This is a genomic window from Caballeronia temeraria (assembly GCF_001544795.2).
Taxonomy (GTDB): Bacteria; Pseudomonadota; Gammaproteobacteria; order Burkholderiales; family Burkholderiaceae; genus Caballeronia; species Caballeronia temeraria.
Genome location: NZ_FCOI02000044.1, coordinates 1 through 51,022, shown reverse-complemented (window position 1 = coordinate 51,022; position 51,022 = coordinate 1). Strand labels below are relative to the sequence as shown.

General features: G+C 63.0%; 50 protein-coding genes. 17 read left to right on the top strand and 33 right to left on the bottom strand.

Annotated elements, in window-relative coordinates; genetic code table 11:
* Positions 1 to 167 precede the first annotated feature (167 nt).
* A complete protein-coding gene (locus AWB76_RS34905; RefSeq protein WP_061164655.1) occupies positions 168 to 1,802 on the top strand; it encodes an NAD(P)/FAD-dependent oxidoreductase in 1,635 nt (544 codons plus the stop codon).
* Between the two features lie 51 nt (positions 1,803 to 1,853).
* On the opposite strand, the gene AWB76_RS34900 is transcribed toward AWB76_RS34905, so the two are convergent.
* From AWB76_RS34900 to AWB76_RS34890, 3 genes are all read right to left on the bottom strand, one after another.
* Positions 1,854 to 3,395, bottom strand: coding sequence for a D-arabinonate dehydratase (locus AWB76_RS34900; RefSeq protein WP_061164654.1), 1,542 nt, complete (start codon positions 3,393 to 3,395; stop codon positions 1,854 to 1,856).
* A 10-nt stretch (positions 3,396 to 3,405) separates the two neighbouring features.
* Positions 3,406 to 4,692, bottom strand: a complete 1,287-nt coding sequence (locus AWB76_RS34895; protein WP_061164653.1) for an MFS transporter — start codon at positions 4,690 to 4,692, stop codon at positions 3,406 to 3,408.
* Positions 4,693 to 4,787: 95 nt separating this feature from the next.
* Positions 4,788 to 5,912: a mannitol dehydrogenase family protein gene (locus AWB76_RS34890; RefSeq protein ID WP_061164658.1), complete on the bottom strand. Its 1,125-nt coding sequence runs from the start codon at positions 5,910 to 5,912 to the stop codon at positions 4,788 to 4,790.
* Positions 5,913 to 6,140: 228 nt separating this feature from the next.
* Between AWB76_RS34890 and AWB76_RS34885 the strand changes: the two genes are divergently transcribed.
* A complete protein-coding gene (locus tag AWB76_RS34885) occupies positions 6,141 to 6,839 on the top strand; it encodes a FadR/GntR family transcriptional regulator (protein WP_061164652.1) in 699 nt (232 codons plus the stop codon).
* A 48-nt stretch (positions 6,840 to 6,887) separates the two neighbouring features.
* Here AWB76_RS34885 and AWB76_RS34880 read toward each other — a convergent pair whose 3' ends face one another.
* Positions 6,888 to 7,208: a hypothetical protein gene (locus AWB76_RS34880; RefSeq protein ID WP_061125643.1), complete on the bottom strand. Its 321-nt coding sequence runs from the start codon at positions 7,206 to 7,208 to the stop codon at positions 6,888 to 6,890.
* A gap of 16 nt (positions 7,209 to 7,224) precedes the next feature.
* Positions 7,225 to 7,788 (bottom strand): hypothetical protein, encoded by a 564-nt coding sequence (locus tag AWB76_RS42450; protein ID WP_244173598.1) that lies wholly within the window; start codon positions 7,786 to 7,788, stop codon positions 7,225 to 7,227.
* On the opposite strand from AWB76_RS42450, the gene AWB76_RS34875 reads away from it, so the two are divergent.
* Positions 7,669 to 8,460: a class I SAM-dependent methyltransferase gene (locus AWB76_RS34875; RefSeq protein ID WP_244173597.1), complete on the top strand. Its 792-nt coding sequence runs from the start codon at positions 7,669 to 7,671 to the stop codon at positions 8,458 to 8,460. The two genes, AWB76_RS42450 and AWB76_RS34875, sit on opposite strands and share 120 nt — an antisense overlap.
* Here AWB76_RS34875 and AWB76_RS34870 read toward each other — a convergent pair whose 3' ends face one another.
* Positions 8,461 to 9,018, bottom strand: a complete 558-nt coding sequence (locus AWB76_RS34870) for a DUF1415 domain-containing protein (RefSeq protein ID WP_061164650.1) — start codon at positions 9,016 to 9,018, stop codon at positions 8,461 to 8,463.
* Positions 9,015 to 9,662 (bottom strand): TetR/AcrR family transcriptional regulator, encoded by a 648-nt coding sequence (locus tag AWB76_RS34865; protein ID WP_061164649.1) that lies wholly within the window; start codon positions 9,660 to 9,662, stop codon positions 9,015 to 9,017. The genes AWB76_RS34870 and AWB76_RS34865 overlap by 4 nt, the downstream gene beginning before the upstream one ends.
* A 122-nt stretch (positions 9,663 to 9,784) precedes the next feature.
* On the opposite strand from AWB76_RS34865, the gene AWB76_RS34860 reads away from it, so the two are divergent.
* Positions 9,785 to 11,068 (top strand): MFS transporter, encoded by a 1,284-nt coding sequence (locus tag AWB76_RS34860; protein ID WP_061164648.1) that lies wholly within the window; start codon positions 9,785 to 9,787, stop codon positions 11,066 to 11,068.
* A 113-nt stretch (positions 11,069 to 11,181) separates the two neighbouring features.
* On the top strand, positions 11,182 to 11,778 hold the full coding sequence (locus tag AWB76_RS34855; RefSeq protein WP_061164647.1) for a nitroreductase family protein: 597 nt from the start codon (positions 11,182 to 11,184) through the stop codon (positions 11,776 to 11,778).
* Between the two features lie 6 nt (positions 11,779 to 11,784).
* Here AWB76_RS34855 and AWB76_RS34850 read toward each other — a convergent pair whose 3' ends face one another.
* Complete coding sequence (locus AWB76_RS34850) at positions 11,785 to 13,239, bottom strand: MFS transporter (protein WP_061164646.1); 1,455 nt, start codon at positions 13,237 to 13,239, stop codon at positions 11,785 to 11,787.
* A gap of 210 nt (positions 13,240 to 13,449) precedes the next feature.
* On the opposite strand from AWB76_RS34850, the gene AWB76_RS34845 reads away from it, so the two are divergent.
* Entirely contained in the window at positions 13,450 to 14,700 is a 1,251-nt protein-coding gene (locus AWB76_RS34845; RefSeq protein ID WP_061164645.1) for an Hsp70 family protein, read from the top strand.
* Positions 14,701 to 14,779: 79 nt separating this feature from the next.
* On the opposite strand, the gene AWB76_RS34840 is transcribed toward AWB76_RS34845, so the two are convergent.
* Positions 14,780 to 14,983, bottom strand: coding sequence for a cold-shock protein (locus AWB76_RS34840; RefSeq protein WP_007000074.1), 204 nt, complete (start codon positions 14,981 to 14,983; stop codon positions 14,780 to 14,782).
* Between the two features lie 450 nt (positions 14,984 to 15,433).
* Here AWB76_RS34840 and AWB76_RS34835 point away from each other — a divergent pair, with 450 nt between their 5' ends.
* The gene (locus tag AWB76_RS34835; RefSeq protein WP_096031392.1) at positions 15,434 to 17,026 is read left to right on the top strand and encodes an APC family permease; all 1,593 of its coding nucleotides are present in this window, start codon (positions 15,434 to 15,436) and stop codon (positions 17,024 to 17,026) included.
* A 56-nt stretch (positions 17,027 to 17,082) separates the two neighbouring features.
* On the opposite strand, the gene AWB76_RS34830 is transcribed toward AWB76_RS34835, so the two are convergent.
* The 7 genes from AWB76_RS34830 to AWB76_RS34800 all read right to left on the bottom strand — a co-directional run bounded on the left by AWB76_RS34830 (position 17,083) and on the right by AWB76_RS34800 (position 23,134).
* On the bottom strand, positions 17,083 to 17,868 hold the full coding sequence (locus AWB76_RS34830) for a DODA-type extradiol aromatic ring-opening family dioxygenase (RefSeq protein ID WP_061164643.1): 786 nt from the start codon (positions 17,866 to 17,868) through the stop codon (positions 17,083 to 17,085).
* 94 nt (positions 17,869 to 17,962) lie between these two features.
* The gene (locus AWB76_RS34825; protein ID WP_061164642.1) at positions 17,963 to 18,568 is read right to left on the bottom strand and encodes a UbiX family flavin prenyltransferase; all 606 of its coding nucleotides are present in this window, start codon (positions 18,566 to 18,568) and stop codon (positions 17,963 to 17,965) included.
* Between the two features lie 13 nt (positions 18,569 to 18,581).
* Positions 18,582 to 18,893: a Grx4 family monothiol glutaredoxin gene (grxD, locus tag AWB76_RS34820; protein WP_061164641.1), complete on the bottom strand. Its 312-nt coding sequence runs from the start codon at positions 18,891 to 18,893 to the stop codon at positions 18,582 to 18,584.
* A gap of 74 nt (positions 18,894 to 18,967) precedes the next feature.
* Complete coding sequence (gene prmC / locus AWB76_RS34815) at positions 18,968 to 19,792, bottom strand: peptide chain release factor N(5)-glutamine methyltransferase (RefSeq protein ID WP_061164640.1); 825 nt, start codon at positions 19,790 to 19,792, stop codon at positions 18,968 to 18,970.
* Positions 19,789 to 20,871 (bottom strand): peptide chain release factor 1, encoded by a 1,083-nt coding sequence (gene prfA / locus AWB76_RS34810; protein ID WP_061164639.1) that lies wholly within the window; start codon positions 20,869 to 20,871, stop codon positions 19,789 to 19,791. Before prfA ends, prmC begins: the two co-directional genes overlap by 4 nt.
* Before the next feature lie 97 nt (positions 20,872 to 20,968).
* Positions 20,969 to 22,264, bottom strand: a complete 1,296-nt coding sequence (gene hemA, locus AWB76_RS34805; RefSeq protein ID WP_061164638.1) for a glutamyl-tRNA reductase — start codon at positions 22,262 to 22,264, stop codon at positions 20,969 to 20,971.
* Between the two features lie 189 nt (positions 22,265 to 22,453).
* Positions 22,454 to 23,134, bottom strand: coding sequence for a galactosyltransferase-related protein (locus AWB76_RS34800; RefSeq protein ID WP_244173593.1), 681 nt, complete (start codon positions 23,132 to 23,134; stop codon positions 22,454 to 22,456).
* Between the two features lie 546 nt (positions 23,135 to 23,680).
* Between AWB76_RS34800 and AWB76_RS34795 the strand changes: the two genes are divergently transcribed.
* From AWB76_RS34795 to AWB76_RS34785, 3 genes are all read left to right on the top strand, one after another.
* Positions 23,681 to 23,953: a hypothetical protein gene (locus AWB76_RS34795; RefSeq protein ID WP_061164657.1), complete on the top strand. Its 273-nt coding sequence runs from the start codon at positions 23,681 to 23,683 to the stop codon at positions 23,951 to 23,953.
* Between the two features lie 126 nt (positions 23,954 to 24,079).
* Entirely contained in the window at positions 24,080 to 25,867 is a 1,788-nt protein-coding gene (locus AWB76_RS34790; RefSeq protein ID WP_244173595.1) for an aminopeptidase P family protein, read from the top strand.
* 18 nt (positions 25,868 to 25,885) lie between these two features.
* Complete coding sequence (locus AWB76_RS34785) at positions 25,886 to 26,509, top strand: HAD family hydrolase (protein WP_061164635.1); 624 nt, start codon at positions 25,886 to 25,888, stop codon at positions 26,507 to 26,509.
* A gap of 24 nt (positions 26,510 to 26,533) precedes the next feature.
* On the opposite strand, the gene AWB76_RS34780 is transcribed toward AWB76_RS34785, so the two are convergent.
* The 4 genes from AWB76_RS34780 to ychF form a co-directional block, all read right to left on the bottom strand.
* A complete protein-coding gene (locus AWB76_RS34780; RefSeq protein WP_061164634.1) occupies positions 26,534 to 27,661 on the bottom strand; it encodes a DUF748 domain-containing protein in 1,128 nt (375 codons plus the stop codon).
* Between the two features lie 131 nt (positions 27,662 to 27,792).
* Positions 27,793 to 29,460, bottom strand: a complete 1,668-nt coding sequence (gene ettA / locus AWB76_RS34775; protein WP_061164633.1) for an energy-dependent translational throttle protein EttA — start codon at positions 29,458 to 29,460, stop codon at positions 27,793 to 27,795.
* Positions 29,461 to 29,613: 153 nt separating this feature from the next.
* Positions 29,614 to 29,922 carry a DUF3761 domain-containing protein gene (locus tag AWB76_RS34770; protein WP_061164632.1) on the bottom strand — a complete coding sequence of 103 codons (309 nt, stop codon included), beginning with the start codon at positions 29,920 to 29,922 and terminating at the stop codon, positions 29,614 to 29,616.
* 136 nt (positions 29,923 to 30,058) lie between these two features.
* Positions 30,059 to 31,153 (bottom strand): redox-regulated ATPase YchF, encoded by a 1,095-nt coding sequence (gene ychF, locus AWB76_RS34765; protein ID WP_061164631.1) that lies wholly within the window; start codon positions 31,151 to 31,153, stop codon positions 30,059 to 30,061.
* A 203-nt stretch (positions 31,154 to 31,356) separates the two neighbouring features.
* On the opposite strand from ychF, the gene AWB76_RS34760 reads away from it, so the two are divergent.
* From AWB76_RS34760 to AWB76_RS34745, 4 genes are all read left to right on the top strand, one after another.
* Entirely contained in the window at positions 31,357 to 32,529 is a 1,173-nt protein-coding gene (locus AWB76_RS34760; RefSeq protein WP_061164630.1) for a UbiH/UbiF family hydroxylase, read from the top strand.
* 48 nt (positions 32,530 to 32,577) lie between these two features.
* Positions 32,578 to 33,309, top strand: a complete 732-nt coding sequence (locus AWB76_RS34755; protein WP_061164629.1) for a DsbC family protein — start codon at positions 32,578 to 32,580, stop codon at positions 33,307 to 33,309.
* A 158-nt stretch (positions 33,310 to 33,467) separates the two neighbouring features.
* The gene (locus AWB76_RS34750; protein ID WP_061164656.1) at positions 33,468 to 35,267 is read left to right on the top strand and encodes a M61 family metallopeptidase; all 1,800 of its coding nucleotides are present in this window, start codon (positions 33,468 to 33,470) and stop codon (positions 35,265 to 35,267) included.
* A gap of 144 nt (positions 35,268 to 35,411) precedes the next feature.
* Positions 35,412 to 36,008 (top strand): FMN-dependent NADH-azoreductase, encoded by a 597-nt coding sequence (locus AWB76_RS34745; RefSeq protein WP_061164628.1) that lies wholly within the window; start codon positions 35,412 to 35,414, stop codon positions 36,006 to 36,008.
* 55 nt (positions 36,009 to 36,063) lie between these two features.
* On the opposite strand, the gene AWB76_RS34740 is transcribed toward AWB76_RS34745, so the two are convergent.
* The 8 genes from AWB76_RS34740 to rpe form a co-directional block, all read right to left on the bottom strand.
* Positions 36,064 to 36,846 (bottom strand): uracil-DNA glycosylase, encoded by a 783-nt coding sequence (locus AWB76_RS34740; RefSeq protein WP_061164627.1) that lies wholly within the window; start codon positions 36,844 to 36,846, stop codon positions 36,064 to 36,066.
* 23 nt (positions 36,847 to 36,869) lie between these two features.
* A complete protein-coding gene (locus AWB76_RS34735) occupies positions 36,870 to 37,514 on the bottom strand; it encodes a CYTH domain-containing protein (RefSeq protein ID WP_061164626.1) in 645 nt (214 codons plus the stop codon).
* A 19-nt stretch (positions 37,515 to 37,533) separates the two neighbouring features.
* On the bottom strand, positions 37,534 to 38,319 hold the full coding sequence (gene trpC / locus AWB76_RS34730) for an indole-3-glycerol phosphate synthase TrpC (protein ID WP_061164625.1): 786 nt from the start codon (positions 38,317 to 38,319) through the stop codon (positions 37,534 to 37,536).
* 22 nt (positions 38,320 to 38,341) lie between these two features.
* The gene (gene trpD / locus AWB76_RS34725; protein ID WP_061164624.1) at positions 38,342 to 39,376 is read right to left on the bottom strand and encodes an anthranilate phosphoribosyltransferase; all 1,035 of its coding nucleotides are present in this window, start codon (positions 39,374 to 39,376) and stop codon (positions 38,342 to 38,344) included.
* 4 nt (positions 39,377 to 39,380) lie between these two features.
* Positions 39,381 to 39,965, bottom strand: coding sequence for an aminodeoxychorismate/anthranilate synthase component II (locus AWB76_RS34720; protein ID WP_061164623.1), 585 nt, complete (start codon positions 39,963 to 39,965; stop codon positions 39,381 to 39,383).
* A 12-nt stretch (positions 39,966 to 39,977) separates the two neighbouring features.
* A complete protein-coding gene (gene trpE / locus AWB76_RS34715) occupies positions 39,978 to 41,474 on the bottom strand; it encodes an anthranilate synthase component I (protein WP_061164622.1) in 1,497 nt (498 codons plus the stop codon).
* A 365-nt stretch (positions 41,475 to 41,839) separates the two neighbouring features.
* Positions 41,840 to 42,580: a phosphoglycolate phosphatase gene (locus AWB76_RS34710; RefSeq protein WP_061164621.1), complete on the bottom strand. Its 741-nt coding sequence runs from the start codon at positions 42,578 to 42,580 to the stop codon at positions 41,840 to 41,842.
* Entirely contained in the window at positions 42,577 to 43,272 is a 696-nt protein-coding gene (gene rpe / locus AWB76_RS34705; protein WP_061164620.1) for a ribulose-phosphate 3-epimerase, read from the bottom strand. The genes AWB76_RS34710 and rpe overlap by 4 nt, the downstream gene beginning before the upstream one ends.
* A gap of 231 nt (positions 43,273 to 43,503) precedes the next feature.
* Here rpe and apaG point away from each other — a divergent pair, with 231 nt between their 5' ends.
* Positions 43,504 to 43,878, top strand: coding sequence for a Co2+/Mg2+ efflux facilitator ApaG/CorD (apaG, locus tag AWB76_RS34700; protein ID WP_035510926.1), 375 nt, complete (start codon positions 43,504 to 43,506; stop codon positions 43,876 to 43,878).
* A gap of 25 nt (positions 43,879 to 43,903) precedes the next feature.
* On the opposite strand, the gene AWB76_RS43320 is transcribed toward apaG, so the two are convergent.
* A complete protein-coding gene (locus tag AWB76_RS43320) occupies positions 43,904 to 44,053 on the bottom strand; it encodes a hypothetical protein (protein ID WP_167357801.1) in 150 nt (49 codons plus the stop codon).
* Here AWB76_RS43320 and mltA point away from each other — a divergent pair.
* Entirely contained in the window at positions 44,052 to 45,215 is a 1,164-nt protein-coding gene (mltA, locus tag AWB76_RS34695) for an MltA domain-containing protein (RefSeq protein ID WP_061164619.1), read from the top strand. The two genes, AWB76_RS43320 and mltA, sit on opposite strands and share 2 nt — an antisense overlap.
* Positions 45,216 to 45,281: 66 nt before the next feature.
* On the opposite strand, the gene paaK is transcribed toward mltA, so the two are convergent.
* The 4 genes from paaK to paaN all read right to left on the bottom strand — a co-directional run bounded on the left by paaK (position 45,282) and on the right by paaN (position 49,767).
* Positions 45,282 to 46,586, bottom strand: a complete 1,305-nt coding sequence (paaK, locus tag AWB76_RS34690) for a phenylacetate--CoA ligase PaaK (protein ID WP_061164618.1) — start codon at positions 46,584 to 46,586, stop codon at positions 45,282 to 45,284.
* 70 nt (positions 46,587 to 46,656) lie between these two features.
* On the bottom strand, positions 46,657 to 47,043 hold the full coding sequence (paaI, locus tag AWB76_RS34685) for a hydroxyphenylacetyl-CoA thioesterase PaaI (protein WP_244173594.1): 387 nt from the start codon (positions 47,041 to 47,043) through the stop codon (positions 46,657 to 46,659).
* A 64-nt stretch (positions 47,044 to 47,107) separates the two neighbouring features.
* Complete coding sequence (gene paaG, locus AWB76_RS34680) at positions 47,108 to 47,899, bottom strand: 2-(1,2-epoxy-1,2-dihydrophenyl)acetyl-CoA isomerase PaaG (RefSeq protein WP_061164616.1); 792 nt, start codon at positions 47,897 to 47,899, stop codon at positions 47,108 to 47,110.
* A 158-nt stretch (positions 47,900 to 48,057) separates the two neighbouring features.
* Complete coding sequence (paaN, locus tag AWB76_RS34675) at positions 48,058 to 49,767, bottom strand: phenylacetic acid degradation protein PaaN (RefSeq protein WP_061164615.1); 1,710 nt, start codon at positions 49,765 to 49,767, stop codon at positions 48,058 to 48,060.
* Positions 49,768 to 49,906: 139 nt separating this feature from the next.
* Between paaN and AWB76_RS34670 the strand changes: the two genes are divergently transcribed.
* A complete protein-coding gene (locus tag AWB76_RS34670) occupies positions 49,907 to 50,683 on the top strand; it encodes an enoyl-CoA hydratase (RefSeq protein ID WP_061164614.1) in 777 nt (258 codons plus the stop codon).
* Positions 50,684 to 51,022 lie beyond the last annotated feature (339 nt).

Here is a 51,022-nt window from a genome sequence, read left to right as displayed (position 1 = left end):
GGTAATCGTCAGGCTCCTTATGCCGTACGACAAAAACCCCACCCCGCAAAGGTGGGGTTTTTGCGTTGGGGCGCGCGTCGCAGCGAAACGGCAAATCCCGCGTCTCTCAAGCGCTAAAATCCTCCCTACGCAATTCCAAGAGCACGGCCAGCGCCGTCGATGTCCCCATGCTACGTCTAAGCGAACTCAAGCTGTCGCTCGATCATCCCGAATCGGCTATCGAAACCGCGGTACTCGCGCGCCTGGCCGAGATTGGCGTCGGTGCGAGCGAACTCGTCCGCTTCCACATATTTCGTCGTGCGCACGATGCCCGCAAGCGCGCCGATATCAAACTCACCTACATCATCGATGTCGAGTTGCAAGACGAAGCGTCGGTATTGAAGCGTCTCGAAGCGAGTCCGCATCCGCACTGCGGCGCGACCCCGGACATGGCGTATCGATTCGTGGCGAAAGCGCCGGAGCAATCGACGTTGCCGCGTCCTGTCGTTATCGGCATGGGACCGTGTGGGCTTTTTGCCGGCCTGATCCTCGCGCAAATGGGTTTCCGGCCGATCATCCTCGAACGCGGCAAGGCAGTGCGCGAGCGGACCAAGGATACCTGGGGCCTCTGGCGACGCAACGAACTCAATCCCGAATCGAACGTGCAGTTCGGCGAAGGCGGCGCCGGCACGTTCTCCGATGGCAAGCTCTACAGCCAGATCAAGGATCCTAAGCATTACGGCCGAAAAGTGCTCGACGAGTTCGTCAAAGCCGGCGCGCCGGAGGACATTCTGTTCCTGAGCCGTCCGCACATCGGTACGTTCCGGCTGGTAAGCATGGTCGAGAAGATGCGCGCGGAGATCCATCAGCTCGGCGGGGAAGTGCGATTCCAGCATCGGGTCGAAGACATCGACATCGATAACGGCAAGGTGCGTGGCCTCAAGCTTTCGACCGGCGAGACGTTGCGCTGCGATCACGTCGTGCTTGCCGTCGGTCACAGCGCGCGCGATACGTTCGAGATGCTGCACGCGCGCGGCGTCTATATGGAAGCGAAGCCGTTTTCGCTGGGCTTTCGCATCGAGCATCCGCAAGGCGTGATCGACAGAAGCCGCTTCGGCAAGTTTGCCGGCCATGAAAAGCTCGGCGCCGCTGACTACAAAGTCGTCCATCACTGCAGCAACGGTCGCGCGGTTTATAGCTTCTGCATGTGCCCGGGCGGCACGGTCGTCGCGGCGACGTCCGAGCCGGGCCGCGTCGTGACGAACGGCATGAGCCAGTATTCGCGCGCCGAGCGCAATGCGAACGCGGGCATCGTCGTGGGCATTACGCCGGAAGATTATCCGGGCGGTCCGCTCGCCGGTATCGCGTTCCAGCGCAAGTGGGAAGAGCGCGCGTTCGAGCTGGGCGGCGGCGACTACTCCGCGCCGGGGCAACTCGTCGGCGATTTCATTGCGGGGCGCGCATCGACGTCACTGGGTTCCGTGGTGCCGTCGTACAAGCCGGGCGTGAAGCCCACCGACCTGAGCACGGCGCTTCCCGATTACGTGATCGAAGCGATCCGCGAAGCTCTGCCCGAGCTGGACAAGAAGATCAAAGGTTTCGCGATGCACGACGCCGTGTTGACCGGCGTCGAGACGCGCACGTCATCGCCGATTCGCGTGCGACGCAAGGACGACTATCAAAGCGTCAACGTCGACGGTCTGTATCCGGCGGGCGAGGGCGCGGGCTACGCGGGCGGCATCTATTCCGCGGCGATCGACGGCATCGAAGTGGCGGAAGCCGTCGCGTTGCAAATGATGGCGCAGCACGCGGCTATCGCCTGAATCTGACGAAGAAAAAAGGCGCATCGACAAGAACGATGCGCCTTCACAAACTCAGGTCACCACGCCCACCTGCCAGGGCACGAATTCACTCTGCCCGTAGCCGTGCAGTTCGCTCTTCGACGCCACGCCTGACGCGCAGTCGAGCATCATCTGGAAGATCGCGTCGCCGAGCTGTTCGATGGTCGCCGAGCCGTCGATCACGCCTCCGCAGTTGATATCCATATCCTCTTCCTGCCGCTCCCACAGCGCGGTGTTCGTCGCGAGTTTGAGCGACGGCGACGGCGCGCATCCATAAGCGGAACCGCGGCCCGTCGTAAAGCAGATCAGATTCGCGCCCGAAGCGACTTGCCCGGTCGCGGACATCGGATCGTAGCCCGGCGAATCCATGAAAACGAAGCCCTTCGCATCGATCCGTTGAGCGTACTCGTACACTTCGACGAGATTCGTCGTGCCGCCTTTCGCGACCGCGCCGAGCGATTTTTCGAGGATCGTCGTCAGTCCGCCGACCTTGTTGCCCGCCGACGGATTGTTGTCCATCGCCGCGCCGTTGCGCGCGCAGTATTCCTCCCACCACTTGATGCGTGCGAGCAGCTTTTCGCCGACTTCACGGCTCACGGCGCGGCGCGTGAGCAAATGCTCGGCGCCGTAGACTTCCGGCGTTTCTGACAAAATCGCCGTGCCGCCATGCGCGACGAGCTTGTCGACAGCCGCGCCCAACGCGGGATTCGCCGAAATGCCCGAATAGCCGTCCGATCCGCCGCACTGCAATCCGACGATCAGATGCGACGCCGGCAGCGGCTCGCGCTGCACGCGATTCGCGTCGGCGAGCATTTCCTTCACGATTGCGATGCCGCGTTCGATGGTCTTCCGCGTGCCGCCGCTGTCCTGAATCGTGAAGCTGCGCAGCTTTTCGCCATCCTTCAAACCGCTCGATTCGAGCACGCCCGAGATCTGATTCGTCTCGCAGCCCAGACCGACGAACAACACCGAATGAAAGTTCGGATGCACCGCGTAGCCCGAAAGCGTGCGGCGCAGGATGCCGAGCCCTTCGCCCTGCATGTCGATGCCGCATCCGAGACCATGCGTGAGCGCGATCACGCCATCCACGTTCGGATAATCCGCGAGCGCTTCCGGATGCACGTCGCGCCGGAAGTGATCGGCGATCGCACGCGCAACTGTGGCGGAGCAGTTCACGCTCGTCAGCACGCCGACGAAATTGCGCGTCGCCACGCGGCCATCGTCGCGGCGAATGCCCATGAAGGTCGCGGGCTTGTCGACGAACGGCGTCGGATGCAGATCGACGCCGAACTCGTGCTCGCGCGCGAAATCGGCCATCGACAGATTGTGCGTGTGCACGTGCTGCCCGCGCGCGATCGCCTCTTTCGCCACACCGATGATCTGGTTGTAGCGCTTCACGGGCGCGCCCGCGGCGATATCGCGCGTCGCGATCTTGTGGCCCGGCGGAATCAGCCCCGCGACGACGAAATCCTCCGACGCGATGCGCGCGCCGGAGAGCAACTGACGCGTCGCGATCACGACGTCGTCGTTGGGATGCAGCCGGATGACCGCATGGTCGGTGGATGTGGTGGACATGATCTTTTGCTTAGATAGTGGACGGAGCGCGGCCATCGGTGCGCGCTTTTTCCTCTTCTTCGGCGAGATTGAGCGGCTCGATCTTGCCGACGATTACAAGATAGCTGAACGCGCCGAGGAAGCAGAAGCCGCCCGCGACGCACAGCGGAATCACGAATGAGCCCTTGGTGATCGCGAGCATCACGCCGGTGAAGGTCGTGATGACGATGCCTGCCAGGTTCGATGCGAAGTTCTGAATGCCGCCGATCGATGCGACGTGATCGGGCGTCGGCGCGACGTCGCTCGGCAGCGACCAGATCGACGCGGCCGCGAACGCGAGACTCGCGTAAGCGATGCCGAAGAACGCGAGCATCAGATAAATGTTGGTGACGAACGCGCACAGCGTGATGACTGACGACATCAGCATGCCGCCGACCATGCAGGTTTTGCGTGCGGCGGTGAGGCTCCAGCCGCGCTTGAAGAGCGTGTCCGAGATGACGCCGCCGAGCCAGCCGCCGGGAATCGACATCAGCGCGGGAATTGTGCCGAGCGTGCCGAGCGACTTGAGCGAGAAGCCGTGCGCCTGCACGAGATAGCTCGGAAACCAGGTGATGAAGAAGTAGATGACGAAGTTCAGGCAGAAGAAGCCGAGCATCATGCCCCACAGCGTGCGGTACTTGAACAGCGACGCCCACGAGACCTTGTTCTTCGGCGCGACCGGCACCGGCGCGACGTCGGTGTCGCCCGTCAGATCGCCCTTCGACTTGTTACGGTAGATCAGGAACCAGCCGAGAATCCACACGAAGCCGATCACGCCGGTAATGACGAACGACGCTTCCCAGCCGAACGAACTGATGATGAGTGCGACGACCGGAATCGACAGCGCCGAGCCGACGCGCGAGCCGCTATCGAAGATGCTGGTCGCGAACGCGCGCTGCTCCTTCTTGAACCATTGCGACACGAGTTTCGCGCACGACGGATACGCGCCCGCTTCGCCGATGCCCAGCATCAGGCGGCAGCCGAACATGCCGAAGACGCTCGACGCGACGGCCGTGAGCGCGGTGAACACCGACCACCAGCCCACCGCGAGCGGCAGCGCGATGCGTGCGCCGACGCGATCGACGAACCAGCCGAAAGGCATCTGCATGAGCGCGTAGCTCCAGAAGAAGCCGCTCAGGATGAAGCCCATTTCAGCCGGGCCGATGCCGAGCGCTTTTTCGATCTGCGGCGCGGCGACGGCGAGATTCGCGCGATCGATGTAATTGATCGCGATTGCCAGAAAAGCCAGAAATATCACTACCCAACGCATTTTGCGCATCGTATTGTCTCCTCAATGGGGCGGCACTTCATTTATTTCAGCTCAGTCCGCGATGCCTGCGCGGTGAGCCGTGATTCAAAACTGGTCGCCGCTCTTCAGGCGCATTCGAGTGCGTCGCGCAGACGCTTCTGTTCGATGTCGAGTTTCAGCTCGCGCGCGAGCTCGATGACGGGCTGAAAGCGCCGGACTTTCTTCTCGTCGTGATTGCGCGCGATGTCCGCGAGCCGATGCACGAGAAACGGGTTCTCGAAGCGGTCGCGCACGCTCGCGAGATAGTCGGCGGCGACATCGCCTTTGCCGAGCGCCGCGAACACGGGCAGTACTTCGTCGCGCCACGTCGCTTCGAGCGGCTCGCGATACGCCGGATCGCGCATCGCGTCGAGCACGGTCATGTCGGGCGAGCCGTCGCGCGTGCGCCAGATTTGCGCGAGCATCGTGTGGCCGAGATTCAGCATCAACAGCTTGAGACGCTCGTAGTGCGCGAGATCCTCCGTGACGACGATGTCCTCGTGCTCGCACGGCAGCACCATGCCGTCCTGGCGCTCGATCGCCCACAGCGCGTACGGCTCCGCGATCGCGCCGACCGGCTGAATCGGCTCCGACACGATGCGGTCCACGAGCGAATTCACCCACACGCAGCCCGTCGTCAGATAGCCGATGAACGCCTTGTCGACGTTCCAGCCGCGCGCCACGCCGATGACCAGATCGCGCAGCGTGTCGCCGTTGCGCGAGACGAGTTCGCAGGGCAAAAGCGTGATCGGCGCCGCGCCGGCTTCAAATCGTGCGTGCAACAGCACTGCGAGCTTCGCGGCAAAACCGCGCGGCGCGCGCTGGCCGGCGAGCAGATCGGCGGTGTCTTCATCGAAAAGGGCGTATCCGGCGTCCGCCGTGTTCGAGACGATCACTTTCACGTCGCGCTTCACGCGCTCGATCAGCAGCGGCCAGTCTTCGCTGGCGTGCAGCGCTTCGGTGATGGAATCGCATTCGACCGTCGTATCGACGGTTTCGTCCCGCAGACGGCCACGGATGCGCACCGGATAGCGCCCGGCCGCGCGCAGTGCCTCGACGCGCGCGCGGCTGTCGGCGCTGGACGTGGTCTGAACAACGGTGATCTTGCCGAGCGATTTCGCCGGATCGCGGCGCGCCGCGACGGTGACGAAGAAATCGACGTGCGCCTGCAGAAAACGGCTCGTGCCGAACTGGAGAATCGGATTGTTCATCGTCGGGCGCGTTGCGTTGTGAGGAATGATCGGGTGGGAACGGTTCCAGATCGCCGAAAAAAAATCGGCCACCTGGCCTTACCGGATTGCATACTAGTGTCTTGAAATAGAATTGGTCAAGCCACTTGTAAGCGATCCGCGAACGGCAAATGCCCGCCCCACGGCGCGTCAACCCTTCCGCTGATTACAATCCACGTTTTCCCCGAGACAAAAGGCAGGAGCCAGCACGTGAGCGTCAAACCAGCCGAAACGCGCCGCCTCTATCTACAGATCGCCGACAAGCTGCGCGGGCTGATCGAACAGCAGGATTTCGCCCCGAACGGCCGGTTGCCGTCCGAGCGCGAACTCGCGCAGACGCTCGGCGTGTCGCGGCCATCGGTGCGCGAGGCGCTGGTCGCGCTGGAGCTGGAAGGGCGCGTCGAGATTCGCATGGGCTCGGGCGTGTACATCGTCGCGACGCCCGCGAGCACACCGGCGGCGACCGAAGCGGAACTGGGCGAAAGCCCGATCGAGATCATGAACGCGCGCAGTGTGATCGAGGGCGCGATCGCGGCGAGCGTCGCGCCGTTCGCGAAACCGAAGGAACTGAAGGCGCTGCGCGCGGTGTACGAAACGATGGCGCGCGAAGTCGGCAACGGCCAGGTGCCGATGGCGGCCGATCGCGCGTTTCACATCGCGATCGCGCAGATGACGGGCAACGACGTGCTCGTGCGCACGGTCGGCAGTCTGTACGACGAGCGGCACAGCCCGCTGTCATCGACGCTGCGTGGGCACTTCGAAGGGGAGGAAACGTGGGCGGCCGCGCTCGGCGAACATCGCGAGATTCTGGAGGCGTTGGAGGCGCGCGACGCAATACAGGCGCAAGCCGCGATGCAGCGGCACATGCGTCAGTCCGCGGCGCGCCTCATGACCAAGCGCAAAAGCTGATGCCGGCGCGCGCTCGGAACGCGCACCGGTTGCAAAAGCGTGACCGTATCAGCCCGGATAGGCTTCATCGACCTTCAGGCCAGCCAGCTTGAAGATGACGCGCAGCGTTTGCGGCGCGATATCCCGGCGTGAGGCCAGCGTCGTCAGGACGAAATCCATCACCTTGGCGTACTTCAGCATCGTCAGGCACGTTTCGATGTCGGTGGAGCCGTCGCGCATCGACTCGGCGAGGCGCAGCATCTCCACGGAAATCTCTCGGGCCATCTCCAGTTCCAACTGCTGCTTTTCACTCCACGCGGGCATCGCGGTCAGTGCCGCGAGCATCTCCTGAAATTGCTTCTCTGCTTTCTTGTCCGGGATCGCATCCATCGCCGTCCTCTCATGTTCATGGCGCCGGCGAGTCGCATTCGCCGCGCTGTGCGTTAGGTGTTACGTAACAAGGCTGGGCGCGAGTGACCACGTTCGACGTGTCGAGGCACTGCTTGTTACTGACTTGTAGCTCTGCTTGCTGCATCGTTACGCGGCGCGAAAGCCACGCTGTGTCGTCTTTTCCAATGGCCTCACTTGTCGGACGATGCACAATCTGTTCCAAGCGTGTCGCCACGCGTTGGCCGACCAGCCAGTGACTGGAACGAGAGCGTCTGCGCGCTTTTGGGTAAACTTCCTCTTTTGAGACGACAGAACCAGCGGTTAGCGCACATTCGGCGCGAACATGCTCCGCTTTTTTATTCGACACACCATCAAGATGACCAGGAAGTCCTCCGCGTCGGCTCCGGGCACACCCGACCCCTCCACCAAACACGAGATTCGCCCAGGCCAGTCGATCGAACTGCTGAAGGAACTCCACATCCTCACGCGTGACGGCAAGATGAATCAGGACAGCCGTCGCAAACTGAAACAGGTGTACCACCTCTATCAGTTCATCGAACCGCTTCTTGCCGACGTGCATGCACACCAAGGGGCCGTATCACTCGTCGACCACGGTGCAGGAAAATCCTATCTTGGGTTCATTCTCTACGATCTCTTCTTCAAGACTCTGCGCGATCGGTCACACATCTTTGGAATCGAGACGCGCGAAGAGCTCGTTAAAAAATCCGAAGAATTGGCCATTCGACTCGGGTTTACGGGGATGTCTTTTCTAAATCTGTCGGTGGCCGAATCAATCGATTCGGATCGTCTGCCCGATTCGATCGATATCGTCACGGCACTGCATGCGTGCAATACGGCAACCGACGACGCCATCCAGTTCGCTCTGCAGAAGAAAGCGAAGTACATCGTCGTAGTGCCGTGCTGTCAGGCCGAAGTGGCTTCGGTGCTGCGCAAGAACAAGGGGCATTCGCTGTCGAAGAACGTGCTCACGGAAATCTGGCGGCATCCGCTGCACACGCGCGAATTCGGGAGCCAGATCACCAACGTGCTGCGCTGCCTGCAGCTCGAATCGCACGGCTATCAGGTGAGCGTGACGGAACTCGTCGGCTGGGAGCACTCGATGAAGAACGAGCTCATCGTCGCGCAGTTCAAGGACTTGCCGCGCGGCAAACCTGCGCAACGGCTTTCGGATGTGCTGGAAACGCTGGGATTGGACGAGTTGCGCGAGCGCTTTTTCGCGCCCGCGCACTGATCAGTTTTTGTCCTTCATCCAGGCGGCGAAGCCGTCGTGGCCGAGACGGCGCAGCGTTTCGATATTGCGCTCGTAGATGTCGGACGCTTCGGGAAACGCAGCGACAGCGCGATCGATGCTCGCTTCGCGGATCAGATGGAATGTCGGATACGGCGCGCGATTCGTGTAGTTGTCGATATCGTCGGGCGCGGCGCCTTCGAACTGATACTGCGGATGAAAGCTCGCGATCTGCAATTCGCCCGCGAGTCCCAATTGTTCGAGCAGACGTTCGGCGAAGAAGAGGGCGTCGTTGTAGTCGGCGAAATCCGCGAAGGCGTGCGGCGTGATGAAGAGCGTGGTGTCGACGGATTCCGGGTCCGTATCGCGCAAAAGACGAAGTTCATCGGTCAGTTCTACGACCAAATCGTCGACGCCGCGCGCTTCGCTCACCACATAGCGAATCTGCTTCTTGACGTGCACGCTCTTCGCGAACGGGCACAAGTTGAGTCCGATCACCGCGCGGGTGAGCCAGTGCCGGGTCGCCGCGATCACTTCGTCGCGGATGCTGCTGTCGGTCATGAACCTTCCTGTTTGCGATGCACGGGACACGCCGCCGCGATCAACGTGCGCGCGATGCGCGGCGCGGCGAGCAGCGGTCCCGAGCCGGGGCCGTACGTCTGGCTCGTCGCGTAGATGCCGTCGACCAGCAACGCGAGCGATTCCGCCAGTTCCACGGGATTATCCGCTCCGGCGGCCGTCGAAATCTCGACGAGACGCGTCATCAGGTAACTTTTGTTGCGCTCGACCGATTGCCGCGCGGGATGCGCCGGATCGCCGAATTCGCACGCGATGTTCACGAACGGGCAACCGCGATAATCCGGCGACGACGCCCGCTTCACCAGATCCTCGATTGCCTGGACGAGCTGCTTCGCCGGCTCGCCCGGATGTTTTGCGACGCTCGCCTCGAAGCGCCGCCGGAATCCTTCGTCCATGCGCTCCAGATATGCGACGACGAGCTCGTCCTTCGACGCAAACTGCCGGTACAGGCTCATCTTGTTGACGCCCGCGCGCTCCACGACGGCATCGACGCCGATTGCGCGGATGCCGTCGCGATAGAACAGCTCCTGCGCGGCGTCGAGCAATTGCTCCTGCGCGGTGGCGCCGTCGGTGCGGATGCCGCGGCGCGCGTGGCTTTTCGGCTGATCGGAGATGGTTCGGGTCACGGTCGGATCCTCAGGATATTCTGCTGCATGCTTGACATGTTACCGATCGGTAACTAAGCTCGCAACTCTGATGTGACAGAGCGGTAACGTCGCAAGACAAAATTCAACCTGACGGAGCAGCGATGAATTGGGTAGCGAGACGGCTGAATGGCCGGATGCATTACGGCTGGGTTGCGGTGGGCGTCGTGTTTTTCGTGCTGCTCGCGGCGGCCGGCACGCGCGCGACGCCGAGCGTCATGATGTTGCCGCTCGAAAAGCAGTTCGGCTGGTCGCGCGGGACGATTTCCCTCGCGATTTCGATCAATCTCGCGCTCTACGGCCTCGCGGGCCCGTTCGCGGCGGCGGCGATGCAGCGCTTCGGCGTGCGCCCGACGGTGCTCGCCGCGATCGCGACGCTGGCGGCGGGCGTCGGCCTCTCGTCGATGATGACCGAGCCGTGGCAAATGGTGCTCGTCTGGGGCGTGATGGTCGGCAGCGCGACGGGCGTCGCCGCGCTCACCTTGTCGGCGACGATCGTGAACCGCTGGTTCACGACGCATCGCGGTCTCGCGATGGGCATTCTCACCGCAAGCTCCGCGACCGGCCAGCTCGTGTTCCTGCCGTTCCTCGCATCGATTTCCGAGCATTACGGCTGGCGTCCGGTCGTGTTCGTCGTCGCGGGCGCGGCGGTGATCGTGTTGCCGCTCGTCGCCTGGCTGTTGCCCGAGCGTCCGGCGGATCTGTCGCTGCGTCCGGTCGGTGAAAAAGCCGATCTGCCGCCCGGCGCGCTGCCGCCGCCGAAAAATCCGATCAAGGTCGCGTTCGGCACGCTCGCGTCGGCCAGCAAGACGCGCGATTTCTGGCTGCTGTTCTTCAGCTTCTTCGTCTGCGGCGCGAGCACGAACGGTTACGTCGGCACGCATCTGATCGCCATGTGCTCCGACTACGGCATGACGCAGGTGCAGGGCGCAACGCTGCTCGCCGCGATGGGCATCTTCGATCTCTTCGGCACGACGCTGTCCGGCTGGCTCTCCGACCGTTTCAACGCGCGCGTGCTGCTCTTCTGGTACTACGGTCTGCGCGGCCTGTCGCTGATTTATCTGCCGTATGCGTTCGGCATCGATTTCTTCGGCCTGCCGCTGTTCGCCGTGTTCTACGGACTCGACTGGATCGCCACCGTGCCGCCGACCGTGCGCCTCGCCACCGATGTCTACGGCAAGGACTCGGCGCCGATCGTGTTCGGCTGGGTCGTCGCGGGCCATCAGCTCGGCGCGGCGTTCGCGGCGCTCGGCGGCGGCATGCTGCGCTCGAGTCTCGGCAGCTACACCGTCGCGACGATGATCTCCGGCGGCCTGTGCCTCGTCGCGGCCGTGACGGTGCTGCGCATCAATCGCGCGGGCCGGTCGATGGGCGTCGCCGCGACCTGACGGCGTGACGCGCTGCACGCCGGCGCGAGCTTGTTTATCCTTGTCGCCTTGAACGGCGCGCATCTTTGCCGATGCGCGCCGTTTGTCTTTCACCACGCCAACGAGGACCGAACATGACCACGAAGCCCGCTCCGGCCGATGTCGACATCCACGAACTGATCGCCGGCCGTTGGAGCCCGCGCGCCTTTTCCAATGCGCCGATCGAGCGCGAGACGCTGCATCGGCTGCTCGAAGCGGCGCGCTGGGCGCCGTCGTCGAATAATTTGCAGCCGTGGCGCTTCATCGCGTTCGACCGTCATCGCGACGAAGCCGCGTTCAAGCGCGCGTTCGACACGCTCATGCCGTCGAATCAGAAGTGGAACGTGAGCGTGCCGCTGCTCGTCTGCGTGACGGCTTCGACGCTCACGCCGAAGGGCGACGCGAACCGCACCGCGACGTACGACACCGGCGCGGCCGCGATGGCGCTCGTGCTTCAGGCGCACGCGCTCGGGCTCGCGACGCACCAGATGGGCGGCTTCGACCGCGACGCGTTCCGTCAGGCGTTCTCGGTGCCGGCGGATGTCGACATCATCGCGATGATCGCGATCGGCCATCACGGCGACGCGAATCAGCTCGACGAAACGCTGCGCGAGCGGGAAGCCGCGCCGCGCGCGCGCAAAACGCTCGCGGAAACGGCCTTCGAAGGCGCGTGGGACAAGGCGTTCAAGTAATCGCGCTCAATGCTCGTCCGCGGCCGAAAGCGGACGGGCGACATCCTCAAGCGATTTGCGCTCCGCCGCGACGCCCCAGATTCCGGCGACGACCGCCGCCGCGATCATCAGCAGCGAGCCGATCAGATAGCCGACGAACACGGCGCCGCGCTCGTGCGTATCGATCAGATGCCCGAAGAGCGTCGGCCCGATGATGCCGCCGAGCGCCGTCCCGAAGGCATAGAACACCGCGATGGCGAGCGCGCGAATCTCCAGCGGGAAGGTTTCGCTGACGGTCAGATACGCCGAACTCGCCGCCGCCGACGCGAAGAAGAAAATCACCATCCACGCGATGGTCTGCGTCGTCACGGTGAGCATGCCCTGCATGAACATCCAGCCGCTGATGGTCAGCAGGACGCCTGAAATCGCGTACGTCGATGCGATCATGCGGCGGCGGCCGATCACGTCGAAAAGCTTGCCGAGCAGCACCGGACCGAGAAAATTCCCAGCGGCGAACGGCAGCACGTACCAGCCGATGTGATCGCCCGGCACGTGATAGAAATCGGTCAGCACGAGCGCGTAGGTGAAGAAAATCGCGTTATAGAAGAACGCCTGCGCGGTCATCAGCATCAGTCCGACGAGCGAGCGGCTGCGATGCGCCTTGAACAGCGTATGCACGACTTCGCGGATCGGCGTGCCTTCGCGCGCGTGCAGACGCAGCGGTTTCACGGGCGTATCGGGAATCTCGATGCCGTGCTGCTGGAAATGCGCCTCGATTTCCTCGACGACCTGCTTAGCTTCGTCCGCGCGATTGTGCGTGATGAGCCATCGCGGGCTTTCCGGCACCCACATCCGCATGAAGAGAATCGTGAGGCCGAGCGCCGCGCCGATCAGAAAGCACGCGCGCCAGCCCCAGTCGGGCGGCAGCAGGCCGGGATCGAGCAGCACGATCGAGCCCGCCGCGCCGATGCCCGCGCCGACCCAGAACGTGCCGTTGATCGCGAGGTCGGTCCAGCCGCGCAGACGGGCGGGCGTGAATTCCTGGATCGTCGAATTGATGGCTGTGTATTCCCCGCCGATGCCCGCGCCCGTCAGGAACCGGAACAGCACGAACGTGGCGAGATTCCACGAAAACGCGGTCGCGGCGGTCGCGGCGACGTAGAGAAAGAGCGTGATGAAGAACAGCTTGCGCCGTCCGAGCCGGTCCGTGAGCCAACCGAAGCCGAGCGCGCCGAGCACCGCCCCCGCGATATACGCGCTGCCCGCAATGCCGACATCCGCGTTCGAAAATTGCAGCGCCGGGCTCGACTTGAGCGCGCTCGCGACCGCGCCCGCGAGCGTCACTTCGAGACCGTCGAGCAGCCATGTGATGCCGAGCGCAAACACGATCAGCGTGTGAAAACGGCCCCACGGCAGACGATCGAGGCGTCCGGGCAAATCGGTTTCGATGATCGCCGGACGATCGCTGGCTTTATCGTTCAAACAGGTCTCCTGAGGCGCGTGCTTTCCGCTGCCGCGACGCACGCAAATGTATGCAGAAATTGCCGCGAGGCGAGCAAGTTACATTCCGCTTTTATCGAATAAACTCAATGGTTTAAAAATATCCAGAACGCGGTTGATACGTCCTGCGGAACGTGTTAAAAACGCCGTCCATGTTTGAATGCGGCGTCCTTTACGACGCCGCCGAGGCCCATGACTTATTGCGCGATCGATTTCGGCACGTCGAATTCTGCCGTCGCTCTTCCTGACGGCTTGTCGATCCGGCTTGCACCCGTCGAAGGCGAGGCGACCACGTTGCCCACCGCCGTTTTCTTCAATACCGACGAGAATAACCAGTCCTACGGCCGCGCGGCGCTCGAGGCGTACATCGACGGCTTCGACGGCCGCCTGATGCGCTCGATGAAGAGCATTCTCGGCTCGCCGCTCGCGGACAACAGCACCGACCTCGGCGATGGCTCGGCCATCAAATACACCGATGTCATCACGCTCTTTTTGCAGCATCTGAAGCAGAAGGCGCAGGCGCTCGCCGCGGAGCCGCTCACGCGCGCGGTGCTCGGCCGCCCGGTGTTTTTCGTCGACGACGATCCGCGCGCGGACCATCTCGCGCAAAAGCAGCTCGAAGCGTGCGCGCACGCGGTCGGTCTGCGCGAGATCCACTTCCAGTACGAACCGATCGCCGCAGCCTTCGACTATGAAGCCGGCCTGACGCAGGAAGGCCTCGTGCTGGTCGCGGATATCGGCGGCGGTACGTCGGACTTTTCGCTCGTGCGCGTCGGCCCGGAGCGCGCGCGCCATCTGGAGCGCAAGGGCGATGTGCTCGCGCATCATGGCGTGCACGTCGCCGGAACCGATTTCGACCGGCGCGTCGAGCTCGTGACCGTGCTGCGCGAACTCGGTTACCAGTCGCTCGATCCAAAAGGGCGCGAAGTGCCCAGCCCCGTGTACTTCGATCTCGCGACCTGGCATCTGATCAACACCGTCTACACGCCGAAGCGTGTGAGCGAACTGCAACTGATGCGCCATCTCTACACCGAGGTGCGCCATCACGATCGCCTGATGCGCGTCGTGGATCGCCGGCTCGGTCACGCGCTGACCGCGCACGCGGAAGAAGCGAAGATCGATGTCGCCGCCGGCGGCACGACCGAAATCGACATGGAAGAGGTGGAAGAAGCGCTGCGCGTCGGTTTCGACGAGCCGCAGCTGATCGCGGCCGGTGCGGACGAGACGCGGCGGATCGTCGAGGCGGCGCAGGAAACGCTCAAACGGGCGGGCGTCGCGGCCGCGGATGTGGGCGCCATCTATTTCACCGGCGGCACGACGGGCCTGCGATTTCTGTCGGAAGCGTTGGCGTCGGCATTTCCCGCGGCGCAGCCGGTGTTCGGCGATCGCCTCGCCAGCGTCGCGAAGGGACTCGGAATCTACGCGCAACGCGTGTTCGCGTGACGCCGCGTGCGTTGCCGGAGCCGGAAACAAAAAACCCCGCCGAGGCGGGGTTTTTCATACGAATTCTATCTAGCGGGTCTTAGACCGGCTTGATGTTCGCGGCTTGCTTGCCCTTCGGGCCGGTCTTCACTTCGTAGGAAACCTTTTGGTTTTCCTGAAGCGTCTTGAAGCCTTCGATGCGGATTTCCGAGAAGTGCGCGAACAGATCTTCGCCGCCGCCATCCGGAGTGATGAAGCCAAAGCCCTTTGCGTCATTGAACCACTTGACGGTACCGGTTTCCATGTTACTTGTTCCAAAAAAATGATGAATAAGGCCGAAGCCCAGGTGTGCGGAAAATCAAGGAAGGGGCAATGGGACCAACCGGAGTACCGTGATGGCGAACTCGAAAGAACCAATTCACTCGCCACTTGAAATCCTGCAAGAAGCTTTATACGGCGAAACCATTTCGCGGTCAATTAATATCCGACAACTCTGAAGGGATTTTTTTGAGATGTGTAAGCAAAATTTACATCGCTTGCGCGTCCAATCTCGACCCGCTCAACAAAACACCGTTTTGGGGCGAATTCTCTCCAGTATGCACTGCATTCGAAAGGTGCAACCGGTAAACTACGCGCCTTCTCGGGGGTTGCACCGACGCGAAGTATCGTCGGGAATGTTCCTGGCATCCCTCGGCGAACGCGGCTTTGTCTGCCGCGGGCGATGCGCGCGCAGCGCGAGACACTGGAGAGAGAATTGAAGAGTTCGATACAAAGAAATATCGGCCCGATGGCGCTGTTGCTGACCGGGCTTGGGTCCATCATCGGTTCAGGCTGGCTGTTCGGCGCGTGGAAGGCCGCGAAAATCGCCGGTCCCGCCGCGATCGTCGCGTGGGTGATCGGCGCTGTCGTGATTCTGGCGATCGCGCTGACCTACGCCGAACTCGGCGCGATGTTCCCCGAGTCCGGCGGCATGGTGCGCTATGCACGCTATTCGCACGGCGCGCTCGTCGGTTTCATCAGCGCGTGGGCGAACTGGATCGCGATCGTTTCGGTGATTCCGATCGAAGCCGAAGCGTCGATCCAATACATGAGCACCTGGCCGTATGACTGGGCGCATGCGCTTTTCGTCAACGAGTCGCTCACGCCGATGGGGCTATTCCTGTCGGCGCTGCTCGTGATCGTCTACTTCATGCTGAATTACTGGGGCGTGAAGGTGTTTGCGCGCGCAAATACCTTGATCACCGTGTTCAAGTTCCTGATTCCGGGCGCGACCATCGCGGGCCTGATTTTCACCGGGTTTCATTCGGAGAACTTCGGCACGGCGTCGAGCTTTGCTCCTTATGGCTGGCCGGCCGTGCTGACGGCGGTGGCGACGAGCGGCATCGTGTTCAGCTTCAACGGTTTTCAGAGCCCGGTGAACCTTGCCGGCGAAGCGCGTCATCCGGCGCGCAGCGTGCCGTTCGCGGTGATCGGCTCGATCCTGCTCGCGCTCGTCATCTACGTGCTGCTGCAGGTCGCGTATATCGGCGCGGTGAGTCCGGGCGATGTCGCGAAGGGCTGGTCGCACTTCAACTTCGCGTCGCCGTTCGCGGAACTGGCGCTCGCGCTGAACCTGAACTGGCTCGCAATCCTGCTGTATGTCGATGCCTTTGTCAGCCCGAGCGGCACCGGCACGACCTACATGGCGACGACCACGCGGATGATCTACGCGATGCAGCGCAACAACACGATGCCGAAGATGTTCGGTTCCGTGCATCCGTTCTACGGCGTGCCGCGTCCGGCGATGTGGTTCAACCTGCTGGTCGCGTTCATCTTCCTGTTCTTCTTCCGAGGCTGGAGCTCGCTGGCGGCGGTGATTTCGGTCGCGACCGTCATCTCGTATCTGACGGGTCCGGTCAGCCTGATGGCGCTGCGCCGCTCGGCGACCGACCTCGATCGCCCGCTTAAGCTGCCGATGATGGGTCTGATCGCGCCGTTCGCGTTCGTGTGTGCGTCGCTCGTGCTGTTCTGGGCGAAGTGGCCGCTGACCGGCGAAATCATCCTGCTGATGGTCGTCGCGTTGCCGGTGTACTTCTACTTTCAGGCCAAGACCGGTTTCGCGGGCTGGGGCCGCGATCTGAAGGCGGCGTGGTGGCTGGTGGCCTATCTGCCGTCGATGGCGGTCATGTCGCTGATCGGCAGCAAGGACTTTGGCGGTAGCGGTGTGCTGCCTTACGGCTGGGACATGGCGGCCGTGGCCGTGCTCGCGCTGGTCTTCTATTACTGGGGCGTGCACACGGGCTATCGCACGACGTATCTCGACGAACGCGAAAGCACCGACGACATTCTTCACGAAGTCGGCGCCTGATCGCGCTCGTTTCACCGATTAAGCCCGCCCGAGCGATCCGGCGGGCTTTTTTTCGCTCAGTCGTCGGTGAAAACGTAGTTGGTCATCGCGAGCGCGCGCTGGAACGTGCCGAGCGACTGAATGCCCAGCCGATAATCGTCCGACGCCGCGCCGAGCGCGCTGAACACGGGCAGCAAGTGCTCGTCGGTCGGATGCATCAGCGCGGCATGCGGCGCGCGGGCGCGATAGTCGATGAGGGCATCGATATCGCGTTCGGCCATTCGGCTCTCGAACCAGCCGGTGAACTCGGCCACGCGCGGATCGGCGTCTTCGGGGCGCGCGCTGAAGTCTGCCATGCGCAGATTGTGCGTGATCTGCCCCGAACCTACGATCATCACGCCGTCATCGCGCAGATTTCGCAACGCGCGACCGATGCGGAAATGATGTGCGGCGTCCAGATGCGGCTGAATCGAGAGTTGCGCGACTGGCACGTCCGCATCGGGGAACATCAGCAGCATCGGCACCCAGGCGCCGTGGTCGAGTCCGTGATCCGTCGTCGCGGCGGGAATGCCTTGCGCGTCGAGCAGCGCGGCGGCGCGTTTCGCGAGATCGGGCGCGCCGGGCGCCGGATAGCGGATTTCGTAGAGCGCGCGCGGGAAACCGTAGAAGTCGTGGATCGTCTCAGGCCGTTCGGCCGTGCTCGCGACCGGCTGCGCCGTGCCCCAATGGGCGGACAGCATCAGGATCGCGCGCGGACGCGGCAGCGCTTGTCCGAGCGACGCGAATTCGGCGGACGGCATCGACGGATCGATCGGCAATGTCGGCGCGCCGTGGGAAATGAAAACGGTGGGCAATCGGCTCATGGCGGCAAATTCCTATTCGGTATGCCATCAATGTAAGGCCGCAACTCGCGTTGATAAATGGCCCGGCGAGCAACGAATTATGTCGCCGGTGTTGTCAATCTCGGTCCGTCTCTCCGCGCAGACCTTGCCACGTCGAAGCGACCGGCTGCCCGAGCCCGAACAGATCGATGACGCGCGCAACCGTGTGATCGACCATGTCGTCGATGGTCGCGGGCTTTTGATAGAACGCCGGCAGCGGCGGAAAAATCACGCCGCCCATTTCGGTGACGGCCGTCATGTTCCGCAGATGTGCGAGATTGAACGGCGTCTCGCGCACGAGCAGCACGAGGCGGCGGCGCTCTTTCAGCACGACATCGGCGGCGCGGGTGATGAGATTGTCGGAGAGACCGTGCGCGATGCTTGCGAGCGTGCGCATGGAGCAGGGCGCGACGACCATGCCGTCGGTCGCGAATGAACCGGACGCGATGGTCGCACCGACATCGCGCACGCTATGGACGACATCGGCGAGCGCGTGGACCGCGGCTTTGTCGAGATCGAGTTCGTGCTGGATATTGAGCCAACCGGCGCTGGAGACGAGCAGATGCGTCTCGACGCCGGAAAGGCGGCGCAGCGTCTCGAGCAGACGCACGCCGTAGATGGCGCCCGTTGCGCCGGTAATCGCGACGATAAGCCGTCGTTTCGCGGCAGCGGGCGCGCTCACTTGCGGAAAAAACTCAGGCTGCGGCGAAGAGCTGTTGCAGTTCGCCCGATTGATACATCTCCATCATGATGTCCGAGCCGCCGATGAACTCGCCCTTCACGTAAAGCTGCGGAATGGTCGGCCAGTTGGAGAATTCCTTGATGCCCTGGCGGATTTCGTCGTCTTCGAGGACGTTCACGGTTTTGATCTGATCGACGCCGCACGCCTTCAGCACTTGAATGGCGCGGCCGGAGAAGCCGCACATCGGGAATTGCGCCGTGCCCTTCATGAAAAGGACCACCGGGCTTTGATCGACGATTTGCTTGATGCGTTCTTGCGTGTCCATGACGTTCCTGCGCTTGAGATTTCGGTGAGAGGTCTGGAAATGATAGCGGATTTCGATTACTCGGGCCGGGCCGCTCACACGGTGAACAGACCGCCCGAGCAGCGTTCGATGCCGGCGAGATCGCGCATCGAGCGGACTTGCGTGAAGCCGCGTGCCTCGAGCATGTCGCGCACGGACGACGCCTGATCGTAGCCGTGCTCGAACCAAAGCGCGCCGTTGTTCGCGAGCAGAAACGGCGCCTTCTCGATGATCGTGCGGATCGCGGACAGGCCGTCGGCGTCGTCGGTGAGGGCGCCGCGCGGTTCGAAGCGCAGATCGCCTCGTTCGAGATGCGGATCGTCGCTCGCGATATACGGCGGATTGCTGACGATGACTTCGAACCGCAGCGACGGATCGACGTTCGCGGTCCAGTCGCTTTCGATGAACGTCACGGTATTGCCGGCGAGCAGACGCGTGGCATTGCCGCGCGCGACATCGAGCGCGGCGTTCGATCGATCCACGGCCCACACGCGCGCATCCGGCCGCGCATGCGCGATGGAAATCGCGATGGCGCCCGTTCCCGTGCCCAGATCGAGCACGCGCGGATGGCGTGCATCGGCGATGGCGTCGAGCGCGAGTTCCACGAGCAGTTCGGTTTCCGGCCGCGGGATCAGCACGTCGGGCGTCACATCGAAATCGAGCCCGAAGAATTCGCGCCGGCCCGTCAGTTGCGCGATCGGCTCGCCGTTCGATCGCCGCGCCGCGAGCGCTTCGAAACGCGCGATTGCGTCGGGCGAAAGCGCTTCATGATCGCGCGTGATGAGTTCCGCGCGCCGCCAGCCGAGCACGTGCATCAACAGGATGCGCGCTTCGAGCGGCGGCAGTACACATGCCCGCAACAACGCGGCGGCGTCGCTCACTCCGATTCCCCGAGCGCCGCGAGCTGCTCCGCCTGATGCTCGGACACGAGCGCGCCGATCAGTTCGTCGAGATCGCCGTCCATGATGTATTCGAGCTTGTAGAGCGTCAGGTTGATGCGGTGATCCGTCATGCGCCCTTGCGGGAAGTTGTACGTGCGAATGCGTTCCGAACGGTCGCCCGAGCCGATCAGACTCTTGCGCGTGGCCGCTTCCTTCGCGTGCTGCTCGTGATACTGCTTGTCCTTGATGCGCGCGGCGAGCACCTTCAGCGCGCGATCCTTGTTCTTGTGCTGGGAACGGTCGTCCTGACATTCCACGACGATGCCCGTCGGCAAGTGCGTGACGCGCACGGCCGAATCCGTCTTGTTGATGTGCTGCCCGCCCGCGCCGGACGCGCGGAACGTATCGATGCGCAAATCGGCCGGATTGATGACGACTTCGCTGATTTCATCGGCTTCCGGCATCACGGCGACGGTACATGCCGACGTGTGGATGCGCCCCTGCGTTTCGGTGGCCGGAACCCGCTGCACGCGATGCCCGCCCGATTCGAACTTGAGCCGCGAATACGCGCTCTGCCCGGCGATCCGCACGATCACTTCCTTGTAGCCGCCGAGATCCGACACGCTCTCCGACATCGTTTCGGCGGTCCATCGATTGCGTTCCGCGTAACGCAGATACATGCGCAGCAGATCGCCCGCGAAGAGCGCGGATTCGTCGCCGCCGGTGCCCGCGCGAATTTCGATGAAGATATTGCGATCGTCGTTCGGATCTTTCGGCAGCAGCATCATCTGCAGATCGCCTTCGATCTTCGTCATGCGCTCGCGCGCTTCGCCGATTTCCTCTTCGGCGAAATCGCGCATCGACGGATCGGAGAGCAGTTCCTGCGCGGTCGCCTCGTCGGTCAGCGCCTGACGCCAGAGCGCGTATTGTTCGACGATCGGGTTGATTTCCGCGTGCTCGCGCGTGAGTTTCCGGTATTGGTCCATATCGGAAGTCACATCTTCGCGGCTCAACAATTCGTTGAGATCGACCTGCCGTTTTGCAAGCTGGTCGAGCTTGCTTTGCATGCTCGTTTTCATCGGTCGGAAATGACGCGGTGAGCGTCAGGAAATACTGCGATCGGGGAGCCGCCGCGCTAGCCGCGCGGAGCCTTTGAGAATAGCAAAGAGAAGGCCGCTAACGTTCCGACGAATCGGACGACGAGCCGTGGCGATAGAAACCGCTCATCAGGTCGATGAGCTGCCCGCGCTCCTCGCTGCTCGCGCGGTTGAGCGCGTGCGTGGGGCCGTGAATCAGCTTGTTCGTGAGCGATTGCGAGAGCGCTTCGAGCACGGCGGCGGGATCGTCGCCGCGCGCGAGCATCTTGCGCGCGCGATCGAGTTCGGCGCGGCGCAACGCGTCCGCCTGCGTGTGCATGTGGCGGATGACCGGCACGATGCTGCGCGCATCGAGCCATTGCATGAAATTCGCGACGCGCGTTTCGATGATCGATTCGGCCTGCGCGACCGCCGCCTGGCGCGACGCGTTGCCTTCGCGCACGATCGCGCCGAGGTCGTCGACGGTGTAGAGAAACACGTCCTGCAGATTGCCGACTTCCGGCTCGATGTCGCGCGGCACGGCGAGATCGACCATGAAGATCGGCCGATGCCGGCGCGCGCGCACCGCACGCTCGACCGCGCCGAGACCGATGATCGGCAGCGTCGACGCCGTGCACGACACGATGATGTCGAAGTCCGCCATGCGCGCGGGCAGCTCGGAGAGCGGAATCGCGCGGCCATTGAAGCGGCCGGCGAGCTTTTCGCCGCGTTCAGCGGTGCGGTTCGCGACGACCAGCTCACGCGGATTCTGCGCGGCGAAGTGCGTGGCGCACAGTTCGATCATTTCGCCCGCGCCGATGAACAGCACGCGCTGACTCGAAATGTTCTCGAAGATGCGCTGAGCGAGACGCACGGCGGCGGCGGCCATCGACACCGATTGCGCGCCGATTTCGGTCGTCGTGCGCACTTCTTTCGCGACCGCGAACGTGCGCTGGAACAACTGGTTGAGATACGTGCCGAGCGCGCCGGCTTCGGACGCGGTGCGCACCGCATCCTTCATTTGTCCGACGATTTGCGTCTCGCCGAGCACCATCGAGTCCAGTCCGGACGCGACGCGGAACGCGTGACGCACGGCCTCCGACTGCGGCAGCGCGTAAACGTGCGGCGCGAGTTCCGGAACGGGGATGCTGTGGTACTTCGAGAGCCACTGGAGCGCGGCTTCGCGGGCGGCGGAGTCGTCGGTGGCGCAGTAGAGTTCGGTGCGATTGCAGGTCGAGAGAATCGCCGCTTCGGGCGACACTTTCGCGAGCGGGCCGAGCCAGATGTCCTTCAGCGCGCCCAGAGCAGGCTTCAGTTGTTCGAGCGGAAACGCCACGCGTTCGCGCAGAGCGACAGGCGCAGTGTGGTGGTTGATTCCGATCGTGAGGAGCTGCATTTTTTTGGGCTGATGCTTTGGGCCTAAGCCAAGGGCCTTTCAGATAGCCCGATATTATAGCCTTTTGCGTATTTCTTCATTTATAGGTGGCATTTGGGGCGGGAGCAGGCCCTTTCCGGCTCGAATTGCCACCTGGCGGGCGCCGGAGTGATGCCGCGAGCGCCGTGCGGCAGAGCGCCGCAGGTTCGCTCAGCGGAAAAATTTCGATAGTTCCGCCGCGCGCTCGTTGAGCGCTTCAATTGAAATGTCGGCTGTCTCGAACGCCTGCTTCCGGTTCTTGGCGATGTTTTCTTCCTCCAGGCGTTCGAAGCGCCACGAGGAGTCGTGATTCAGGTGAAAAAGCGCTGCGCTATCGCCGCCCAAGGAATGCCAGCGCAATCCGAGGCGCGTGGCGCGCAACAAGAGGTCGTCGTCTTCGCCGCCCCAGCCGATGAAGCTCGGGTCCAGCCCTCCGATGCGGATGAAATCGGCGCGTCTGAATACATTGATTGCACCGGGCGTGTTGAGATACATCAGATTGATGTCGTCCGGCAGATCGCTTTCCAGAAACGGCGTGAGTTCATCGATATTTCCAGATTCGATGAAAGACTGGCGCAGATTGCCCGAAACATTCAAAACACGCATGAAAGGGCATAGTACGTCGCTTTTATCGTCATCCATCAGTGCGTTTACTGCGATTTTCAGGAAACGCGGATTGGCGATCATATCGGCATCGTGCAAGCAGATAATCGGGCTTTTCGCCATGAGCGCGCCGAGATTGACTAATCGCGCTTTCGGAAAAGGTCCGGTGTCATGGACGAACAGGTGTCTGATTTTCGGGTCGGCGAACGCGGACCAGTCGAACGTGGGCGCGGCGTCCGCCTCTATCAACCAGACGAGATAGTCCGAGTAGGTGCGGTTCAGATGACGCAGAACCCCGCGCAGGTTGTCACGCCGCTCTTCGCTTCCGCCGCGATACGTGATGATGAGCTCGAGGCCGCGCAGGGAAATCGGATGGGTTTCGGTCATATGCGAACTCGATGCTCTTGAGGTGTTTTATTTCGCTGAATCAGCGATAAGGCGATAGCGACGAGAGGCAACAGTTAAATCATCGTGCAAAGAACGCGAATTGCGTTGCGCTCGCGGAAATTAGCGGAATGTCACGGGCGTGACGGCGCTCTCCGGAAAATAATATCAGTTTGGCGCGGCTCTGAAATTAAGACAGTTCGTATAGTTATCTGACTCAGAAACGCGTTATTTCACCTTTCGCTTTCAGGCGTGAGGTGAGCAAACATGATCGGTTTGGAGTCTTGCGCTCGCCAAATCCGGCCCCTAAACTCAGGCGCTACGTTCTCGCCGGAAGTTTTCCAGAGTCATGTCCATCATTCGAAACGCTCCACTTTGCAAAGCATCGACTTCGACGGAGCACCGCCGCTGATGGGCTGGACAGGACTGATTTTTCTCGGCGCGGTGATCGGCGCCGCGGGCTGGTGGCTGCATCCGCTGCGGCGTGCGGGACGCGTCGCTCGGGCTCCGGCGGGACATGTCGGGACGGCCGTCGCCGCTGGCATACTGGCGACGATCGTCGCGCGCATGCTCGGCAATATCGTCGATGTCTATCACGACGGCGATACGCTCGAATGGCTCGCGTGCGCGGTCTTCGCGCTGCTCGTCGTGACGATGACGGTCGGACTGGCGGCGCGCCGCTGATCCCATTTTCTGGCGTGCGGCGGGTGATCCTCGCCGCGCGCCGTGCTCTTCGCGCCCTATGCGGGCTTTCAAGCAGGTGACTTCATGAACGATCGCATTGCAGATTCAGCCATTCCCGAGCCCGCCATGTTCGCGAGGCGCATCGAGTCGTTGCGCGGCGAGATGGCGCTCGAAAAGCTCGCCGCCGTGCTCATTCCGTCGGCAGACCCGCATCTGTCCGAATATTTGCCGGAACGCTGGCAAGGGCGCCAGTGGCTCTCGGGTTTCACCGGCTCGGTCGGCACGCTCGTCGTAACCGCGGATTTCGCGGGCGTCTGGGTCGACAGCCGATACTGGACGCAGGCCGAAGCGCAGCTCGCCGGCACCGGCATCGTGCTCATGAAGATGATGGGCGGCCAGCAAACCGCGCCGCACGTCGACTGGCTCGCGGAACACGTGCCCTCGGGTGCGACGGTCGCGGTCGACGGCACCGTGCTCGGCGTCGCGGCGGCGCGTGCATTGTCCGATGCGCTGACCTCGCGCGGCATCGTGTTGCGCACCGATCTCGATCTGCTCGATTCCGTGTGGCCCGCGCGTCCCGGCCTGCCGGAAGCGCCTGTCTACGAGCACGCCGCGCCGCATGCGAGCGTCGCGCGCGCGGACAAACTCGCGCAGGTGCGCGACACGATGCGCGCGAAAGGCGCGCAATGGCACTTCGTTTCGACGCTCGACGATCTCGCGTGGATCTTCAACCTGCGCGGCGGCGATGTGAGCTACAACCCGGTGTTCGTCGCGCACGCGCTGATCGGTCTCGATGACGCGACGATCTTCGTCGGCGACGGCAAGGTGCCCGGCGCGCTCGTCGAGTCGCTTGCGCGCGACAACGTGCGCGTCGCGCCGTATGCCGCGGCGCCCGAATCGCTTGCAGCGTTGCCTGCGGGCGCGACGTTGCTGATCGATCCGCGCCGCATCACGCACGGTTTGCTGGAGAAAGTGCCATCGACGGTGAAGACGGTCGAGTCCGTGAATCCGTCGACGTTCGCAAAGTCGCGCAAGACCGCGGCGGAAGCGGAGCACATCCGCGCGACGATGGAGCAGGACGGCGCCGCGCTTGCCGAATTCTTCGCGTGGTTCGAGGAAGCGCTCGGGCGCGAGCGCATCACAGAGCTGACCATCGACGAGAAGCTGACCGCCGCGCGCGCGCGCCGGCCGGGTTTCGTCACGTTGAGCTTCGGCACGATCGCGGGCTTCAACGCGAACGGCGCGATGCCGCATTACCGCGCGACCGAGGCGTCGCATGCGGTGATCGAAGGCAACGGTTTGCTGCTGATCGATTCGGGCGGCCAGTATCTGAGCGGCACGACGGACATCACGCGCGTCGTGCCGATCGGCGAGATCAACGCCGAGCACAAGCGCGACTTCACCGTCGTCCTGAAGGGCACGATGGCGCTGTCCCGCGCGCGTTTTCCGCGCGGTATCCGTTCGCCGATGCTCGATTCGATCGCGCGCGCGCCGATCTGGGAAGCGGGCGCGGATTACGGCCACGGCACGGGGCACGGCGTCGGCTATTTCCTGAATGTGCACGAAGGCCCGCAGGTGATTTCGCACTACGCGCCCGCCGAACCGTGGACGGCGATGGAAGAGGGCATGATCACGTCGATTGAGCCGGGTATCTATCGGCCGGGCAAGTGGGGCATCCGCATCGAGAATCTTGTGATGAACCAGGCGGCGGGCAAGACCGAGTTCGGCGATTTCCTCGAATTCGAGACGCTGACGCTGTGCCCGATCGATACGCGCTGCATCGACTTGTCGCTGTTGCGCGAGGACGAGCGCGCGTGGCTCAACGCGTATCACGAGACCGTGCGACGACGCGTTTCGCCGCATGTGTCGGGGAAAGCGCTGGCATGGCTCGAAGAGCGGACCAGGGCGATTTGAGGCGGGGAGCGGCGAACAATGACCATCAAGGCAGTCGTATTCGATTTCGGTGGCGTCCTGATCGACTGGAATCGGGAATATCTCTACAAGCATCTGATCCCGGACGATACCGAGCGCCGCTGGTTTTTCGACAACGTCTGCAAGATGGAATGGGTCGTGCAGCAGGACGGCGGTCAGACAATCGAGGAAGGCACCGCCGAGCTGATCGCGGTCTATCCCGAGCACGAAGCGCTGATCCGCGCGTTCTATGCGCGCTGGCCGGAAATGGTGTCGGGCGCGATGGAAGAGGGCGTTGCGCTCGTCGACCGGCTCGAAGCGGCGGGCGTGCCGCTCTTCGGTCTCACGAACTGGTCGGCCGAGACGTTTCCTTACGCGTGGGAACGCTTCGACGTGCTGCGGAAATTTCGTGAGATCGTCGTGTCGGGGCGCGTGGGTCTCGTGAAACCCGATCCGCAGATTTTCGGTTTGATGCGCACGGAAATCGAACGGCATCTGCCGGGCATTGCGCCCGACGAGCTCGTGTTCATCGACGATAACCTCAAGAACGCGCAAGCCGCGACGGCGCTCGGCTGGCACGGCGTCCACTACACCGGCGCGCTGGACACCGAAACGAAGCTGCGCGCGCTGAATCTGCCGATATAAACGCAGAAGCCCGAAGGCAACGTGCTACTGCCCCAGCAGGTTCTTCAGCGCGTTGCCGATTCCCCGCACCGTATCGCCCGCGCCGCGCGCGACGCCTTCCGCGCTCACGCCGAGCGCCTTCGCGAATCCCGCCGCGAGCTTCTTCGAAAGACTTTCACTGAGCGAAAACTTCGGATCGCGCAGATCGCCGTCAAGCACGAAATCGAGCTTGATCTGGTCCTTCCGGTCCTTCAGCGCGGCGATCGCGGCTTTCGTCGGGATCGAGAGAAACGTGTCGAGCGCGTTGCCGGTATCGCTGATTTGCAGATGATTCAGCGTCAACGTGCCCGGCGCGTGGATGCGGTAGTTCTTCACGGCAGCATCGATGGTCAGGTCGATCGTGCCGCCCGTCACCGCCGCCTTCGCCCCGGCCTTCTTCAGCAGATACGGATCGAGCGTCGCGACGTCGACGTTGCGCAGCGTCGCGCGCGTCTGCGAATCCTTGTTCGCGATGATCATCCAGCCGCCCCACGTGACATTGCCCGTGTGCGACGGACCTTTGATGGAACCGGCCATCGAAAGCTCGGTGCGCTCGGTGAGCGCGGGCAGATGAAGATGATCGACGGTGGCGCGCGCGTCGCCGATCAGCACGCGATACGGCGGGTTCTGCACGGAACTGTCGAAGAACTCCATCGAACCGCGCTCGAACGACACGCGATCGATGAGCTTCTCTTCCTGCGCGTGTTCCCGACGCGCCTCGCTGTCGGCCTGCGCGTCGGCTTCGCGCGCGGTTTCCTTGAGGCCGGGCAGAATGCGCACGCGGCCGTCGGCGGAGCGCACGATCGACAGATAGTAGTTGTCGACGCTCACGCTGCGCAGATGGATCGGCCTGGCAATGAGCGAATGCATGTCGACGTCGAGCACGATGCGCTCGGCGCGCATCGCGTCGCTGGTCGGCCAGTCCTTCGGGCCGCGCAGACGCACACGCGAGAGCGTCACGTGACCGAAGCCGACGTCGATCTCTTCCACCGAGCCGTTCGGGCCGAGCGTCTCGACGATGCGCTCCTTCATCTGATGCACGACGAACAGCCATCCGCCGACCGCCAGGACGACGAGCGCCACGACGATCCCGATTGCCCAAAGCGCTCCCCGCCGCGCGCTCGATCCCGCCATCTGCGTGTGTCTCCAGTGCCGGTTTATTAAAAATGCCGCTCGAAAAACAAAGTGGCGACTGCGCCGTACACAGTCGCCACTTTTATGCCTGATGTCGGTGCGCGCGCCCGCATAGGCCCATTGCTCAGACGTTAGCGCGTGATCGGCTTGTAGCGCAGACGCTTCGGCTTCGCGGCTTCCTCGCCGAGACGTTTGCGCTTGTCGGCTTCATATTCCTGATAGTTGCCGTCGAAGAATTCGACGTGCGAATCGCCTTCGAACGCGAGGATATGCGTCGCGATGCGGTCGAGGAACCAGCGATCGTGCGAGATCACCATCACGGAGCCGGCGAATTCGAGCAGCGCATCTTCGAGCGCGCGCAGCGTTTCGACGTCGAGATCGTTCGACGGTTCGTCGAGCAGCAAGACGTTGCCGCCCGCGATGAGCGTCTTCGCCAGATGCAGACGGCCGCGCTCGCCGCCCGACAGATTGCCGACGAGCTTCTGCTGGTCGCTGCCCTTGAAGTTGAAGCGGCCGATATACGCGCGCGACGGCGTTTCGTACTTGCCGACCGTCAGCACATCCGCACCGCCGGAGATTTCCTCGAAGACGGATTTGTCGGCGCCGAGCGCGTCGCGGCTTTGATCGACGTACGCGAGCTTGACCGTCGGTCCTTTGACGATTTCGCCCGAATCCGGCTGTTCCTTTCCGGTCAGCATGCGGAACAACGTGGATTTACCCGCGCCGTTCGGCCCGATGATGCCGACGATCGCGCCCGCCGGAATCTTCATGTTCAGATTGTCGATGAGCAGGCGATCGCCATAGGCCTTGCTGACGTTCTTGAACTCGATGACTTCATTGCCGAGCCGGTCGCCGACCGGAATGAAGATTTCCTGCGTTTCGTTGCGCTTCTGGTATTCCTGGCTGTTGAGTTCCTCGAAACGCGCGATACGCGCCTTCGATTTCGCCTGACGGCCTTTCGGGTTCTGACGCACCCATTCGAGTTCCTTCTTGATCGCCTTCTGGCGTGCGGATTCGCTCGCTTCTTCCTGCTTCAGGCGGTCTTCCTTCTGATCGAGCCAGCTCGAATAGTTGCCCTTCCACGGAATGCCGTGGCCGCGGTCGAGTTCGAGAATCCATTCAGCGGCATTGTCGAGGAAGTAGCGATCGTGCGTCACGGCGACGACGGTGCCTGGATAGCGCGTGAGGAACTGTTCGAGCCATTCGACGGATTCAGCGTCGAGGTGGTTGGTCGGTTCGTCGAGCAGCAGCATGTCGGGCTTTTGCAGCAGCAGCTTGCACAGTGCGACGCGGCGCTTTTCGCCGCCCGACAGATTGTCGATTTTCGCGTCCCACGCGGGCAGGCGAAGGGCATCGGCGGCGACTTCGAGCTGCTGCTCGGGGCTGCCGCCGTCGCTCGTCGAGAGAATGGCCTCGTATTTGGCCTGCTCGGCGGCGAGCGCGTCGAAATCGGCGTCGGGTTCGGCGTAGGCGGCGTAGATTTCGTCGAGCTTCTTTTGCGCCTGGAAGACATCGCCGAGACCTTCCTCGACGGCCTGACGCACGGTCTGCTGCGGATCGAGCTGCGGCTCCTGCGGCAGATAGCCGATGTTCAGGTTGGGCATCGGCGTGGCTTCGCCTTCGATGTCCTTGTCGACGCCGGCCATGATGCGGATGAGGGTGGACTTGCCGGATCCGTTCAGGCCGAGCAGGCCGATCTTCGCGCCGGGGAAGAACGAGAGGGAGATGTCTTTCAGGATCTGGCGCTTCGGCGGGACGATCTTGCCGACGCGGTTCATGGTGAAGACGTATTGGGCCATGTTGTCCGTGATTGATTGAGGGTATGAACGCGATGCGCCCGAGTCGGCGCGTGCGAGGGTGTCCGGTGGCGCGGATTCGTGGATTCGCGCGTTCCCGCGGTCGCGTCGTGCGCGGGCGGGATCAGATGGCATTGTACTTCGCGGTGCGGTCCGTCACTGCCAGCGCGCGACGCCGCCGTGCCGCGAGCAGGTGCCGCTGTGATGCTGGCTGAAACTGTAAGAGCCGTCGCGGCACTGGGCGGTGGCGCCGGTGGGGACGGTGCCCGAGCGCGTGTGCGCGGGCGAGTGGACGATGTTGCCGTCGTGGTTGACGTAGTGGCCGTGGTTGTCGAGGTCGGATTCGTCGGGCTGCGGTTGATATTGGTATGGGTTGCCGCGATAGGCGAAGGCGTCGGGTGTCCAGACGAAGCTTGCCGCGATCAGGGCGAAAGCCGTGATCGCGCGTAGCACGTATCTCTGCATCTTGTGGTTTTCTCTCGATGTTTTTATCGATGGCGCGTTGTCGCGCTGCCTCGTCCGCAATAAAAAAGCGGAGGCCCTTTTTATCGGGCACTCCGCTTCGCGAGGCAAGCAGCTTTGACGTTTCTTATGTCGTGCGTCAGACGTTAAACAAGAAATTCATGACATCCCCGTCATGTACGACATATTCCTTCCCTTCGGCCCGCATCTTCCCGGCTTCTTTCGCGCCTTGTTCGCCCTTATAAGCGATGTAGTCATCGAACGAGATGGTCTGCGCGCGAATGAACCCGCGCTCGAAATCGGTGTGAATCGCGCCGGCCGCCTGAGGCGCCGTATCGCCGATATGAATCGTCCACGCGCGCACTTCCTTCACGCCCGCCGTGAAGTACGTTTGCAAACCGAGCAGCTTGAAACCCGCGCGAATCACGCGGTTCAAACCCGGCTCTTCCATGCCCATATCGGCGAGGAATTCCTGCTTGTCGGCATCGTCGAGATCGGCGATTTCCGCTTCAATCGCCGCGCACACCGCGACCACCGGCGCGTTCTCCGCTTCCGCGTGCTTGCGCACTGCGTCGAGGTACGGGTTCTTCTCGAAGCCGTCGTCCTTCACGTTGGCGACGTACATCGTCGGCTTCGACGTGATCAGGCAGAACGGCTTGATGAGCAGCAGTTCTTCCTCGGAAAGCGACAGGCCGCGCACCGGCTTCGCCTGATCGAGCTGCGCGCGCACTTTTTCCAGCACGGCGACGAGCTTCGCCGCTTCCTTGTCGTTGCCCGACTTCGCCGCCTTCGAATAGCGCGTCTGCGCCTTTTCGACCGTCGCCAGGTCAGCGAGCGCGAGTTCCGTGTTGATGACTTCGATATCCGCGATCGGATCGATCTTGCCCGCGACGTGAATCACGTTCTCGTCCTCGAAGCAACGCACGACGTGCGTGATCGCATCGGTTTCGCGGATGTTCGCGAGGAACTGGTTGCCGAGTCCTTCACCCTTCGACGCGCCCGCGACGAGACCCGCGATATCGACGAACTCGACGACCGCCGGCAGAATGCGCTCGGGCTTCACGATTTCGGCGAGCGCGGTCAGGCGCGCGTCCGGCACTTCGACCACGCCGACATTCGGCTCGATCGTGCAGAACGGATAGTTCTCGGCGGCAATGCCCGCCTTGGTCAACGCATTGAAAAGTGTGGACTTGCCGACGTTGGGCAAGCCGACGATGCCGCATTGGAGGCTCATGGAATCCTTCGAACTGGTAAGACGGCGCGCTTCGCCGCGCGGGTTTCGTCAAAAATGGTGCGCAATCAGCGGGCAGGAGCCGCCCGCCGCGCTCAGGGCCGCATCGGCGGCCGGGCAAACCGCCATTGTACCGCCGCGCCGGCGCGCAGAAACGCCGCCATCGGCCCGCAAACCCGTTCGAACCCCACGGCTATAATGCCCGCATGACTCCGCATTCACTGAAATTTCACGCTGTCGTCGTCGGCGGCGGGCTCGTCGGCAAGACCGCCGCGCTCGCGCTCGCGCAATCCGGGCTGCGTACCGCGCTCGTCGCGTCGCGTGCCGCCGGGCTGCCGCCGGGCGCGGCGTTCGATTCGCGCATCTACGCGCTGTCGTCGAGTTCGCAGGCGCTGCTGGAACGTCTGCGCGTCTGGCAGGCGCTCGATCGCTCGCGGCTCGGTCCGGTCTTCGACATGCGCGTGTTCGGCGATGCCCACGCGGAACTGCACTTTTCGGCGTTCCAGGCGTCGGTGCCGCAGCTCGCGTGGATCGTGGAATCGTCGCTGATCGAACAATCGCTCGATACCGCGCTGCGCTTCTCGCCAAACCTTTCGTGGTTCGAATCGCGCGCGCAGGGCATGACGGTCGAGGCCGATGCCGCGCACGTCGCGCTCGCGAGCGGCGAAATGCTCGAAACGGATCTGATCGTCGGCGCGGACGGCGCGCACTCGTGGGTGCGCGCGCAAATGGGCGCGAAGATGAATCGGCGCGATTATCGGCAGACGGGCGTCGTTGCCAATTTCAAGGCCGAGCGGCCGCACGGCGAAACCGCGTATCAATGGTTTCGCGATTCCGAAATCATCGCGCTGCTGCCGCTGCCGGGCGATCACGTGTCGCTCGTCTGGTCCGCGCGCACCGAACACGCCGACGAACTCCTCGCGCTCGATCCCGCGCAACTCGCCGCGCAAGTCGAACAGGCGACGCAAAATCAGCTCGGCACGCTCGATTGCGTCACGCCCGCGCAGGGTTTTCCGCTCGGGCTGCAGACCGTCGACAAGCTGATCGCGCCGCGCGTCGCGCTCGTCGGCGATGCCGCGCATCTGATTCATCCGCTCGCGGGGCAGGGCATGAACCTCGGCCTGCGCGACGTGGCCGCGCTCGCGGATGTCATCGCGAACAAGGAGTCGTTCCGCGATCTCGGCGATCCGCTCCTTCTGCGCCGCTACGAACGCGCGCGCCGCGAAGACATCCAGAAGCTGATGTTCGCAACCGATGGCCTGCAGCGGCTCTTCGCCGTGCCGGGCACGCTCGCGCGCGCGGTCCGAAATACCGGCATGGCGTTCGTCGGCGCGCAGCCGCTCATCAAGCGCTGGCTGGTGTCGGCGGCGCTCGGCTGAATCAAACACTCTTTCGCGGACGATGCCGCGCGACTCACAGGAAACCGCATGAAAACCACCTTTCGATTTGCCCTCGCGACGGCCGCGGCACTTGCCGTCACGTTCGGCGTCGGCTGCTCGGCGCAGGCCGACCAGACCACCGACAAAATCAAGTCGACGCTCGAATCGCGCATGGGCGACGCCACCATCAAGAGCATCGAGAAGACGCCGATTCCCGGTCTCTACGAAGTGAATCTCGGCTCGCAGATCGTCTATAGCGACGCGAGCGGCAATTACGTGCTGATCGGCGATCTCGTCGATACGCGCAGCAGCAAGAATCTCACCGAGGCGCGGCTCTCGGAAACCAACAAGATCGACTTCGCGAAGCTGCCGTTCGAGAACGCGGTGAAGGTCGTGAAGGGCAACGGCAGCCGCAAGATCGCCGTGTTCTCCGATCCGAACTGCCCGTACTGCAAGCAGCTCGAATCGACCTTGAAATCGATCGACAACGTGACGGTCTACACCTTCCTGTATCCGGTGCTTTCCCCCGATTCAACGGCCAAGTCGAAGTCGATCTGGTGTTCGCAGGATCGCGCGAACGCGTGGGAAAGCTGGATGCTCGATCGCAAGGCGCCGACCATGACGGCATCGTGCGACACGGCCGCCATCGACAAGAATCTGAAGCTCGGCCGCACGATGAACGTCACCGGCACGCCGACCGTGTTCCTCGCCGACGGCCGGCGTCTGCCAGGCGCCGTGCCCGCCGACCGGCTCGAAAAAGAACTGTCCGCCGTGCACTGAGCGCGGCTCGCAACGAGAAAGGGAGGCGCGTCATGCGCCTCCTGCGTTTTTACGGCCTTGCTTTTGCGAAAGCGCAGCGTAAAGAAGCCAGGCCCCGGGCGCGATAAGTCGCCCAGAACAAGAACAAGGACATCGAGATGACTACGCTCATGCAAACGGTGCAGCCCGTCCGTTACCGCATCGTTCCGAAAAATCCCGCCGCGCATCTCTTCGAAGTGACGCTGACCGTCGCCGAGCCCGATCCCGCCGGCCAGCGCTTCATGCTGCCGGTCTGGATTCCGGGCAGCTACATGATCCGCGAATTCGCGCGCAACATCGTGGCGCTGCAGGCGTTCAACGCGGCGGGACGGAAGATCGCGATCGAAAAGATCGACAAGCACGCGTGGCAGGCCGCGCCGGCCGATGGCCCGATCACGCTGCGCTACGAGATCTACGCGTGGGACATGTCGGTGCGCGCCGCGCATCTGGACGACACCGTCGGCTTCTTCAACGGCACGAGCACATTTCTCGCGGTGGAAGGGCAGTCGGGCGCGCCTTGCATCGTCGATATCGAACCGCCGCAGGGCGGCGCGTATCGCAACTGGCGTGTCGCGACGGCGCTCGCCGAAGCGCGCGGCACGAAGCGCTATGGCTTCGGCGCCTATGAAGCGGCGAATTACGACGAGCTCGTCGATCATCCCGTCACGCTCGGCGAGTTCGCGCTCGGCACCTTCAACGCGCACGGCGTGAAGCACGACATCGTGATCTCGGGGCGAGTCGTCAATCTCGACATGAACCGCCTCGCCGACGATCTGAAGCGCGTCTGCGAAGCGCAGATCGCGCTGTTCGAGCCGCGCACGAAGAAAGCGCCGATGGATCGCTACGTGTTCATGACGGTCGCCGTCAGCGATGGCTATGGAGGGCTGGAACATCGCGCATCGACGGCGCTGATCTGCAATCGCACGGACCTGCCGGTGCAGGGCCGGCCGGAAACGACGGAAGGCTACCGGACGTATCTCGGCCTGTGCAGCCACGAGTATTTCCATACTTGGAACGTGAAGCGCATCAAGCCCGCGACGTTCGCGCCCTACGATCTGTCGCAGGAGAATTACACGACGCTGCTGTGGCTCTTCGAAGGCTTCACGTCGTACTACGACGACCTGATGCTCGTGCGCAGCGGCCTCATTTCGACGGGCGACTATTTCACCCTGCTCGGCAAAACGATCGGCGGCGTGCTGCGCGGCACGGGACGGCTCAAGCAATCCGTCGCGCAAAGTTCGTTCGACGCGTGGGTGAAGTACTACCGCGCCGACGAGAACGCGCCGAATGCCATCGTCAGCTATTACCAGAAGGGTTCGCTCGTCGCGCTGGCGTTCGATCTGTCGATTCGCGCGCAGACCGCCAATCGCAAATCGCTCGACGATGTGATGCGCCTTCTGTGGCAGCGTTACGGCCGCGAGTTCTACAACGGCAAGGCGCGCGGCATTGCGGAGGAAGACGTCGAGGCGCTTTTCGCCGAAGCGACCGGCGCGGATCTGCGCTCGCTTTTCCGCGATGGCGTGCGCGGCACGCGCGACCTGCCGCTCGATGCGCTGTTCGAGCCGTTCGGCATCGCGCTCGCGCCCGATTTGCCGGGCAACGGCGCGGCGGTCAAGCCGACGCTCGGCGCGCGCGTGCGCGGCGGCGCGGATTGCACGCTGGCGGTCGTCCACGAAGGCAGCGCGGCGCAGAAGGCGGGATTGTCGGCGGGCGACGTGCTCGTCGCGATCGACGGTCTGCGCGTCACCGGCGCGAATCTCGATGCGCTGCTGTCGCGCTATCTGCCGGGCGCGAAGGTGGAAGTGCACGCATTCCGCCGCGACGAGCTGCGCCGCACCGAAGTGAAGCTCGACGGGCCGGAAGTCGCCCGCTACGTGCTGACGGCCATCGACGGACGCGGCCCGTCGAAACAATGGCGCGAGCGCTGGCTGAAAGGCTGACCCCGGGAAAGCGTGGCGGATTGTTCTACGGATGCAACGATCCGTCACGACCGGACGGCTTTTTCCCGAGCGTCGAAATGAGAAGAATGCTTCCTAAGCCGGACGCAGAGCGCGCCCGAAACCAGATAGAAACAGGAAGCCATCATGACGACGATTCTGCAAATCAACTCCGCCGCCCGCTCGCAAGGCGCCCAATCGACGCTGCTCGCCGACGAACTGACCGCGAAACTGCAACAAAGCAATCCGGGCGCGAAGCTGGTCGTGCGCAATCTGCTGGGCGACGCCCTGCCGCACCTCGACGACGCCACGCTCGGCGCGTTCTTCACGCCCGCCGATCAACGCACCGCGGAACAGGCCGCGATCAACGCGAAGAGCGAAGCGCTGATCGCCGAGCTGCAAGCGGCGGATATCGTCGTGATCGCGGCGCCGCTGTACAACTTCGGCATTTCGTCGCAACTGAAGGCGTATTTCGACTGGATCGCGCGCGCTGGCATCACGTTCCAGTACACGGCGAACGGTCCGGAAGGTCTCGTGAAGGGCAAGAAGGTGTACGTGGTGTCGGCGCGCGGCGGCAAGTACGCCGGCACGCCGCACGACTCGCAGACGCCGTACCTCAAGTCCTTCCTCGGCTTCCTCGGCATGACCGATGTGAACTTCATCTACGCCGAAGGCCTGAACATGGGTCCGGAAGCGGCTGGCGCAGCATTGGCGTCGGCACGTGAGGCGATCGCCGCGGTTTAAGCCGTTTCGGCCTGAAAAAAACCCCGCTGGAGTGAACTCAGCGGGGTTTTGCTTTTCAGGCGAGCAATTCCGGCTCGGCGGGCAGACGCCAGTCGATCGGCTCGCGGCCGTGCTTCGTCAGATATTCGTTCGCGAGCGCGAAATGCCCGCAGCCGAAGAATCCGCGATACGCCGACAACGGCGACGGATGCGCCGACTCCAGCACGCAATGCGACTTCCCGGTGCCTTCGATCAGGCCGCGTTTTGCCTGCGCGTGCGCGCCCCAGAGCATGAACACGAGGCCGTCGTGACGCTGCGCCATTTCGTGGATCAGCGTGTCGGTGCATTGTTCCCAGCCGCGTTTCGCGTGGCTCCCGGCTTTATCGCGCTCGACCGTCAGCGACGTGTTCAGCAGCAGCACGCCTTGCTTCGCCCAGGAATCCAGACAGCCGTGCGCGGGCGCGGGAAAACCTAGACTCGCGTGAATCTCCTTGAAGATGTTGCGCAAGGAGGGCGGCGGGCGCACCGGCGCGGGCACCGAGAACGCGAGACCGTGCGCTTGCGGCGCGCCCTTGTCCTCGCCGTGATACGGGTCTTGCCCGAGGATCACGACTTTCACGTCGGCGGGGCGGGTCAGACGCAGCGCACGGAAAACATCGGCGGGATAGACCGTCTTGCCGGCGGCGCGCTCGGCATCGACGAACGCGCAAAGCGCCGCGTAGTGCTTGCCGTCGATGAATGGCTTCAGATGGCGGCGCCAGTCGGCGGGCAGCGCGTCGAACTGGCTTTCGAGCGTCGTGATATTCGACGACGCGCCCGAAGTTTCGTTATCCGCGAAAAGGGAAGGCTGTTGGCTCATGCTCGGGCGTTGCGGGTTTTGCGTTAGGACTTTTCGGGCATCTCAGATTTCTCGCGCAGCAGATAACCGCGCTGCGCCTTGCTCTGATCTTCGGGAACGATTTCGGGAAACGCGCCGCGCAATTCCGCCGCGAGCATCGAAAGCGCGTTTTCCTCGCCGGATTTCAGCTCCAGCTCAAGCTCGCTGATGTCCGCGCGACGCATCTTGCCGTCGACGTCCGCCGTGATTTCGCCACTATCGAGCGCCACTTCGATCTGCGAACCTTCGCGCTCGATGTCCCACACGATGCGCCTGAAATCGGTCTTGAAGAGCGCGATCAGATTCGACGCTGCGCGCTGCAACGCCTCGCGCGCGGCGTCGTCGTCGCAGGCGGCGATCAGCGCATCGATTTCGAGCGCTTCGCCTTTCACCGGCAATTCCCACTCGTGCCGGTTGCTCAGACCGGCCACCGATTTGCCGAGCGTCTTGAACGTCTGCAGCCATTGTTCAGGCGTGCGGCGCAGGCGCAGCGCGGACTTCGCCTTCGCGAGCGCGCAGTCCGGCGTGTCGAAGTAGACGTTGGCAAGCTCGATCGGCTTGCCCGCGCCGGTGCGTTCGTCGAAGAAGCGCGCGACGTCGTCGTGTTGCGACGGCGCGAGCGCGAGCTTGAGTTCCCGTTCGATGCCCATGCGGTCCCTGTCGATGAAATCAGAAGAACATGCGCGCGAGTTCCGCGCCCGGATCGTCGGCGCGCATGAACGCTTCGCCGACGAGGAACGTGTGCACGCGCATCGCGCGCAGCCGCTCGACATCGACGCGCGACAAGATGCCGGATTCCGTCACGACGATGCGATCATCCGGCACTTGTTCCAGCATGCCGATGGTCGTGTCGATCGTCGTTTCGAACGTGCGCAGATTGCGATTGTTGATGCCGATGAGCGGCGTCTTCAGCGTGAGCGAGTCGCGCAGTTCATCGGCGTCGTGCACTTCGACCAGCACCGCGAGACCGAGCGAATGCGCGTACGCTTCGAGATCCTGCATCTGCGAGAGTTCGAGCGCGGCGGCGATCAGCAGAATGCAGTCCGCGCCCATCGCGCGCGCTTCCATGATCTGATACGGATCGATGATGAAGTCCTTGCGCAGCACCGGCAGGCTGCACGCGGCGCGCGCTTCCTGCAGATACGCGACGCTGCCTTTGAAGAACTGCACGTCGGTCAGCACGGAAAGACACGCGGCGCCGCCTTTCTCGTACGAGCGTGCGATGTCGGCGGGCACGAAGTTCTCGCGCAGCACGCCTTTCGACGGGCTCGCCTTCTTCACTTCGGCAATGACGGCCGCCTGATTCGCCGCGTGCTTCGCGCGCAACGCGCCGACGAAATCGCGCAGATCGCGCGAACTGGCTTCGAGCTTCAGCTCCTCGAGCGGCGCGCTTTGTTCGGCGGCGCGAATTTCCTCGCGCTTGACCGCGATGATGCGATCCAGAATGTCACTCATATCAGCTTCCGTTCGGGTTCCGTTATTTCCTGGCGAATTGCTGCGTGAACTTCACGAGCGTCTCGACCTTCTCGCGCGCCGTGCCGCTTTCGATCGCTTCGCGCGCGGCGGCCATGCCGGCTTCGATCGAATCGACGACATTCGCAGCATAAAGCGCGGTCCCGGCGTTCAATGTGACGATCTCGCGCGCGACGCCCGCCTTGTTGTTCAGCGCGCCGAGCAGCATCGCCTTCGATTCCTGCGCGTCCTGCACTTTCAGCGAACGATTCGACACCATTTGCAGGCCGAAATCTTCCGGATGAATCTCGTACTCGGTCACTTCGCCGTTCTTCAGCTCGCCGACTTTGGTCGCGGCGCCGAGCGACACTTCGTCCATGCCGTCCTTGCCGTACACGACGAGCACGTGCTTCGCGCCGAGACGCTGCATCACGCGCACCTGAATGCCAACGAGGTCTTCATGGAACACGCCCTGAAGCTGGTTCGGCGCGCCGGCCGGATTCGTGAGCGGCCCGAGAATATTGAAGATGGTGCGCACGCCGAGTTCTCGTCGCACGGGCGCGATGTTCTTCATCGCCGGATGATGGTTCGGCGCGAACATGAAGCCCATGCCGGTTTCGGCAATCGACGCGGCCACTTGTTCCGGCGTCAGATCGATGTTCACGCCGAGCGCTTCGAGCACGTCCGCGCTGCCGGACTTGCTCGACACGCCGCGATTGCCGTGCTTCGCGACCTTCGCGCCGGCGGCCGCGGCGACGAACATCGACGCGGTGGAAATGTTGAACGTATGCGAGCCGTCGCCGCCCGTGCCGACGATATCGACGAAATTCGAGTTGTCCGCCACGTCGACGTGATTGGCGAACTCGCGCATCACGGTCGCGGCGGCGGCAATCTCGCCGATGGTTTCCTTCTTCACGCGCAGGCCGGTGATGATCGCTGCGGCCATGACGGGCGACATCTCGCCGCGCATGATCTGGCGCATCAGATGCAGCATTTCGTCGTGGAAAATTTCGCGATGCTCGATCGTGCGCTGCAGCGCTTCTTGTGCGGTGATGGTCATGTCGTCAGGCCCGCTTGCCGGTCGAAGAGTTTTTCACGAAGTTTTCGAGCAGCGCGTGGCCGTGCTCGGACAGAATCGATTCTGGATGGAACTGCACACCTTCCACTTCCAGTTCACGGTGACGAACACCCATGATCTCGCCGTCAGGCGTCCATGCGGACACTTCGAGACAGTCGGGCAAAGACTCGCGCTCGATTGCCAGCGAGTGATAGCGCGTCACGTTGAAGTGTTTAGGCAGATCGGCGAACACGCCTTTACAGTCGGTTTCGATCTGACTCACCTTGCCGTGCATGATGGTCTGCGCGCGCACGACACGTCCGCCAAAGGCCTCGCCGATCGCCTGATGGCCGAGGCACACGCCGAGAATCGGCAGCTTGCCTGCGAACTCGCGCAGCACGTCGAGCGTGATGCCCGCGTGTTGCGGATTGCTCGGTCCCGGCGAAAGACAAATGCGCTCGGGATTGAGCTTCGCGATTTCGTCGAGCGTGATTTCGTCGTTGCGATACGTGCGCACGTCCTCGCCGAGTTCGCCGAAGTACTGGACCAGGTTGTAAGTGAAGGAATCGTAGTTGTCGATCATCAGCAGCATGGTCTTGTCTCCTCAGAAGTCGCTGTCGAGGCCGTCTTGCACTTGCTCGGCGGCGCGCAGCACGGCGCGCGCCTTGTTCTCCGTTTCCTGCCATTCGGATTCGGGCACCGAATCGGCGACGACACCCGCTGCCGCCTGAACATAGAGATTGCCTTTGTGGATGAGGCCGGTGCGGATCGCGATGGCCAGATCCATTTCGCCGCTGAATGACAGATAACCGACAGCGCCGCCGTACAAACCGCGCTTGACCGGCTCGAGTTCGTCGATGAGTTCCATCGCGCGAACCTTCGGCGCGCCGGAGAGCGTGCCGGCCGGGAACGTGGCGCGCAGCACGTCGAAATTGTTCATGCCTTCCTTGAGCTTGCCTTCGACCGAACTCACGATGTGCTGCACGTGCGAATACTTTTCGATGATGAGCTTGTCCGTCACCGTGACCGATCCCGTCTGCGCAATGCGGCCCACATCGTTGCGCGCGAGGTCGATCAGCATCACGTGCTCGGCGACTTCCTTCGGATCGTTCAGCAGTTCGGTGGCGAGTTCGGCGTCGCGCTCGGGCGTGTTGCCGCGCGGACGCGTGCCGGCGAGCGGACGGATCGTCACGATGCGATCTTCCGCGCGCTTTTCCTGACGCACGAGAATTTCCGGCGATGCGCCGACCACGTGCACTTCGCCGCCGAAGTTGTAGTAGTACATGTACGGCGACGGATTCAGCGAACGCAGCGCGCGATACAGCGAAAGCGGGTTGTCGCGGAACGGCTTGATGAGCCGCTGCCCGACCTGCACCTGCATCAGTTCGCCCGCCGCGATGTACTCCTTCGCTTTGCGCACGGCGTTCAGGTAGTCGTCCTTCTTGAACTCGCGGAACGTTTCGGTGCGCACGCTTGCGGACGTCACCGGCGGCTGGACTGTCACGCGCAGACGCGTCTTCAGTTCGCGCAGCCGATGCTTCGCTTTTGCGTAGGCTTCGGGCCGGGTCGGATCGGCGTAGACGATGAGATAGAGCTTGCCCGCGAGGTTGTCGATGACCGCGACTTCTTCGGTCAGCAGCAGCTGGATATCGGGAAGATTGAGATCGTCGGGCGGCGCGCTGTGCGCGAGCTTCTTCTCGATGTAACGCACCGCGTCATAACCGAAATAGCCCGCGAGACCGCCGCAAAAACGCGGCAAGCCGGGCCGCGTCGCGACCTTGAAGCGCTTTTGATATTGCTCGATGAACGCGAGCGGATCGCCGTCGTTCGTCTCGACGACATTGCCGTCGGTCATGACTTGGGTCTTGCCGTTTTGCACGCTGACGGTCGTGCGCGCCGGCAAGCCGATGAACGAGTAGCGCCCGAAACGCTCGCCGCCCACGACGGACTCCAGCAAGAAGGAGTTCGCGCCGTTGCGCTCGGTCTGCGCGAGCTTGAGATAAAGCGAGAGCGGGGTTTCGAGGTCGGCTAAGGCTTCGGCGATGAGCGGAATGCGGTTGTAGCCTTCGTTCGCCAGCGATTGGAATTCGAGTTCGGTCATGTTGCGATCCTTGAGCGGCGCACGCTTTCAGGGTGGAGCGGCGTCGGGGAGTGCGGGGCGCTGCAGTCGGTCGAATCTCGTGATGATCGCATACGACGGCCCCGCCGCTTCGAATTCCGGAAGCGGAAAGGGCGGCTCGCACGGCACTACACGACGCGTGCCTGAGCGAGGCTCGATATACGACGAATCAACGGAAACGGCGCGGAAAGCGCAGCGAAACAAAAAACGGATGCTGAAGCGCGATCACGCATGATGGCTTCAGCGCACCTCGGGCGAGGTCAGCGCGACCAGCGACGCCAGGGCCAGGCTCCCCGGTCGATGCTGCTCAGACTCCGTTTTCTGTTGAGAAACATGAATTGATGGACTTATTCAGTCAGTGTGGTATCCGGCGGCGCCAAAGTGGCGGCAATCGCCAGTGCTGCGGTGCGCAGCGAGGAAACTATACCATCGGATTTCACGGACTGTACAGGCTTCCCATGGTTGTAACCATACGGAACCGTCAAGGTCGCGAGGCCCGCTGCGCGGCCCGCGAGCGCGTCGTTTTCCGAATCGCCGACCGCCACGGTCTCGCGCGGCAGGACGTCCAGCCGTTCACATGCGGTGAGCATCGGCAGCGGATCAGGTTTCTTCGCCGGCAGCGAATCGCCGCCGAGAATCACCTTGAAAAAGTCCGCGATGCCGAAGTGCGCCAGCAATTCCACCGCGAACCGATGCGGCTTGTTGGTCACGCACGCAAGCACGATACCGCTTTCGCGCATCGCTTCGAGGCCTTCCTTCACTTCCGGGAAGAGCGCCGAATGCTTGCCGTTGACCTTCGCGTATTCGCTTTGATAGATCGCGAGCGCGTCGTCGAACTGCGAGGCCGCCTGCGACGGCGACAGCCGCACCGCGAGCACGCTGCGAATCAGATTCTCCGAACCCTTGCCGACGTAGCCCGTGACTTCATCGCGCGTGACCGGCTGTTCGATGGCGATGCGCGCGAGCATCGCGTTCAGCGCCGCGACGAAGTCGTCCGCGGTGTCGACCATGGTGCCGTCGAGGTCGATGATGGCCGCGCGGATCGGGCGGTTCACGAAAGGCGGCTGCGCCGCTGCGATCTCACTCATGCCTTCGCTCCCGATGCGGCTTTCGCCAGTTCCGCGCGCATTGCGTCGATGACGGCCTTGTAGTCGGGCTTGCCGAAAATGGCCGATCCCGCGACGAAGGAATCCGCGCCGGCCGCCGCGATTTCCGCGATGTTGTCGACCTTCACGCCGCCGTCGACTTCCAGATGGATTTCGCGGCCCGTGCGATCGCGATACGCATTGATGCGCGCGCGCGCCTCACGCAGTTTGTTGAGCGCCTCGGGAATGAACGACTGCCCGCCGAAGCCCGGATTCACCGACATGATCAGCACGAGATCGACCTTGTCCATCACGTGATCGAGGTAATTCAGCGACGTGGCGGGATTGAACACGAGGCCCGCCTTGCAGCCGTGATCGCGGATCAGCGACAGCGTGCGGTCGATATGATCCGAACCTTCCGGATGAAAACTGATCACATTGGCGCCGGCCTTTGCGAAATCGGGCACGATGCGGTCGACCGGGCGCACCATCAGATGCACGTCGATGGGCACGTCCACGTGCGGGCGAATGGCCTCGCAGACCAATGGGCCGATCGTCAGATTCGGCACGTAGTGGTTGTCCATGACGTCGAAGTGAATCCAGTCGGCGCCGGCGGCGACGACGTTGCGGACTTCCTCGCCGAGGCGGGAAAAGTCGGCGGACAGGATGCTGGGAGCGATGTGGAATTGCGCCATGGACGTGTGCGGGTAGCGGCCTAAAGTCGTGATTTTAACCCGCGTTTTCCGTGGAGTCCTTCGTCCGAATGGCCAACGGTTCGCGCGCGGATTCTGCGTCGATGTGGCAGCGTGGCGCCAATCGTGTTGCGGGCGCCGCGCGCATCAAGCAGAATGCCAGACCAATAGTGGCACGTCCGCGCGCCCGTCCATGACGGTGAAGCGGCCGATCGAATTGAAATTGGAACTACGATGAGCCAGTACGAATTCAGCGTTTCCGTAGAGACGCGGTATTTGCCGGAGCAGTCCGATCCGGATAGCCGGCAGTACGCATTTGCCTACACGCTGACGATTCGCAACACCGGCCAGGTCGCGGCGCAGTTGATCTCGCGGCACTGGATCATCACCGACAGCAACGACCACGTGCAGGAAGTGAAGGGGCTCGGCGTCGTCGGGCATCAACCGCTTCTGCCGCCGGGCGAGCAGTTCGAGTACACGAGCTGGGCGGTGATCGCGACGCCGGTCGGCACGATGCGTGGCGAGTACTTCTGCGTGGCGGAAGATGGCGAGCGTTTCGAAGCGCCCGTAGCGGAATTCGCGTTGCATATGCCGCGCACGCTCCACTGAGCGAAAAACAGCGGCAAGCGGCGAATCAGCGCCGTTTTGCCGGACCGTTCGAGCGGTTCTGGTTCTTCTTCTTGCCCGATGCCGTCCATACGACGATGAAAATCAGCAAGGCGAGCGCCACGAGCGACTCGAGCGCAAAAATAAGCATTGGATATTCGTCGAACAGATCTGACATGGCGGTTCCCATCAAGAACGAGCATTGTATGCGTTTCGCGCGGCCGGCCGCGCGAGCAGCGGCCTGGGCCGCATCGATTGCAACCGCTGTCCTGCTCGCCTCGTGCGGAGGCGGCAATTACGTGAAGCCGGGAGCGGGCACGGCGACCGGAACCCCGATCGTCCCCGGACAGCGCGCCGCGTCGCGCCTGACGGCGGTGAGCTGGCAGCAGGTGCCAGGCTGGCAGGACGATTCGCTGATCGGCGCGACAGCCGCGCTGCGGCAGAACTGCAGCCGGCTCGCGCGGCAGACCAACTGGCAGAAGGCGTGCGCGGCGGCGGCGCGGCTCGACGACCTCGACATGTCGGCGGCGCGCAGCTTCTTCGAGGCCTATTTCACCCCGTTTCAGCTCGCGAATACCGACGGCACGCTCGACGGCCTCGTGACCGGTTACTACGAGCCGCTTCTGCGCGGTTCGCGCACGCGTCACGGGGTGTATCAGTACGCGCTGTATCGCTGGCCGTATCGGTACAAGCCCGGTTCCGCGCTGCCCGCGCGCGCGCAGCTCGAACGTTCGGGCGTCTTGAACGGCAACGAACTCGTGTGGGTCGACGATCCGATTGAAGCGTTCTTCCTGCAAGTGCAGGGTTCGGGGCGCGTCGTCATGGAAGACGGCAGCGTGATGCGCGTCGGCTTCGGCGGTACGAACAACCAGCCGTACCGGTCGATCGGCAAGGAATTGCTCGATCGCGGCGAACTCACGCCCGCGCAGGCGACGATGCAAGGCATCAAGGCATGGGCGAAGGCGAATCCGGCGCGTGTCGACGCGTTGCTCGACGTGAATCCGCGCTTCGTCTTCTTCCGCGAGATGCCCGCGAACGAAACGATATCGGCCAGCCTGGGCGACGGACCCGTCGGCGCACTCGGCGTGCCGTTGACGCCCGAACGGTCGATCGCGGTCGATCCTTCGGCCATTCCGCTCGGCACGCCCGTGTTTCTGCAGACGACGCGTCCGCTCAGCAATCAGCCGATGAATCGGCTCGTGTTCGCGCAAGATACGGGCTCGGCGATCAAGGGCGGCGTGCGCGCGGACTACTTCTGGGGACTCGGCGACGATGCCGGCGATCTCGCCGGGCGCATGAAGCAGGGCGGCAGGATGTGGCTGTTGCTGCCGAACTCCTGATTTCGCCGGTTCTTCCGGCAGCTTTGAAAAAGCTCGCGGCCATTATGGTCCGCGAGCTTTTTTGCTTCATGACGTCAGGTTGCGCCGATCGATCACGCGCCGCGCCTTGCCGACCGAACGTTCGATGCCGTTCACCGCGAGCACGTTCACCACGGCGCTCACGCCGATCAGCGCCTTGATGTCATAGGCGAGCGCGGACTTTGCGCTTTCGAGCGCGGCAGCATCCGGCGCGGATTCCGGGCAAGGTTCGACGTTCAGCGTGAGAACATCGAGCGGACCTTCCTTCGTGAGCACGATCTGATAGTGCGGCGCGAGCACGGGGCGCTTGAGCAGCAACTCTTCGATCTGCGTCGGGAAGACGTTCACGCCGCGCACGATCATCATGTCGTCGGAGCGGCCGGTGATCTTCTCCATGCGGCGCATCGTGCGGGCCGTGCCGGGCAGAAGACGTGTCAGATCGCGCGTGCGATAGCGGATGATCGGCAGCGCTTCTTTTGTCAGCGAGGTGAATACGAGCTCGCCGAATTCGCCGTCGGGCAACACTTCGCCGGTTTCCGGATCGATGATCTCGGGATAGAAGTGGTCCTCCCAGATCGTCGGGCCGTCCTTGGTTTCGGCGCATTCCGAAGCGACGCCCGGTCCCATCACTTCCGAAAGCCCGTAAATGTCGACGGCATCGATGCCCATGCGCGTTTCGATTGCGCGCCGCATGTCGTTCGTCCACGGCTCCGCGCCAAAAATGCCGATGCGCAGCGAGCAACTCGCCGGATCGATGCCCTGGCGCTCGAGTTCATCGGCAATCGACAGCATGTAGCTCGGCGTGACCATGATGATGTCCGGCCGAAAGTCCTGAATCAGTTGCACCTGCTTTTCGGTCTGGCCGCCGCCGAAGGGAATGACTGTGAGTCCCGCGCGCTCGGCGCCGTAGTGCGCGCCGAGACCGCCGGTGAAAAGCCCGTAGCCGTAGCTCACGTGAACTTTGTCGCCGCGCCGCGCGCCGGCTGCTCGAATCGATCGCGCGACGAGATTCGCCCAGTTATCCAGATCCTGCGTGGTATAGCCGACGACGGTCGGCTTGCCCGTCGTGCCCGATGACGCGTGAATGCGCGAGATGCGTTCCTGAGGCACGGCGAACATGCCGAAGGGATAGTTGTCGCGCAGATCCTTCTTGGTCGTGAACGGGAAACGCGCGAGATCCGAGAGCGACGTGACTTCATCCGGATGAACACCGGCCTCGTCGAACTTACGCCGATAAACCGGCGAGTTCTCATAGGCATGTTTGAGCGACCATTTGAGGCGCTCGAGTTGCAGTGCCGCGAGTTCGTCGCGGCTAGCCTTCTCGATCGGATCGAGCGGCAGCGATGTGGTCATTGCTGTCTCCTTGATGCTGACGATGCGGCGCGGCTTTTTGATGCCGAGTCCGTTATGTATACGAGTGCCTTTACGCGGGAATCACGGTGCCCTTGATTTGAGCCGACTTGCCGCGGAACATCGCGACCGGTTCGCCTGCGCGATTCGTCACGCGGATATCGTAGATGCCCGTGCGGCCGCTCAATGTCTGCTCGATCGCCTCGGCAGTCAGGCGATCGCCGCCCTGCACGGGGCGCAAGAACTCGATCGAGCAACCCGCCGCGACAGTGCTGATGTTGTACGAATTGCAGGCGAACGCGAATGCGGAGTCAGCCAGCGTGAACATGAGTCCACCGTGGCAAATCTCATGGCCGTTGAGAAAATCGGGGCGCACGTTCATCTGCAGACGCGCATAGCCCGGCCGAACTTCGATCAACTCGATGCCGAGCCCGCGCGTGCAGGCGTCGGCTTCGTACATGGCTTTTGCCGTGGCTTCCGCGAGTTGTTGTGGCGTCACAGACTTCTCCAGATTGGTTCGGTTCTTACAGGCCTTCGAAACGCGGCGCGCGCTTTTCCTTGAACGCGGCGACACCTTCGATGTAGTCGTGCGACGCTCCCAGTTCGCGCTGAAGATCGCGTTCCAGATCGAGTTGCTGGTCGAACGTCTTGTTTGCGCTCGCCCGAATCGCTTGCTTGATCGCGACGACCGCGCGCGCCGGCTGCTGCGCGAGTTGAGCGGCCAGTTGCGCGGCTGCCTGCTGCAACTCGGCGTCATCGACCACACGCCACACGATGCCCCACGCCTCCGCCTTTTCGGCGCTGAGCTTGTCGCCGGTCAGCGCGAGACCGAGCGCGCGCGCTTCACCGACTCGGCGGGGCAAGAGCCATGTTCCGCCGGAATCGGGCACGAGGCCGATCTTCACGAATGCCTGAATGAAGCTGGCCGAGCGCGCCGCGACGACGAGGTCGCACGCCATCGCGAGATTCGCGCCGGCGCCCGCGGCCGTGCCGTTCACTGCGGCGATGACCGGCATCGGCATGGCTTGGAGCCGGCGTACCAGAGGATTGAAGTACGCGTCGATGAGATCGCCGAGATCCGACATCGAACCTGGCGTGAAATCGAGATCCGCGAGGTCTTGCCCCGCGCAAAAACCTCGGCCCGCACCGGTAATGACGAGCGCGCGGGCATTGCCCGCCTCGATTTCAGTGAGCGCCTGATTCAACTCGCGATGCATTTCGCGCGTGAAGCTGTTCAGCTTGTCGGGGCGATTCAGCGTCAACGTGGCGACGCGCGTCTCGGCGTCGACGTGAAACAACACGGACTTCTCTGTCATCAGATTCCTCTCTCGACGAATGCGGCTGCGGCGGCGACTGTGTTCCGGCTTCGCTTACATGCCGATACTAGCCGCCCGACCGCGAGCTTGCCATTAGGCCGGATGGCATAGGCCGTCTGCACAGCGATCCGGCCTTCGAGCTTTTTATGTCGATCGGCTTATGCCGTTTGGCCAGCTTCCGCCGGCGCCGCCTTCGGTGCAACATGGACCCGGCTCTGAACCACGCGGAAGCGGTTCGCGACGAAAGCAGCGTCCGAAAGCGCGGCATTGGCAGCCGGGTTGGCGCCTGTGCCGTGAAAGTCCGAGAAAGCCGCGGTCTGATTGACGAACACGCCGCCCGTGAGGTTGATCGAAAGCGCGACGCCGCCTTCAATCGCCGCTTCGTGAGCGGCTTCGATCACCTTGTCGTCGGTGCTGTAGACCGAGAACGACAGCGCGCCGTGCGTGCGCGCGATCGAGCCGGCGAGCGCGAGCGATTGCGCGGTCGAGTCGGTCGCGACGACGAACGAAACCGGGCCGAACCATTCCTTGGTGAATTTGGTTTCGTCGGTGCGCGCGTCGAGCTTGAGCATGAGCGGCGTGTGAACACGCGCATCGGGAAACGCCGGATGTACGAGCGATTGACTGTCGAGCAGCACGTTGCCGAGCTTGCGCGCTTCGGCGATGCGTTGCACGACGCCGTCGTTCTGGATCGCGCCCGTGAGTTCGACGGCGCGGGCCGGGTCCGACGCCAGCTTTTCGACGGCGCTCGCGAGCGCTTTGGCGACGTCGTCGAAGCTCAACTGGCCTTCGGCGGCGCGGATGCCGTCGCGCGGCACGTAGATGTTTTGCGGCGCGGTGCACATTTGACCGGAATAGAGAGCGAGCGAAAAGGCGATGTTTCGAGCGGCGCCCTTAATGTCGTCCACGGAATCGATGACGATCTGATTCACGCCCGCCTTTTCCGTGTAAACCTGTGCCTGATGGGCGTTGCGCTCCAGCCAGGTGCCGTTTTGCGTGCTGCCGGTGAAGTCGATCAGCTTGATCTCGGGGCGCACGGCCAGTTCCTGAACCAATGCGCCGTCGTTGGGCTCGGTGGCGAGCAGGGTGACGATGTTGGGATCGAAGCCCGCTTCACGAAGCACCTCACGGGCGATGCGCACGGTGATCGCGAGCGGCAGGATCGCGCCGGGGTGCGGTTTGACGATGACGGTATTGCCGGTCGCGAGATCGGCGAACATGCCGGGATAGCCGTTCCACGTCGGGAACGTGCAGCAGCCGAGCACGAGGCCCGTGCCACGCGGGACGATGGAAAAGCGCTTCTGCATCGCGAGCGGCGGATTTTTGCCTTGCGGCTTTTCCCAGTGGGCTTCGGCGGGAATGCGGTGCAGTTGGTCCCACGCATAGACGACGGCTTCGAGCGCACGGTCTTGTGCGTGCGGACCGCCGGCCTGGAACGCCATCATGAAGGCTTGGCCGGTCGTGTGCATCACGCTGTAGCCGATCTCGAAACTGGCGCGATTCAGACGCGACAGAATTTCGAGGCTCACGCCGACCCAGGCCTGCGGGCCAGCGGCGCGCCAGGCCGGTTGCGCTTTGGCGGCGGCCTGGATCAGCGCGTCGGGATCGGACTTGGGGTAGCGAATGTCGAGCGCCACGCCGAACGGCGAACGCTCCGCGCCGACGGTTTCGCCCGTCGACGGCTGATCGAGTTCGAAGGTCTTGCCGAAGTGGGCTTTGAACGCAGCCTCGCCATCGGCGCTGGCCGTTTCCCCGTACACTTTGGGGCTCGGCATTTCGGCGAACGGGCTCCAGTAGCCGCGCGTTTCGATGGCTGCGAGTGCTTTATCGAGCGTCGCTTCGTGCTTCGTGAATAGCGGATGTGTCATGGTCGCGAGAAGAGAGAACGAGGAAAGGTGCCAGGTCTAATAATTAACCGACCGGTTGGTTGGTGATGGTAGCATTATCGAGATGCTGTGACGAACGACTTTTCATTAGGGCTTACCTGAAGATCGCAAGGAGGAGCGAATGGCTTACGAGAATCTGCTGGTCGAAACGCGTGGTCGGGTCGGACTGATTACGCTGAATCGTCCGAAGGCGCTGAACGCGCTCAACGACGCGCTGATGGACGAACTGGGCGCGGCGCTCAAGGCGTTCGACGCGGATGATGACATCGGCGCGATCGTGCTGACCGGCAGCGAGAAGGCATTCGCGGCCGGCGCGGACATCGGCATGATGGCCAGCTATTCCTATATGGATGTGTACAAGGGCGACTACATCACCCGGAACTGGGAAACGATTCGCACGATTCGCAAGCCGATCATCGGCGCAGTCGCGGGTTTCGCGCTTGGCGGAGGCTGCGAGCTCGCGATGATGTGCGACATCGTTATTGCCGCCGACACGGCTAAGTTCGGTCAGCCCGAAATCAAGCTTGGCGTGATTCCGGGCGCCGGCGGCACGCAGCGTTTGCCACGCGCCGTTTCGAAAGCCAAGGCGATGGACCTCTGCCTGACCGCGCGCATGATGGACGCGGCCGAGGCCGAGCGTGCGGGATTGGTGTCGCGTGTGGTCGGGGCGGATCGCCTCGTGGATGAAGCAGTTGAAGCCGCAACGATCATCGCTGGCTTTTCGTTGCCCGCTGTGATGATGGCCAAGGAAGCAGTCAACCGCGCTTACGAGACGACGCTCGCTGAGGGCGTGCATTTCGAAAGGCGTCTGTTCCATTCGCTCTTCGCCACGGAAGATCAGAAGGAGGGTATGGCGGCGTTCGTCGAGAAGCGTAAGCCGGTTTTCAAGCATCGGTGAACTTATTCTAGAAAGCCCTTGCGCTTCCTGATGCCACTCACTAGAATTCCGTTCCTTCGCGCTTCGATGAACGCGAAGGAAGCGGGAGTGGGCGGTATCGGCGGGTGTTCGGAGTGGGTTGGAATAAGCTCTGAGCGCGGTCGGCAAGAAAAGAAAGTTTCGAATTCTTGTTGACACGAACCGAAGCGTTCTTCATAATCTCGTTTCTCTGCTGCTGATGCAGCGACGCAAGACGGTGGTGAGGTTAGGCAGTCTTGCGATGTGCTCTTTAAAAACTAACAGCCGATAAGTGTGGGCGCTTGATAGCGAGTGCGACCGGTTCTTCGGAGCCGGTAAAGC

What these genes read in the sequence shown, in the direction of transcription:
- AWB76_RS34905 (WP_061164655.1), top strand. Translation starts at nt 168, where the DNA reads ATGCTACGTCTAAGCGAACTCAAGCTGTCGCTCGATCATCCCGAATCG.
- AWB76_RS34900 (WP_061164654.1), bottom strand. Translation starts at nt 3,395, where the DNA reads ATGTCCACCACATCCACCGACCATGCGGTCATCCGGCTGCATCCCAAC.
- AWB76_RS34895 (WP_061164653.1), bottom strand. Translation starts at nt 4,692, where the DNA reads ATGCGCAAAATGCGTTGGGTAGTGATATTTCTGGCTTTTCTGGCAATC.
- AWB76_RS34890 (WP_061164658.1), bottom strand. Translation starts at nt 5,912, where the DNA reads ATGAACAATCCGATTCTCCAGTTCGGCACGAGCCGTTTTCTGCAGGCG.
- AWB76_RS34880 (WP_061125643.1), bottom strand. Translation starts at nt 7,208, where the DNA reads ATGGATGCGATCCCGGACAAGAAAGCAGAGAAGCAATTTCAGGAGATG.
- AWB76_RS42450 (WP_244173598.1), bottom strand. Translation starts at nt 7,788, where the DNA reads ATGCACGTCGGCAAGAAGCGGTTCGATGAACTGATAGAGGTGGTACAC.
- AWB76_RS34870 (WP_061164650.1), bottom strand. Translation starts at nt 9,018, where the DNA reads ATGACCGACAGCAGCATCCGCGACGAAGTGATCGCGGCGACCCGGCAC.
- AWB76_RS34860 (WP_061164648.1), top strand. Translation starts at nt 9,785, where the DNA reads ATGAATTGGGTAGCGAGACGGCTGAATGGCCGGATGCATTACGGCTGG.
- AWB76_RS34855 (WP_061164647.1), top strand. Translation starts at nt 11,182, where the DNA reads ATGACCACGAAGCCCGCTCCGGCCGATGTCGACATCCACGAACTGATC.
- AWB76_RS34845 (WP_061164645.1), top strand. Translation starts at nt 13,450, where the DNA reads ATGACTTATTGCGCGATCGATTTCGGCACGTCGAATTCTGCCGTCGCT.
- AWB76_RS34840 (WP_007000074.1), bottom strand. Translation starts at nt 14,983, where the DNA reads ATGGAAACCGGTACCGTCAAGTGGTTCAATGACGCAAAGGGCTTTGGC.
- AWB76_RS34830 (WP_061164643.1), bottom strand. Translation starts at nt 17,868, where the DNA reads ATGAGCCGATTGCCCACCGTTTTCATTTCCCACGGCGCGCCGACATTG.
- grxD (WP_061164641.1), bottom strand. Translation starts at nt 18,893, where the DNA reads ATGGACACGCAAGAACGCATCAAGCAAATCGTCGATCAAAGCCCGGTG.
- prfA (WP_061164639.1), bottom strand. Translation starts at nt 20,871, where the DNA reads ATGAAAACGAGCATGCAAAGCAAGCTCGACCAGCTTGCAAAACGGCAG.
- hemA (WP_061164638.1), bottom strand. Translation starts at nt 22,264, where the DNA reads ATGCAGCTCCTCACGATCGGAATCAACCACCACACTGCGCCTGTCGCT.
- AWB76_RS34795 (WP_061164657.1), top strand. Translation starts at nt 23,681, where the DNA reads ATGGGCTGGACAGGACTGATTTTTCTCGGCGCGGTGATCGGCGCCGCG.
- AWB76_RS34790 (WP_244173595.1), top strand. Translation starts at nt 24,080, where the DNA reads ATGTTCGCGAGGCGCATCGAGTCGTTGCGCGGCGAGATGGCGCTCGAA.
- AWB76_RS34785 (WP_061164635.1), top strand. Translation starts at nt 25,886, where the DNA reads ATGACCATCAAGGCAGTCGTATTCGATTTCGGTGGCGTCCTGATCGAC.
- AWB76_RS34780 (WP_061164634.1), bottom strand. Translation starts at nt 27,661, where the DNA reads ATGGCGGGATCGAGCGCGCGGCGGGGAGCGCTTTGGGCAATCGGGATC.
- ettA (WP_061164633.1), bottom strand. Translation starts at nt 29,460, where the DNA reads ATGGCCCAATACGTCTTCACCATGAACCGCGTCGGCAAGATCGTCCCG.
- AWB76_RS34770 (WP_061164632.1), bottom strand. Translation starts at nt 29,922, where the DNA reads ATGCAGAGATACGTGCTACGCGCGATCACGGCTTTCGCCCTGATCGCG.
- ychF (WP_061164631.1), bottom strand. Translation starts at nt 31,153, where the DNA reads ATGAGCCTCCAATGCGGCATCGTCGGCTTGCCCAACGTCGGCAAGTCC.
- AWB76_RS34760 (WP_061164630.1), top strand. Translation starts at nt 31,357, where the DNA reads ATGACTCCGCATTCACTGAAATTTCACGCTGTCGTCGTCGGCGGCGGG.
- AWB76_RS34755 (WP_061164629.1), top strand. Translation starts at nt 32,578, where the DNA reads ATGAAAACCACCTTTCGATTTGCCCTCGCGACGGCCGCGGCACTTGCC.
- AWB76_RS34745 (WP_061164628.1), top strand. Translation starts at nt 35,412, where the DNA reads ATGACGACGATTCTGCAAATCAACTCCGCCGCCCGCTCGCAAGGCGCC.
- AWB76_RS34740 (WP_061164627.1), bottom strand. Translation starts at nt 36,846, where the DNA reads ATGAGCCAACAGCCTTCCCTTTTCGCGGATAACGAAACTTCGGGCGCG.
- AWB76_RS34735 (WP_061164626.1), bottom strand. Translation starts at nt 37,514, where the DNA reads ATGGGCATCGAACGGGAACTCAAGCTCGCGCTCGCGCCGTCGCAACAC.
- trpC (WP_061164625.1), bottom strand. Translation starts at nt 38,319, where the DNA reads ATGAGTGACATTCTGGATCGCATCATCGCGGTCAAGCGCGAGGAAATT.
- trpD (WP_061164624.1), bottom strand. Translation starts at nt 39,376, where the DNA reads ATGACCATCACCGCACAAGAAGCGCTGCAGCGCACGATCGAGCATCGC.
- AWB76_RS34720 (WP_061164623.1), bottom strand. Translation starts at nt 39,965, where the DNA reads ATGCTGCTGATGATCGACAACTACGATTCCTTCACTTACAACCTGGTC.
- trpE (WP_061164622.1), bottom strand. Translation starts at nt 41,474, where the DNA reads ATGACCGAACTCGAATTCCAATCGCTGGCGAACGAAGGCTACAACCGC.
- AWB76_RS34710 (WP_061164621.1), bottom strand. Translation starts at nt 42,580, where the DNA reads ATGAGTGAGATCGCAGCGGCGCAGCCGCCTTTCGTGAACCGCCCGATC.
- rpe (WP_061164620.1), bottom strand. Translation starts at nt 43,272, where the DNA reads ATGGCGCAATTCCACATCGCTCCCAGCATCCTGTCCGCCGACTTTTCC.
- apaG (WP_035510926.1), top strand. Translation starts at nt 43,504, where the DNA reads ATGAGCCAGTACGAATTCAGCGTTTCCGTAGAGACGCGGTATTTGCCG.
- mltA (WP_061164619.1), top strand. Translation starts at nt 44,052, where the DNA reads ATGGCGGTTCCCATCAAGAACGAGCATTGTATGCGTTTCGCGCGGCCG.
- AWB76_RS43320 (WP_167357801.1), bottom strand. Translation starts at nt 44,053, where the DNA reads ATGTCAGATCTGTTCGACGAATATCCAATGCTTATTTTTGCGCTCGAG.
- paaK (WP_061164618.1), bottom strand. Translation starts at nt 46,586, where the DNA reads ATGACCACATCGCTGCCGCTCGATCCGATCGAGAAGGCTAGCCGCGAC.
- paaI (WP_244173594.1), bottom strand. Translation starts at nt 47,043, where the DNA reads ATGTACGAAGCCGACGCCTGCACGCGCGGGCTCGGCATCGAGTTGATC.
- paaG (WP_061164616.1), bottom strand. Translation starts at nt 47,899, where the DNA reads ATGACAGAGAAGTCCGTGTTGTTTCACGTCGACGCCGAGACGCGCGTC.
- paaN (WP_061164615.1), bottom strand. Translation starts at nt 49,767, where the DNA reads ATGACACATCCGCTATTCACGAAGCACGAAGCGACGCTCGATAAAGCA.
- AWB76_RS34670 (WP_061164614.1), top strand. Translation starts at nt 49,907, where the DNA reads ATGGCTTACGAGAATCTGCTGGTCGAAACGCGTGGTCGGGTCGGACTG.